This window comes from Priestia sp. SIMBA_032, from assembly GCF_046535215.1.
GTDB classification, from domain to species: Bacteria; Bacillota; Bacilli; order Bacillales; family Bacillaceae_H; genus Priestia; species Priestia aryabhattai.
On the sequence record NZ_JAWRXD010000002.1, the window covers coordinates 517,836 to 575,226 of the forward strand.

The following is a 57,391-nucleotide window of genomic DNA, read 5'->3' on the forward strand; positions in this document are numbered from 1 at the left end:
TGGGTTAAAAAGCCTGATAACAAGCTCCGTGTAATATAGGTGGTTTCTAAGTCCGTCACTGTACCTCCGTAGGAGATAGAGATATGCTGAACAGGTTCTCGCATGCATTGAGATAAAATAGCTCCCATTTGTTTGGTAAGGCTCGTAAACGGCTGAATTTTTTCAAAAACTTCTTTAGAAAGCGTTGGTAAATTGATGGATGAACTTACAGGATTACCTTCTAGAAAACGCAGAACGTCATGTGCCACGTCTTCAGCAACGTTAAGCTGGGCTTCTTTTGTAGAAGCGCCTAAATGAGGAGTTGTAATAACTTGATCAAAATGTAACAAAGGATTATCCAGCGGCGGCTCAACTTCAAATACGTCAATAGCTGCACCTTGAACATGGCCAATTTCTAAATAATGAACTAAGGCTTTTTCATCAATGATCCCGCCGCGTGCGCAGTTTAATAAAAACACGCCCTTCTTTGTTTTGGCTAACGTGTCATGATTGAGCAATCCCTTGGTTTCTTTCGTAAGCGGAGTATGCACCGTAATAACATCTGCTGCTGCTAGTAATTCGTCCAAGGATAATAGTTCTACGCCTAGCTTTTCAGCTCGGGAAGAGGTTAAAAAAGGATCGTAAACGTGAACGCTCATATTGAAGGCTTTTGCGCGTTTGGCAAGCTCTGAGCCAATTCGTCCAAATCCGATAATGCCCAGGTGTTTGCGATTAAGCTCTGTTCCAACAAATGCTGAGCGATTCCATTCGCGCGCTTTAACTGACGCATTCCCTTGGGGAATATGCCGAAACAAGCTAGCCATCATAGCAAATGTATGTTCCGCCGTTGAAATGGTATTTCCGTTCGGCGCGTTAATAACAACAACCCCTCGTTTGGTTGAGGCTTCAATATCAATATTATCGACACCTACTCCAGCGCGGGCAACAATTTTTAAATTTGGCATTTTTGCCAGCAAATCTTCTGTAACCGTCGTAGCACTCCGTACTAAAAGCGCATCGTACGTATGCAAATCATTCTCAACTTCTTCAACTTTTTTTCGCGTAAGATTCACATGAGGAGCTTCGAGTAGTGGAGCAAGACCTTCGTTGCTAATTGAATCAGCTACTAATACATTATACATGACGTGAACATCTCCCTTGGATTTTACTATCATCAAATATTTGATAATTTACCATGTTAAAAAAATTCTGTCAATTATATTTTTCGAACTTTACAATTAGTTATCAAATACGCGATTATAAACGTAAAATTGAAACTATAAATATGTCATAATACTGTTGGTTATGCACTTATTTCTTTATTTTACATATAAAACAGTAATGAAGTTTATAAAAGACATCAATTTAATAGGAATTAAAAAACTTCTTTATTTACTTTTAATTCGAGATAACATATAATAAATTCATAATTAAATATTGGTCTATCTTCGGGGCAGGGTGAAATTCCCGACCGGCGGTAAAAAACAAATTGTTTTGAGCCCGCGAGCTTATATGTCATACATACGAGCAGATTTGGTGAAATTCCAAAGCCGACAGTACAGTCTGGATGGGAGAAGGTGGAGGTTCAGCGTTCAAAACCTAATGTGATGAACGTTTATTAAATATGCCTGCCATGCCTCCTCTCAACGAATCATTTGTTGGGAGGTTTTTGTGTGGGGATATGAAGTTGAACCTTTCTTCTTTGAAGAGTGGATCACAAAGAAGGAGAGAGGCAAGATGCAACAAAGTAAGAAAACTCAAAAGCTGGTTATACTAGGAATGTTAAGTAGTATTGCTTATATTTTAATGATGATTAATTTTCCGATTCCTGGATTACCTCCGTTTTTAACAATTGATTTTAGTGAAATTCCTGCACTCGTAGCAGCACTTGTATTTGGACCTATGGCTGCTGTTATAGTAGAAGGAATAAAAAATTTATTGAATTATTTAATTCAAGGAAGTGCCACAGGGGTTCCGGTTGGTCAAGTGGCGAACTTTGTAGCTGGTTTACTGTTCGTTCTTCCTGTATCATACATGTTCCGCCGATTTAAAACAGCTAAAGGTGTAACGATAGGTTTGGTTACGGGGACGGTTGTAATGACGGTACTCATGGCTGTCTTAAATTATTATGTCTTTTTACCGGCGTATACAATCTTCTTACAATCGCCAGAAATGTCTAGTGAACAAGCACGTCAATATATCGTTGCAGGTATTTTGCCGTTTAACTTAATAAAAGGAGCAGCAACAGGGGTTATTTTTGTCTTATTGTTTTCAAAAATGAAGCAATGGATCACGCGCCGCGTTGCCGTTTAATTCAATCGCTCTCACGGTGAGAGCGATTTTTATATATAAAAAAACCTGCAGTATGCACTATACTACAGGTTTGTTCAATACTTATTCGAATTTATTAGCATCGCCTTCGAATTTTTCATCCGCTACGCGAATTGAATCCGTAGGGCAGCCTTCCATTGCATCCATCATATCATCTTCTAGATCTTCTGGAATTTCTACTACACCTTGGTTATCATCTAATGTTACGAATGCAATACCTTCATCATCATAATCATAAATGTCTGGTGCTGCTGCTCCGCAAGCGCCGCATGCGATGCAAGTATCTTTATCAACAATTGTATATTTTGGCATAACAAGACCTCCTGTAAAGTGTTCGAAAATTTCTCATTATATAATCTCTTCGCGAATCAAGAGTGAAATTTCTCCTTATTCATTGTAAAATGATTTATAAAACTTTTCAATAGAAAAGTCACTGAGAATGCTTATCAAATCAAGGTTTCTTCACTTATTCAAACGTTTTGATACATAAAGGAAAGAGCTAAAAAGCCTTTATCTCACATGCTGTTGGTCACTTTTGGTACAATGAATGAGAAAGGAAGTTGACACCTTTGAATTATATTCAAGTTAGCATTTTATTTTGTATAAAACAGTTAAAAGGTGAGCGAACCGCCTATGGTATTTATCATTTATTAACAGGTAAAAAGTCAGCTCAAACGATTCAAGACGGAAAAATTTTTGGAGTCTCTTTTCTTTTCCAGTCATTTGTTTACTTAGATAAACGGTCTTTTGAAACCTGCGTTGCATATTTAAAAGAACAGCAGTATATTGAAGAAACTGAAAATCAAAAGTATGTGATGACAGATAAGGGACGAGCACGCCTTGAAGATGAACTGACGGCTCGGCCCTTTCATCCAGCTTTAGACGGATGGAAATTCGCAAGCAGTACTCAATTATTTTTAGCAAGAATCACTTTGTTCATTCAGACCTTATCAAACCTACAGTATTTTCAAAAAGGGTTTTTACCCATTTCAAAAAACCCTGAGGTCATTCAATGGGTCAAAACGTATATTATGTCTCAAAAGCAAACGCGTCAAGAGTTAGCCACCGGGCTATTCAAAGAACTCCGAACGTGCTTGAAAGGTTGTACGGAACTAGATGCGTCTCTTTTTGTTTTGCAACTGACTGGGTACCAAAGAGTAGGCTTTACAAAAAATCAGTTAGCATATCAATATGAACTCGATGAGCATTATGTTCATATTCAACTTTTAGGGGTTATTCATCATATCATTGAAAAAGTGAGTAAAAATAATGAAAGCTTTCATGTACTTTCTTCTTTTTTACATGATCTATATTTAGAATTGCCTTTGACGAGCTCGACGTTAAAAACGTATAGCTGGCTTCAAAAAGGAAAGACACTTGAAGAAATTGCTTATATAAGGCGTTTAAAAGAAAGTACAATTGAAGATCATATTGCAGAATTAGCTCTGTTTGTTCCAACTTTTTCAATCGATGCATACGTATCGCCTAAGCAGCAGGAAGAAATTATCTCGGCTTTTGAAGGTTTGCGTACAAATAAATTAAAGATGATAAAGGAAGAAGTAAAAGACGACGTTACCTATTTTCAGATTCGTCTCGTATTAGCAAAGCATTTTACCTGATACTAAAAAAAGTGGTGTTTGATGTGAAGATAGAACAACTTCTACAGAAACAATTTGGCTATAGCCAATTTCGACTAGGACAAAAAGAGATTATTCAAGACATTTTAACAGGTCATAATGTGTTAGCGGTTCTTCCTACAGGAACAGGAAAATCATTGTGCTATCAGCTCCCAGCTTATTTGTTGAACCGACCGGTGCTGATTGTATCTCCTTTAATTTCACTGATGGAAGATCAAGTTCAACAACTAAAGGCAAGCGGAGAAAAGCGAGTTATTGCCTTAAATAGCTTCCTACAACAAGAAGAAAAACGACGGGCGCTAAAAGATTTAGCTTTTTATCGTTTTATTTATGCATCTCCTGAAATTTTGCAAAATGCTGTTGTAGTAGAAGCATTAAAGCAGGCAAAGGTAGGCCTTTTCGTTGTGGACGAGGCGCACTGTATTTCTCAGTGGGGACATGATTTCCGTTTGGATTATCTTCAGTTAGGAGATATATGGAAGGAACTTGGAAGTCCGCTATGTCTGGCATTAACGGGAACTGCGACTAAGGAAGTAGTGGAAGATATTAAGCGCTACTTATCGCTACCTGTGGTCAACGAGCACATCTATTCCATGAATCGAAGTAATATTGCGATGAAAGTTGATTTTGCTGCAAGTATTGAAGAGAAAAAAGAGAAGCTGCTGATGTACGTTAGTGAACTGCAAAGTCCGGGAATTATTTATTGTTCCAGCCGATCTTGGACAGAAGCATTAACACAGCTTCTAAAGGAAAATGGGATACAGCGAGTGCAGTATTACCATGGGGGAATGGAACCGAATGAAAGAATGCTTGTTCAACAGCAATTTTTAGAAAATCAGCTTGATATCATTTGCTGCACAAGTGCATTTGGAATGGGGGTTAACAAATCGAATGTCCGCTTTGTTATTCATTTTCATGCACCTACGCAGCTAGAAGCATACGTACAGGAAATTGGAAGAAGTGGACGCGATCAGCAAAACAGTATTGCGATTTTGCTTTATGCTGAAGGAGACGATGATTTTGCTCATTCTTTACTTGAAATTGAGCTTCCTTCTTCAGATACCATCTTATACTGCTTGTCGTATTTACGAAACCATGATCAGGCCATTCCTTTAAAACAAGTAGAGTCTCATTTTCTTTATACGGTGGGTATTCAAGAAACACATTGGCGATTTATTCGTTATTATTTGCACAGAGAAAATGTAGTAAAAAATGAACATGTTGAACCCTGGAAAATTCCTGGATCGCTGCATGAAACGATTGTTGCAGCTGTAAATAAACGTCTTCGGAACAAACATGACAAGTACCGTGCCATGAAGGGGTTTATTGAGACAAAAGAATGCCGTCGGCAGGTGCTCCTTGGCTATTTCAATGAGCTGGGAAAATCAGAGCTTCAGAATTGTTGCGATTGCTGCGGATTGGATTTAGAAGCCTATAAAAAAACAAATGGTGAGCAAGAGCAATGGACATTTCAAGGCTGGGAATTAGAATTAGCTCGTTTGCTTCGTCAAGGAGAGATATAATGGCAAAATCACAGCAAGAGCTTATTTCATCCATGACGGATGCAGAGCTGGTTAAAAATTTATATGTAACGCAGCTGCTCATCTGCTTTATTGCTTTAGGCATCGGTTTTTTTACATTTGATTCGTGGCGTTCCTTTTTACATTTTTTTGAGCTGGATTGGGCTTCTATTTTATTGTACGGGGGAGGCACAGCTCTCTTGGTGGTAGGAGGAGATATGCTTCTAATGAAATATGTACCTGAACATTTATATGACGACGGAGGGATCAATGAACGTTTATTTGCTAATCGTTCTGTTCCTCATCTAGCCTTTATTTGCCTAATTGTTGCATGTTCAGAAGAAATATTATTTCGAGGGGTTATACAAGTTCAGTTTGGCCTTTTTTGGGCGAGTATCGTATTTGCACTCGTTCACATTCGATATTTGAAAAAATGGTTTCTTTTTATTTCGGTTGTGGTTTTAAGCTTTTTAATAGGGCTACTGTTTTGGTGGACTAAAAATTTGTATGTCACGATTTTCACTCATTTTCTCATTGATTTTTTATTAGGCCTGCAGATACGAAAGTCAAAAGGGAAATCTGTGCAGCCAGAAGAACTAATGCAGTAAAGGTCAAGGAAACAGCCATTATTTTCAGTGTTATCCACATAATCTTTTATATTCACTCATATGTTGTACTAGCATACGAGGGGGTGGAATGTTGGGAAACAAGTTGATAGACTTTGAAAGCGATGAAACACTTCAATATATATTAGCGAGCGTTATCAAAAGAAAAGAAACGGTTAATAAGCTGAAAGCTAAAGAGAAAAAATGGAAGCTTTTGTTTTTAGCCAGTGTAACGGCTGTCATTAGCTACTTTTTTTTCATATTTCAAAGCGGTTTTTTTACGACTTTTAGCGAATTTTTCTCATTTTTGTTAGGCAACATAGGGCATTTGATGTTTCTATTGCTTACCGTCTCCCTTTATTTTTATACTGTACAGCTGCAGAAAAAAAGCGAGAAAGCAGAAAAGACTTTTCAAGATTTGCGCTGTGAGATTATTAAAAGAAGCAAAGAGCTATGGGCGACACCTGAAACATGGGAGCACCGAAAAGAAACGTTCCGCTGGATGCAGTCCACCTATGGAATTAATTTATATCATGAAAACAAATAGAATCGCATGAAAAAGCCTCTTTTTACATAGAAGTTTAGTGAAGGGGGTTTTTTTGTGAGAGATTGGTTTAACTTGCTGGCTGCGTGGTTATGCAGTTATTATATCAGCAGTTTAACGGCTGCAGGCTCAAAAGCCTCGTTAACCTATTTACTTATTCAAATGATTTTACATCCGTTAGATGTGTTTGGTATTATAATCTTATTTTTCACGGCTCTTTTTTGTCTGTCGGCGGCAGTTCGTAAAGTGTTTCTGCAAAGTCGGTTGTTTCTAAAAGGCTATAAGGTAAAATGGCATGAATATCTTGTTTCATGTCTATGTGTGATAGGGATTTTATCGTTAAGTACAATTGCGCTTTATCAAGTAGTAGGTTTGTTAACAATTGCGACAATTTATGCCCTTTCTTCTTTAACAGAAACACACCGTGTATAAAATGAAAAGAAGGAGAACATATGGTTATTTTTTTAATTATTTTAGCGTTAGGCATAGGCCTGCTGATTTTTATGTTTTCAGAAGCCCATCGTACATATGTAGAAGAAAGAACGATTCATTTATCAACATTTCCCGAAAATCAGCAGCCTTTACGCCTGTTTTTTATATCGGATATACATAAGCGAACAGTTTCGTCGAAGCTGTTAAAAAAAATACCTGATGAAGTAGATTTTGTGATCATAGGCGGTGACTTACTAGAAGGAGGAGTACCTTTATTGCGTGCTCGTCAAAATATTCAAAAGCTTAAAACGCTTGGACCGGTCTATTTTGTATGGGGAAATAATGATTACGAAGTAAGTCAAATGCAATTGAAACAGATGCTTAAGGATGAAGGAGTCATTGCCCTTAAAAACGAGCGTGTCATTGCAGTTTCTAAACATGGTACTACATGCAATTTTGCGGGAGTAGATGATTTATCAGAAGGTGAAATGAATCTAAAGAGAGCTGTTGCTTCCATTGAACCTGAACAGCTTACCATTCTTCTAAGCCACAATCCTGACGTTATCTATTATGTAGATGAGGAATCAAAAGTAGATTTAATTTTGAGCGGACATACACACGGAGGACAGATACGCTTATTTAATTTTGGTATGTATGAATTAGGAGGGCTGAAAGAGAAAAGACAGATTCCTCTTTTTATCAGTAACGGATATGGTACAACCTCCCTGCCTCTCCGTTTACAAGCTAGAGCACAAACGCATTATATCACTTTAAAAAGGAAAGAATAGCCTTGAACAAACTCTTTACATAGCATATACAAATTTTACACACAGGATAACTTATCCTATAATTCAATTAATAGAAACAGTTCACGAAGAGTAGTTGGAGGTTACGTATGGCTCACGAAGGGAAGTATAATATTAAAGCCATCTCAAATATGGTCGGGATCCAGCCGGGAACTTTGCGTGCATGGGAACGACGTTATCAAATTTTAAATCCTGTCCGCAATGAATCGGGGCATCGGTTATATACAGAGGAAGATTTGCGGAAATTAAAATGGCTCACGGAAAAAGTGAGCGGAGGTTTTACCATTAGTCAAGCGGTTTCGTTATTAGAAACGGAAAGTAGTACAGTAGGAACGTTTGAAGAAGAAGGAGAAGTAGATTCCCCTCAAAAAATTAGGGATGAGCTGTTAACAATGCTTTTATCTTTTGAAGAAGGAAAAGCACAGGATTTAATTAATCATGCTTTTAGTCTGTATTCGGTAGAAAAAGTGGTTATTGATATTTTGGGTTCTCTACTCGTGACGGTTGGAGATATGTGGGAAAAAGGGCAAATTACAAGTGCTCATGAGCATTATACGACTCAAGTATTAAAAACGCGTATCAGCATGATTTTTTATTCGCTGCCTTCAAATGGCTTATTGCCTAAAGCGATTGCTGTATGCGGGCCTAATGAGACACATGAAGTAGGACTCCTAGTCTTTACGCTATTTTTACGCCGTAAAGGGTTTGAGGTTATTTATTTAGGAAGCAGCATTGAAGATAAAGATGTTGAGTTAATTGTTAAAGAAGTAGACCCAACGTTTTTATTTATGTCATGCACAATGATGGAAAATGCCGAGAAAACACTAAATTTGACGAACCAAATGATAAAGAAATTCCCGCATCTTAAAGTAGGATTAGGCGGTTATGTATTTGATGGTTTAGATAGCAAAAGAAAAGGCCAGGCCCAGCCGTTTATTTTAGGAAATACAAAAGAAGAGTGGAACAGCTGGCTAACAAAAAAATTAGCAGAAATTGATTGAGAATAGCTTGTCTTTCCTGCCATAAACCTGTAAACTCGTAAGTAAACATCACGAACCGTTTTCCAAAAAATACATATACTGCATTATCGAACCATGTGGTTATGAGTGCAAGCGGGGAGGGACGCTAATGAGGCTTGAACGATTAAACTATAATAAGCTAAAAGTTTTTTTGACCTACGATGATTTAACAGAAAGAGGGTTAACAAAAGAAGATCTATGGACAGATACATTCAAAGTAAAACAGCTCTTTCGTGAGATGATAGAGCAAGCTTCTCAAGAACTGAACTTTGAACCTACAAATTCTCTTTCGGTAGAAGTTTTTTCACTTCAAGCACAGGGAATGGTTGTATTTGTGACAAAGCAGTATGAAGAAGAAACCAGCTACGGTGAGTTCGATGAAGACGAGTTCGAGGACTTCATTGAAATGCAGGTCATGCTAGATGAAAGCGAAGACATGTTTTTTGAGTTTGATTCATTTGAAGATGTCATTCAGCTGACCAAACGCATGTCAAACTTTTACGATACGGATAGCGTGCTCTATTCATTCGAAAAACGTTTTTACATGCTGTTGGATTATCACATGCTGTCACCAGCTGAAGTTGGGAATATGATTGCGGTTTTGGCGGAGTATGGAAATCCCTCTACAATTACAAAGCACCGCGTAAATGAATATGGAAAAATATTAGTAGAAAAGAGAGCTCTGGAGTATATTAACTCTGTCTTTTCTTAACTGTTTAATTGAAATAATTACACCCGTGAAGGATAAAGCACTTTTATTAAAATAAGAGTGGCTGCACTTTCAGCTTGTACAAAGTTGTTGAAAGTGCTCTTTATCACCGGGTGTTTTTTATTTTTTTAAGACGATTAACGCATACTAGAAAAGAGGCAGACTTAAAACATTGTAGCATACCTTGTAAAGTTATTGGAAGCGTTTTCTTGGAAGAACACAAAAAATACTAAAAGTTCGATATTTTCCTTTGCAATGTAAAACTAAGGGTGTATACTATGTCATGAAAGAAGCACCATTCAATTAAAAACGAATAATTTTCGATACATTTTAGGAGGTTTACAGATGGTAGCCGACAAGATGCAAGACAGTAAAAATAGTCAAGAAGAGAAGCATGATGTTTTAAAATCTACACAAACAGTGATACATAAAGCGTTAGAAAAACTAGGCTATCCTGATGAAGTGTATGAACTATTAAAAGAGCCATTACGAATGATGACAGTAAAAATTCCTGTTCGTATGGATGACGGATCAGTTAAGATTTTTACAGGTCACCGAGCGCAGCATAACGATGCAGTTGGTCCTACGAAAGGTGGAATTCGTTTTCACCCTAACGTAACTGAAAAAGAAGTAAAAGCTCTATCTATATGGATGAGTTTGAAATGTGGAATCGTTGACCTTCCTTATGGTGGAGGAAAAGGTGGAATTGTGTGTGATCCTCGAAATATGTCTTTTGGAGAATTAGAACGTTTAAGCCGCGGATATGTTCGTGCGATTAGCCAAATTGTTGGACCAACAAAGGATATTCCAGCGCCGGATGTGTTTACAAATTCACAAATTATGGCTTGGATGATGGATGAATACAGCCGGATTGATGAATTTAACTCACCTGGCTTTATTACTGGAAAGCCCCTTGTCTTAGGTGGTTCGCACGGCCGTGAAACAGCGACTGCAAAAGGAGTAACTATTTGTATTCGTGAAGCAGCGAAAAAACGAGGCATTGAATTACAAGGTGCACGGGTAGTAGTGCAAGGGTTTGGAAATGCAGGAAGCTTTTTAGCTAAGTTCATGCACGACGCTGGAGCTAAAATTGTAGGGATATCTGATGCATACGGAGCGCTGCACGATCCTAATGGTTTAGACATTGATTATTTATTAGATCGACGCGATAGCTTTGGTACAGTAACGAAATTATTCAATAATACAATCAGCAACAAAGAGCTGCTTGAACTTGACTGTGACATCCTAGTTCCAGCTGCGATTGAAAATCAAATTACAGAAGAAAACGCCCATAACATTCAAGCGAGTATTGTGGTAGAAGCAGCAAATGGACCAACAACTCTTGAAGCAACGCGCATCTTGTCAGAGAGAGGGATTTTATTAGTTCCAGACGTTTTGGCAAGTGCGGGCGGTGTAACAGTCTCTTATTTTGAGTGGGTGCAAAATAACCAAGGTTATTATTGGACGGAAGAAGAAGTAGAAGAAAAGCTTGAAAAAGTAATGGTTAAATCATTTAATAACATCTACGAAACTTCTACAACTCGAAAAGTCGACATGCGTCTAGCTGCTTATATGATAGGCGTAAGAAAAATGGCAGAAGGCTCTCGTTTCAGAGGCTGGATTTAAAAACAGAACAGCAGAACAATTGCGTAAATAGAAAAAATCTCCTATCATTAATGAGGAGATTTTTTTGTTTTACACTGCGTTAAAATAAAAAAAAGGTGCGTTTACAACTGAAGGAGTGACAGGCATGAAGAAAGAAAAAGTAATTATTGTTGGCGGAGGACCATGCGGGCTTTCAGCAGCTATTGAGCTTCAACATACAGGTATTGATGCCCTTGTAATTGAAAAAGGGAATATTGTGAATGCAATTTATAACTATCCGACCCACCAAACATTTTTTAGTTCAAGTGAAAAACTAGAAATTGGGGATGTCCCTTTTATTACCGAAAATCGTAAGCCTGTGCGCAACCAAGCTCTTGCTTACTACCGAGAAGTGGTGAAGCGCAAGCAAGTTCGAATTCAGCCGTTTGAACGTGTCTTGCAAGTAGACAAACAAGCGGAAAACCAAATTATTGTCACAACATCTAAAGAGACATATGAAGCGGAGAATGTCATTATAGCTACGGGCTATTACGATCATCCTAATTATATGAATGTTCCCGGTGAAGATTTATCAAAGGTATTTCATTATTTCAAAGAAGCGCATCCGTACTTTGATAAAGATGTAGTCGTTATAGGCGGAAAAAACTCTAGCGTCGATGCAGCTCTGGAATTGGTAAAGTGTGATGCAAGGGTGACGGTTATTTATCGTGGCTCAGATTACTCCCCTAGCGTAAAACCTTGGATATTGCCTGAATTCGAAGCACTGGTTCGAAATGGAACGATTGGGATGCATTTTAATGCTCATGTAATAAAGATAACGGATGAAACGGTAACATATGAGCAGGAAGGGAAAGAATCTACGATTAGTAACGATTTCGTTTTTGCCATGACTGGCTATCACCCTGATCACACGTTTTTAACAAAAATGGGTGTGGAATTAGGTGATGAAACAGGCCGCCCTTCTTTTAACGAAGAGACGATGGAAACAAACGTGGAAGGAATTTATATCGCTGGTGTGATTGCTGCAGGAAACAATGCTAATGAGATTTTTATTGAAAATGGACGTTTTCATGGGAAATCAATCGCTTCTCATATTCTCAACAAAAACAACGCATAGAAGCCTATGCGTTGTTTTACTAATGATTAAACAGCTGCTGCAGTTCATCGTGATTCCTTGTTACTTGGAGAGCAACTAACAGCTTAATGCGTGCTTTAGGACCATTTAAGCCATTTGAAAAAATAACGCCCATCTCTTTTAACTGCTTGCCACCGCCTTCATATCCATATACATCTTGAGCAATTCCATTAAAACAGCGAGAAACGAGCACGATAGGTATTTTTTGCGTCAAAAGCAATTGAATCCCCGGAAGTGTAAGGGGAGGTAGATTTCCTTGACCGAGGGCTTCAATTACAAGTCCATCAACATTCATTGAAGCCACTGCTTGGAATAAATGGTCGTCCATTCCTGCATAAGCTTTTAATAAAGTGATTTGTTTATCTATCTGATTAACAGGATAAAATTCATGTTCTGTAGGCATGTGGTGAAAAGATACGCCGCGTTTTGTGATTAATCCTATTGGCCCGTACTGAGGGCTTTGAAATGTCGCCACGTTGCTTGTATGGGTCTTGGTCACGTTTTCAGCAGTATGAATTTCATCGTTCATTACAACTAAGACACCTTTTCCTTTTGCGTCGTCACTAATAGCCACCCGAACCGCAGATATAAAATTATAAGGACCGTCTGAACCGATCTCGTTGCTTGATCTCATGGCTCCAGTTAAGACAATTGGAATATCTGTATGCACTGTTAAATCTAAAAAATAAGCGGTTTCTTCCAACGTGTCCGTGCCGTGAGTTAACACAACTGCATCAATTTTGCCTTCATTAATTTTATCGCGTATTTTTTTTGAAAGTATAAGCATTTCCTTAGGAGTAATGTGAGGAGAAGGCAAATGAAATGCTTCTTCTACGATTACATTGGCCATACCTGAAACAGATGATGTTGAGCGGTGAAGCGGGTTTTGAATATCTGGTGTTACCGATCCAGATGCCATGTCTTCTTTCATCGAGATTGTGCCGCCGGTGTGAAGAATATAAACAGTTTTCATAGAGAGCTCCTTTCAATTTTTCATATAAGTATGATACATTTTTTGGTATACTTGTTTAAGGTCTTTGTTAGGCTTTGTAAATCGACAGCAAGTTATGTGAGCATTTACATATAAAGATAAGGACAATATAGACGGAAATTTTCATCCTAAAGATAACATGTTACTATTAAAAAAAATAGAGGAGATGAGGCGCTATTTATGTTGGCGATTGTATCTGCAGGCATTGCGCCAGGATTGGCATTGTTAAGTTTTTTTTATTTGAAAGATGAATATGAAACTGAGCCTATTTCAATGGTATTAAAAACATTTATTTTTGGAGCAATGCTTGTTTTGCCAATTATGTTTATTCAATATGTATTTGGTGAAGAACACGTTTTTCAATCACCTTTTCTTGAAGCATTTTTTACGACAAGCTTTTTAGAAGAATTTTTCAAATGGTTCATTTTATATTTCACGATTTATCAGCATGTGGAATTTGATGAGCATTATGATGGAATTGTTTACGGGGCAGCTGTTTCATTAGGTTTTGCTACCGTTGAAAATATTTTATATTTATTTGCAAATGGTTTAGAATCAGCGCTAGGAAGAGCCATTTTACCCGTATCTAGTCATGCTTTATTCGGCGTCATTATGGGGTATTATTTAGGGAAAGCAAAGTTTTCTGAAGGAAAGGAAAAAACGAAGTGGACGCTGTACTCCGTATTTGTGCCGCTCATTTTACATGGAACATATGATTATATTTTAAAAACAATGGATCATTGGGTATTTATTATTATTCCATTTATGATTTATTTATGGTGGCTGGCATTAAGAAAAGTAAAAAAGGCCAAACAGCCATCGATTGTCTAGGCTCAGCTTGTAAATCTTTTTTGAGAGATTTACGAGCTGAGTTTTTTCATTTCGGTAAATTTTGCGCATCTTGTATAAAAAAACAACCTTTACAAAAAATACTCCTATCATCTTATCAGTTACATACGATGTAGGAGGTTTTGTCATGTTATCATTTCGATGTTTTAAAAAGTATGCATGTCTCATATGCATATGTTCATTTATTGCAGCGTCCGTTGTGAGTCCAAAGGCCGCTCACGCGTTTTCAAATCAAGTCATTCAACACGGAGCAGTTGGAGATGACGTTATTGAGCTGCAGTCGAGACTTCAGTATTTAGGTTATTATAACGGGAAAATTGACGGTGTATTTGGATGGAGCACATACTGGGCACTGCGCAATTTTCAATATGAATTTGGCATTAAAAAGATTGACGGTTTAGCAGGCTGGCAAACAAAGATTAAATTAGCCAACGCAACAAAATATCACGAAAACTATGTGAAAAATCAAATTAGAAAAGGAAATAAGTTTACGCATTATGGCGGTAAGCCTCTTGATCAGCAGTCTAAAGGAAGCAGTAGCAGTGGAAAAAGCAGCGGGAACAATGAGCAGCAAAAAGCACAAAGCGGATCTTCTCAAGCAAAAAAACCTGCCAGTCAGCCGCAGCGTAATACGTCTAACGGAAGTTCTGAACAACAGAAAGAAAAAGCACAAAAGCCAACAGCGGTGAATGTACCGAGCGGGTTTTCACAAAATGATATTCAGCTCATGGCAAATGCCGTACATGGTGAAGCACGGGGTGAACCATATAATGGTCAAGTAGCCGTAGCAGCCGTTATTTTAAACCGAGTTAACAGTCCGGCATTTCCAAACACAGTTGCTGGAGTTATTTTTGAACCGCGTGCATTTACTGCTGTAGCAGATGGGCAAATTTGGCTTGAACCCAACCCAACATCTAAAAAAGCGGTTATGGATGCTATTAACGGATGGGATCCTACTGGGAATGCTATCTATTACTTCAATCCGGACACAGCAACAAGCGCATGGATTTGGTCACGTCCTCAAATTAAGCAAATCGGGAAACACATTTTCTGTCGATAAAGAGAGGTGAAGGAAACATGATTCGAACAATTTTAATTGTATTATTAGCTATTGGTGTTGTAGGTGTAGGGTATTGGGGGTACAGCGAGCATCAAGAAAAAGATGCTGTGCTGCTTCAAGGGGAGAATACGTATCAACGAGCATTTCATGATTTATCATATCAGCTAGATTTATTAAATGATAAAATCGGTGGCACGCTCGCCATGAGTTCGAGAGATCAGCTTTCGCCCGCGCTTGCAGAAGTATGGCGTTTAACTTCTGAAGCTCATAACAACGTAGGACAGCTGCCTTTATCGCTTTTACCGTTCAATAAAACAGAAGAGTTTCTTTCAGATGTTGGTGACTTTACGTACAAAGTAGCGGTAAGGGATTTAAGCAAAGCACCCTTAACAGATAAAGAGTATAAAACGTTAAATTCGCTTTATGATCAGTCAGGTGAAATTCAAAATGAAATGCGCCAAGTACAGCATCTAGTCATTGATAATAACTTGCGCTGGATGGATGTTGAACTAGCCCTAGCTACAAAAGAAAAGCAAGGTGACAATACGATTATTGACGGATTAAAAACCGTTGAAAAAAGTATGGATTCTTTTGCCGAAACAGATTTGGGCGTTATGAATGCAACGAATGAACAGGAAAAAAACGCTTTTCATCAATTAAAAGGTAGAGAAGTTAGTGAAGATGTTGCAAAACAAGTGGCGCGTTCGTTTTTGAATTTAAAAGGAAACGAACAAATTCATATTGTAAAGAGCGGAAAAGATGCCGACTATGAGGTGTACAGCTTAACCATTACAGATCCAAAGACTAAACAAGAGACGTATATGGATATTACCCAAAAAGGCGGATATCCGCTTTGGGTGCTCGAAGATCGAGATATAAAAAAACAAAATATTAGTTTAAACGATGCAATGAACAAAGCGAATAAGTTTTTAAAAGATCATCGTTTTGAAAGTTTAGTGATGGCTGAAAGCGCTCAATATGACAACATGGGAGTCTTTACATTCGTAGAGCAAACGGAAAGTGGAGTTCGGATTTATCCGGATTCAGTTAAAATGAAAATGTCTTTAGAAGATGGATCTGTGATTGGCTTCTCAGCTAAAGACTTCTTATTAAAACATCGTACAAGAGATATTCCAAAACCTAAAATTTCGAAAGAACAGGCAAAAACCAAGCTGAACTCGAATGTAAAAGTGATGGAAGACCGCTTGGCAATTATTACGAATGATTTAAACGAAGAAGTGCTATGCTATGAGTTTTTAGGGACAATAAAAAATGATACGTATCGTATTTTTATCAATGCCGATACGGGTTTTGAAGAAAAAGTCGAAAAACTGCAAAACTCAGAGCCTTTATATAATGAAGTATAAAGCTGAGAAACCGGTGTCTATAGACACCGGTTTTTTTGTGTTGTATGAGATTTTTTGAGTCTAAATAACTAATTTTTATTTACAAAATAAATATATTTGACTATGTTTAAATAAAGGGAAAAAGTGTATATAGTGGAACTGAAGGAGAGAGAAGATGATAAAAGCGGGAATGAGGTTGACGTTAGAGAGCGGGAACAGAGAGTCTACCTTACAACAAACGTATCGATGTAAGGTAGTTGAGTTTACGGAAGACGTGATTTATATTAGCTATCCGCTAAATGAAGAAACGCAGCGAAGTGCTTTTTTACTAAAAAGTACAAAATTGCTGGCTACGTTTATTGGATATAATCAAAATGTATATACCTTTCCAACTGAAGTAACAGGGCGTGAAATAAAAGGCATGCCTGTTGTAAAGCTCTTTTACCCGGGCGATAAAAAGTTGAAATCCATCCAAAGAAGAAATTTTTTCCGTGTGCCACTTACAGCGAAGGCGGTGATAGAAAGTGAACAAGAACAGCAGGCCGTAATGGAAATCATGACTAAAAACATCAGTGCAGGTGGAATAGCCGGCTCCTTCCATCACTCGCTTCTTTTTAATGAAAAAGATTCCGTTGTTGTACGATTAAGTCTTCCTAATCGTGAGGGAATTTTGCAGCATCTTGAATTAAAAGGGGAAGTTGTACGAATTATCGCTCCGACTTCCTGTAAAGTAGGTCAGCTATCTATTAAATTTATGGACATGGAAAAACAAATGAAAGAAATGATGATTCGTTATACCTTAAAGCGTCAGCTTGACCTAAGGAGAAAAGGTCTTCTTTAGCGTATAAAAAAAACTTCTTTTTCCTAAACTGTAAGCAAAGATATTACTTCTTACAAAAGGAGAAAAAAGATGAATCGAATAGAACGAATTTTAATTAAATTAGTGGTTATTCAATTTGTGTTTTTAATAATTGCCCAATGTATTTTACTATCTAGCAGTCACAGTACATATTTCTCAAAGGTTATTCAGTATGAAGGAGTTAGCAAAAATAATTTTAATAAAATTATTGAAACATTCGACCAGTAGTCGGACGTATGGTAGAATAACTAGGAAAGAAACATGCAGTGAACACCAGGCAGGAGAAGACCCCCTGCTCTTTTTTTCGTTTATAAACGTTTCATATAAAATGGCTCATTGTATAAAAGATGAAAGTGGTTTGTTCCTGTTTTGAAATTAAGGGAGGCACTTATGGAAAAACAAATTTCAATCGCGATTGACGGTCCTGCAGCTGCTGGGAAAAGTACAGTGGCAAAGATTATAGCAGAAACCTTATCATATATTTATGTTGATACAGGAGCGATGTATCGTGCTCTAACGTATCAAGCCCAGAAAAACCAGGTAGATTTGCAAAATGAAGAAGAGCTATTGCATTTGCTTAACGAAACAGTAATCGATTTAAAACCGTCTGAATCTGGACAGGTAGTCATCTTAAATGGACAGAATGTTACAAGTGAAATTCGTTCCGCAGAAGTAACTAACTCTGTATCCATCGTAGCGAAACATCGTGCAGTTCGTGAAGAGATGGTAGCGAGACAGCAGGGCCTTGCTAAAGATGGAGGCGTTGTAATGGATGGACGTGATATCGGTACACACGTGCTTCCTCAGGCAGAAGTTAAAATCTTTTTATTAGCGTCTGTGGATGAAAGAGCACAGCGACGCCATGATGAAAACATAAAAAAAGGTTTTGAATCAAATTTAGAGCGTTTAAAAGAAGAAATTGCTCGCAGAGACAAGCTGGATTCTGAGCGTGAAGTAGCACCTCTTAAAAAAGCTGAAGATGCAATTGAAATCGATACAACTTCCTTATCGATTGAAGGAGTTGTAGAAAAAATACTTTCTATTATAAAAGAAAGGATTGGATGATTTTGAGCTTTTATATGTTTGCACGTGGCATTGTAAAAGGTATTTTAACACCAGTTTATCGTTATGAAGTAATCGGTGCAGAAAATATCCCTTCAGAAGGCGGAGTTTTGCTTTGTTCAAATCATATTGACAACTTAGATCCGCCTACGGTAGGTGTGACATGTCCAAGGCCTATTTCGTTTATGGCAAAAGCAGAGCTGTTTAAAGCACCTTTTCTGAAGACGGTTCTGCCAAAGTTAGAAACGTTCCCTGTAAAGCGGGGGATGGCAGATCGTGAAGCTTTGCGCCAAGGGTTAAAGATTTTAAAAGAAGGAAAAGTGCTTGGATTATTTCCAGAAGGAACAAGAAGCAAAGATGGAAAATTAGGAAAAGGAATGGCTGGAGTAGGCTTTTTTGCTTTGCGTTCAAAAGCAGCTGTTGTTCCTTGTGCTGTCATTGGTCCATATAAGCGTTTTGCAAGGTTAAAAGTAGTGTACGGGCCGCCAATTCAGATGGATGAACTTCGTGAACGAAAGGCATCAGCCGACGAAGTAACCGAAGTTATTATGAAAAGCATTGGTGAATTAATTGAAAAATATCAATAGTTTGTAACCTTATGACTTGACAAAAGATTCTATTTATTAGAAGTTAGTAACAAAGAGAGTTTTTTCTATACAGAGCTATATACAATAATGATGAGCTAAAAGAGTGAAGAACTCTTACAAGGGAATACATATTGTAGATGGATATTGGAGGAGGAAAAGACGATGACAGAAGATATGAATCAAGTAGAGGTAACGTCATTAGAAGTAGGAGAAACAGTAAAAGGTACTATTACAAAAGTAGAAGAAAAGCAAGTGTATGTAGATGTGCCTAACAGCAAACTAGACGGTATTATTCCAATTAGTGAATTAGCGAGCTTACATATTGAAAAAGCAGGCGATGTAATCCAAGAAGGTGCCGAAGTCGAAGCGAAAGTAATTAAAGTGGAAGACGATTTGCTTGTGTTATCTAAACGGGCTGTAGATGCTGAAAAAGCATGGGACGGTTTAGAAGCAAAACTTTCTTCAGGTGAAGTGTTTGAAGCAGTAGTCAAAGAAATTGTCAAAGGCGGATTAGTAGTAGATATTGGTGTAAGAGGGTTCATTCCAGCTTCTCTTGTTGAAACTCATTTCGTTGATGATTTCGCAGAATATCAAGATCAAACTCTTACAGTCAAAGTAGTGGAATTAGATAAAGAAAAAAATCGCGTGATCCTTTCGCATCGTGCAGTTGTAGAAGAAGAGCTTGTACAACAAAAAGAAAATGTTCTTGAGTCATTAAAAGAAGGTCAGGTTTTAGAAGGAACCGTTCAGCGCTTAACAGACTTTGGTGCGTTTGTAGATGTAGGCGGAGTAGATGGGTTAGTGCATATCTCTCAGCTTTCACATACGCGTGTAGAAAAACCTTCAGACGTAGTAGCTGAGGGGGATACTGTGAAAGTCAAAGTATTATCTGTTGACAAATCAACGGGTCGTGTTTCATTATCTATTAAAGATACGTTAGAAGGTCCATGGTCCAACATTTCTACGAAGCTTCGCCAAGGTGATGTAGTAGATGGAACTGTTAAAAGACTTGTATCTTTTGGGGCGTTTGTAGAAGTTCTACCTGGAGTAGAAGGACTTGTACACATTTCTCAAATTTCACATAAGCATATCGGGACACCGCATGAAGTGCTTTCTGAAGGCGAAAAAGTGACGGTAAAAGTACTTGATGTGAATGAACAAGAACGACGCGTTTCGTTAAGCATTCGTGACCTTGAGGAAGAAGAGCAAGAAGATTACGGTGACTATGAATTACAAGAAGAGTCAAAAGGCTTCCAATTAGGTGATATGATTGGAGATCAATTAAAAAAATTAAGATAAGTAATGGTGATGATTTGTGAGCAGAGCAAAACGTAAAATTGATCACATTCATCATGCGATTCAAACGGGACAGCATCGGCTGCATGGGCTAGATGATATTCGCTTCGTTCATAATAGCTTACCAAATACAGGCGTGCAAGATGTTCATATTGATACAAAAATTGGCGAACTTTTGTTAAGTTCGCCAATTTTTATAAATGCTATGACGGGCGGAGGCGGACAAGAAACGGAACGGATTAACCGTTCGTTTGCTCAAATTGCTCATCATGGTCAATTAGCAATGGCCGTTGGATCGCAGATGGCTGCGATTAAAGATGAAAAGGAAGAACAATCATACAGAGTAGTGCGTCAAGAAAACCCTAACGGAATTATTTTTGCCAACCTAGGCAGTGAGGCTACAGTTGAACAAGCTAAAAAAGCGGTTAGTATGCTTGAAGCAAATGGACTTCAAATTCATTTAAATGTTATACAAGAGCTGGTCATGCCAGAGGGAGATCGTGATTTTACCGATGCATTACGTCGTATTGAACGAATTGTCCGAGAAGTAACCGTTCCTGTAATTGTCAAAGAAGTAGGTTTTGGGATGAGCGCTCAAGCAGTGCAAAAACTTAAAGATGTTGGTGTTGAAATCGTTGATATTGGTGGGTACGGTGGTACCAATTTTTCAAAAATCGAAAATGAAAGACGAGCAAAACATTTTCACTTCTTTAATGATTGGGGAATTTCGACAGCAGCTTCTCTAGCGGAAGTATCTCAGCACGTAGAAGGTATGTCCATTATTGGTTCAGGAGGTATTCAAACCTCTATGGATGTTGCTAAGTCTATTGCGTTAGGAGCTTCTGCAACGGGAATGGCGGGATATTTTTTATCCATTTTAATGAAGTCTGGTTTAGAAGCAGTTGTAGAAGAGATAGCCGAGCTACATGAGGAGTTAACGTTTATCATGGCTGCGTTAGGAGCAACTTCTATTGCTAAGCTTCAACAAATGCCTCTAGTTATTACAGGGGATACCTATAGCTGGCTGACTCAGCGAAATGTATCTATAGAAACATTTAATAACAGATCATAAAAAAGCATGCAGCTGACTGCATGCTTTTTTATTTCTTTAGAAGATGAATGATCGCGTTTTCATTTAAAAAACAAAAAATGTTGGCAGAAGAAATGACAAAAAGCATGAAATCCCAAACGTTAGCCACTTATAATAAGTTAAATAAACAGAAAAATCAGAAAAAGAGGTGGCGTAATGAAAAAGGGACATCCTATATTTACAATTTTTCTTTTCTTTTTAGGCTGGGTTTTCATGTATGCAGATCGTAATATTTTATCTCCGGTTATGGGAGATATCGGTGCGCAGTGGGATCTCAATAAAGCTGAACTTGGGCTAATGTCTACTGTGTTTTTTGCAGCGTATGCAGCTATGCAAATTCCAACGGGTTTTCTGGCAGATCGATTTGGTCGCGTTAAGATCTTAGTAGCTGGATACATCTTGTTTGGAGTTGCCACATTTTTTACAGGACTTACAACTACTTTTGGTATGTTCTTACTCATGCGGGCGCTGACAGGACTTGGAGAAGGAACGTATTATGGTTCACAATATGGAATTTCTTCAAGCATCACGCCCGAACGATACCGGGGTCTAGTGTCTGCGCTCATCAACAGTGGAATGGCTTTTGGTATATCGCTTGGTTTTATCGGATCTACATACATTACATATACGTTAGAAAAAGACTGGCAGTTTACTTTTTACTTATTTGCTATTCCGACTATAGTAATAGCTATTTTAATAGCTTTCTTTGTAAAAGATAAGCAAAGGGCTCAAGAAAGAAATTCGCCAAGTAAAGAAATAAAGCAGTCGCTAAAAGTATTATTTACAAAAAATCATATTTTCGTATACATTTTAATCTTCTGCTCTCTTTACGGATTTTTTGGGATGCTGACGTGGCTTCCTTATTATTTGCAGCACTCGCGAGGCTTAGCAGGGTCTCAAACAGGCATTATAGCATCTTTAGTACCTTGGGCGTCTATACCAGGAGCCATCTTCTTTGGTTATATATCTGATCGAATTGCAAATAAAAAAGCATTAATTGTCAGTTTGTCAGTAGCGGGCGCTTTATGTCAATTTTTTATCCCCTATACACAGAGTTATTCTTGGCTATTAATTGGCTTAATTGTGTACGGTCTGATAGGGAAATTAGCATTAGATCCCATTTTGATTTCGTATATGGCGGATATTACTCCATCGTCCATGTACTCTAAAGTGTACGGTTTTTTCAACTTCAGCGGCATGCTGTCATCAATCTTTGCACCTTACATTACCGGATATTTTGCAGATAAACTTGGAAGTATGGAATTTGGATTTTATTTGTCAGGAGCACTATTATTAGTGGGAGGAGTTCTCTTTTTGTTTACAGGAAAGAAAGAACGTTCCTATCCTGTTTCACATCCAGTTTTAAAATAAAAAATGCGCTGACTTAGTCAGCGCATTTTTTTATTTATGTTCATTTAACTCGCGCGCTTCTTCAGGACTTTGCAAGCTAGTTGCTCCCGGATAGTGAAGTCCTTGATCACGGTCAGATTCAACTCGTTTTGATTCCTTTAATTTTTTCTCTTGACGATCTTTTCCCATTTTAGATTCCCTCCTTTTTTCTGATAGGTTGTCCAAAATAAGGGGTTCTATTCTAAAACTCCGATTAAGTTTTCCAAAATTGATACATACTGATGACAGATAGAGGAGGTGCCATATTCAGTGGACGGAATTTTCTTTTATTGGCTTTCGTGGATGGGATGGATTGTTGCGACTTTTCTTATGCCCAAAACAGCTAGGCGTTGGAAGGTAGCAGCCATTATATTAATCAGTATACTCCTAAGCGGAATGAACATGCATATGACTCAGTTTTCATTTAGCTACACCGCTTTGTTTTTAGTGGGGGTAGCGTGTGTTTATGCTTCAGGCTACAGCAGATTTCAGCAGTTATATTATGTTATTGTATGCGGCATTATAATAATTGCCTATGCTGGTTTTTGTTTACTTGAGCTCTATGATCCTGTCTGGATTTTTATTGATCGTAAGTGGATTTTGACTGGACTTATCTTATATATTTGCTTTATGGTGGTTAAAGATGCTGAAAAAAGATTCGCAGCGATCATTTTAGGTGTAGTTGGAGGAGATTTTTTATACGCAGTTGTCATTCGAGATATTGCATCTTATGAAGTAGGGTCTCTTCGGACACTCGACGTTTTAGCAACAGCAGTAGGAGCGATGTTTATTTGGGAGATGCTGGTTTATTTCTCTGCTTATTTAGATTTGTACGTGCTGAAGTCTCACAGGCAAAAGCAAAGTACTTACAAATAGAAGAAGAGATTTCGTAAAATTATATTGTTGTTACCGGTGATTTTTGATAAAATTGTTTGATTGAAAGAGTAATGCTTATTCAGCGGATAGGCAGTTAATCAGCTTGGTGTAAAATAGAGCTGATAAAAAGCCTAGCTTTATCGCTTATGATCGATTAGTAGAGGTCATGCCACGCTGCATGGCCTCAATTTTTGAAAAACGAATGATCTTATTTATTTGTACATGTAGATAAATACCTTTAGTCGATTAAAGACTGGTTGCCGATACATAAAAAAGATCAAGGAAAGGGAAGAATCGTATGCCAAAACCAATTATTGCGATTGTTGGTCGTCCCAACGTAGGAAAATCAACAATTTTCAACCGAATTGTAGGAGAGCGAGTATCTATTGTAGAAGATATTCCGGGTGTAACTCGTGATCGTATCTATAGTTCAGGTGAGTGGCTGAATTTGGACTTTAACATTATTGATACTGGCGGTATTGATATTGGAGATGAGCCATTTTTAGAACAGATCAAACAGCAGGCAGAAATTGCAATTGATGAAGCGGACGTAATCATTTTTCTAGTGAATGGACGCGATGGAATTACTGCAGCTGATGAAGAAGTGGCGAAAATTTTATACAAATCCAAAAAGCCCGTCGTCCTAGCCGTTAATAAAGTAGATAATCCTGAAATGAGAGAATTAATCTATGATTTCTACGCACTAGGATATGGAGAACCGTTCCCAATCTCAGGAACGCATGGTTTAGGTTTAGGTGACCTGTTAGACGAGGCAGCTAAGCACTTTCCAAAAGAAAAAGACGAAGACTACGGAGAAGAAGTCATTAAATTTTCATTGATTGGTCGTCCTAACGTAGGGAAATCTTCATTAGTTAATGCTCTTCTAGGTGAAGACCGTGTTATTGTCAGTGATCTCGCCGGTACGACACGCGATGCTATTGATACGAAGTTTACAAAAGAAGATCAAGAATATGTTGTTATTGATACAGCTGGAATGAGAAAGCGTGGAAAAGTGTACGAGAGTACTGAAAAATACAGCGTACTTCGCGCATTAAAGGCAATTGAACGCTCAGACGTTGTCTTAATTGTATTAAATGCTGAAGAGGGTATTATTGAACAAGATAAGAAAATTGCTGGCTATGCACAAGAAGCTGGAAAAGCTGTTGTCATCGTTGTGAACAAATGGGATACAGTAGAAAAAGATGAAAAAACAATGAAAAAATTTGAAGAAAATATACGCGAGCATTTTCAGTTCTTAACATATGCTCCAATTGTATTCCTTTCAGCTAAAACGAAAAAACGTACGCATACGCTATTGCCAATGATTGATCTTGCAAGCGAAAGCCATGCTGTACGTGTAGAAACAAGCATCTTAAACGATGTAATTATGGATGCAGTAGCAATGAACCCTACGCCTACTCATAACGGCAACCGCTTAAAAATCTATTACACAACTCAAGTAGCAATCAAGCCGCCAACTTTTGTTGTGTTTGTAAATGATCCTGAGCTAATGCATTTTTCATATAAACGTTTCTTAGAAAATAAGCTTCGTGAAGCTTTTGGATTCGAAGGAACTCCAATTAAAATTATTGCAAGACCAAGAAAATAACAGAGGATGTGATCGGCGTGGAAAGAATAGCTGTACTAGGAGCAGGGAGTTGGGGAACTGCATTAGCTTTCGTATTGGCGGAAAATGGACACGATGTTCGCATTTGGGGACATAGACAACAAGTCATTGATCAAATCAACGAGACGCATCAGAATGAAAAATATCTGCCTGGTGTAGAGCTTCCTCATCAGATTAAAGGTTTTACGTCATTAGAAAAGGCAATAGAGGGTGTTGAAACCCTTATTTTAGCTGTTCCGACGAAGGCCATTCGTGAAGTGTTGCAACAGCTAAAATCCCTTACCGATGAACTGTTTACAATTGTTCACGTGAGTAAAGGAATTGAACCGGATTCTCTTTTACGTATATCTCAAATGATTCAACAAGAAATTGATACAAAAGACATCGTTGTCTTATCAGGCCCGAGTCATGCTGAAGAAGTAAGTAGAAGGCAGCCGACAACGGTGACGTCAGCTTCAACAAATATACAAGCAGCAGAAAAAGTACAGGATTTATTTAATAATCAACAGTACTTCCGTGTTTATACAAATCCTGATGTGATTGGTGTGGAAATTGGGGGAGCGTTAAAAAATATTATTGCTCTTGCTGCTGGTATCACGGATGGACTCGGATATGGTGACAATGCGAAGGCCGCTCTTATGACTCGTGGCTTAGCTGAAATCGCTCGTTTAGGTACGGTGCTTGGTGCCAACCCTCTGACGTTCTCAGGTTTAACCGGGATTGGAGATTTGATTGTAACGTGTACAAGCGTTCATTCTCGAAATTGGCGCGCTGGTAATCTTCTTGGAAAAGGTAAAAATTTAGACGAAGTATTAGAAAATATGGGAATGGTTGTAGAAGGTGTACGCACGACGAAAGCAGCTTACCAGCTATCTCAAAAATACGACGTAAAAATGCCGATTGCTGATGCTTTATATAATGTACTGTTTAATGATGTGAAGGCAAAAGATGCAGTAGACGCGCTTATGTCTCGTACTAAAACACATGAAATGGAAGATTTAGCGAATGTTTTAGGAGAAAAATTAAATTAAGTGCAAAGAAATATGAAAAAATAGGCAATTGGTGATACCCAAAATCATTTACTTGCATAAAATAACGTGTAAATAAAGATGAGTAGAACTGTTAGTATGGGAATATTTAGTTATGGTCGAAGCGAAGAGCCCCCTTCGCTTCGATTTTTTTTATGTGAAAAAGCAGGAATTTGTCAATTTAATAGGAAAGTAATTACTATAGAGCATAAATCAATGGAAAATAAATAAATAGTTAATTTAGAATGTTCTATTAATATCCGTCTTAACTATAAGTCCTTATGTTATAATAACGGTGAAAAAAGGAGTGGATGCAATTTGTCGCCAGGTTTGTTAAAGATGTGGATTTCATTGGGTTCCATTGTATTTATGTTTATTGCGGTATTTTCTATTTACTTTAGTCGTTATAAAATCACGAATCGCGTTGGTAAAATTGTACTCGCTTTCATTGCCTATTCGCTCATGATTGTAGCAGGTCTTATTATGGTAATTGTTGTATTCAGCGGTCCGACAGATGCTTAATGTACATATGGTAGGGTGAGAAAAATGAAAAAATTCATGCTAACGTCTATTGTTGGGTTAACCATTTTTGTATTGTCCGGTTGTTTGTACCCGACGGAAAGAATGTCTCAAAATCAAGTTCCTTATAAAGATCAAGTTGCTTCCGTGCAAACGGCCGTTGATCAATTTAAACAAGAAAGCGGAGGCTTACTGCCGATAAAAACGAAAGATATGGACACACCTATTTACCAAAAATACCCGATTGACTTCACGAAAATTGTTCCTAGATACATGCAAGACGCACCTGGGAATTCGTATGAAAGCGGAGGGATATTTGCGTACGTGCTTGTGGATGCAGAAACAAAGCCTACGGTTAAATTATTGGACTTACGGATGGCGGATACAATTCAAGATGTTAATGTACATTTGAATATATACCGTCAAAACCATAAAGGGTACGTACCGTTTAAAGACGTCATCGCTCCCGGCGTATTCTCTATTAACTATAAGAAATTGAATATGAAAGAACCTCCTGTCGTTACTAGCCCGTATACAGGTAATAGTCTTTCTTTAATTGTTAATGGGCAGGGAGATGTATTTGTAGATTATCGTCCTGATTTGTATGATGCCATTCAAAAGCATAAAAGCTCCTACAAACCGGGTGAAGATATCCGAAAGCTCCTTGTGGAAAACAGTGATTTTGTACCTGCTTACTCTCTTCCTTATACAGTCAACGATAAGAATGAACCAATATTTTTTAAAAAATAAGTCATGAACCCCTTCTCCTTGAATAATATTCAGAGAGAAGGGGTTTTCTCTTTCTTGTACACCAATAATGAAAATCAGAATGACTAAGTCAGCATGTGCATGAAAAAAATCATAAATTTTTCTATCAAAAGTCATATTTTAATAGGACAACGTCATAACTATATAGTGTCCTAATTTACTCTCGCAATGGATGTCATATTCCATGAACTCATAGATCGGAGGGGATCTTTTGGAAAAGGTGGATGTATTTAAAGATATCGCTGAACGTACAGGAGGCGATATATATTTAGGTGTGGTGGGAGCAGTTCGAACAGGAAAATCTACATTTATTAAAAAATTTATGGAGCTGGTGGTCCTGCCTCATATCGAGAACGAGGCAGAAAGAGCTCGCACACAAGATGAACTGCCACAAAGTGCAGCTGGAAAAACGATTATGACAACTGAGCCGAAATTCGTACCGAATCAAGCAGTTAATGTTTTGGTAGATGACGGGCTAGAAGTTAACATACGGTTAGTAGATTGTGTAGGATATACAGTGCCAGGCGCTAAAGGGTACGAAGATGAAAATGGACCTCGAATGATCAATACACCTTGGTATGAAGAACCAATTCCATTTCACGAAGCGGCTGAAATTGGAACAAGAAAGGTTATTCAAGAACACTCAACGATTGGTGTCGTCATTACAACAGATGGCTCAATTGGAGATATACCGCGTCAAGATTACGTGGAAGCAGAAGAGCGCGTCATTAATGAGCTAAAAGAAGTAGGCAAACCATTTATCATGGTTATTAATACCGTACAGCCATATCATCCTGATACAGAAAAGCTTCGTGCAAAGCTTAATGAAAAATATGATATCCCAGTGTTAGCGATGAGTGTAGAAAGCATGCGCGATACTGATGTGATGAACGTATTGAGAGAAGCACTATACGAGTTCCCTGTATTAGAAGTCAACGTTAATCTACCAAGCTGGGTAATGGTTTTAAAAGATAAACATTGGCTGCGTGAAAGCTATCAAGAAGCCGTTAAAGAAACGGTAAAAGATATTAAGAGGCTGAGAGACGTTGAACGGGTAGTAGAGCAATTTAGCCAGTTTGAGTTTATCGATCAGGCTCGATTAGCCGGAATTGAGATGGGGCAGGGAATTGCCGAAATTGACCTATACGCTCCAGATGATTTATATGATCAGATTTTGAAAGAAATCGTAGGAGTAGAAATTCGCGGAAGAGATCATTTGCTGCAGTTAATGCAAGACTTTGTGCATGCAAAAACTGAGTATGATCAAGTCTCTGATGCACTTCGTATGGTTAAACAAACGGGTTATGGTGTAGCTGCACCTTCGCTTTCAGATATGAGCCTTGATGAACCTGAAATTATTCGCCAAGGATCGCGTTTTGGAGTTCGTTTAAAAGCAGTGGCACCTTCTATACACATGATTAAAGTGGATGTAGAATCAGAATTTGCGCCGATTATCGGAACGGAGAAGCAAAGCGAAGAATTAGTTCGTTATTTGATGCAAGACTTTGAAGATGATCCGCTTTCAATTTGGAATTCAGATATATTTGGCCGCTCTCTGAGTTCAATCGTAAGAGAAGGGATTCAAGGAAAGCTGTCGCTGATGCCTGAAAATGCGCGATATAAGTTAAAAGAAACGCTAGAACGGATTATTAACGAAGGATCTGGAGGTTTAATCGCGATTATTTTATAAGAATATAACGTTAGGCTCCTCATAAAGGAGCCTCTTCTTTTTGGATAGATCATACAAAACTTTACATATATTGTGATAGATCGCGTGGTTATCCTATTCCTGCGTTATTTTCTGCTTGCTATGCCTTGTTCAATATGTTAATCTTTTAACAGAAATCGATCGATCATACTGTTTTCACTACATACATACGGCAGATGAATGAAAAACATTGAATTATTTAGTTCAATCGTTTATGATTAGGCTTGTCGATACATAGGTTATGTATAATATCCATTTGTTTTGTTAAAGAATGAGATATAACGAATTACTAGATTCCTTTTCTAACAAGGTTTTTAGTTATTATATGATCCGATTTTGGGAGGAGGTGAATGGCATGAACAAGACAGAATTAATTAATGCTGTTGCAGAAGCAAGTGAGCTTTCAAAAAAGGATGCTACAAAAGCAGTTGATGCTGTTTTCGATACAATTTTAGAAGCTTTAAAAGCTGAGGACAAAGTTCAACTTATCGGTTTTGGTAACTTCGAAGTACGTGAACGTGCTGCTCGTAAAGGACGCAATCCACAAACTGGCGAAGAAATCGAAATTCCTGCTAGCAAAGTTCCTGCATTCAAACCAGGTAAAGCTCTTAAAGATGCTGTAAAATAATATCTACATAAAATGGCTTTATTCATAGCCGTTGATGAAGAGCTTTGAAAGGTCGCACATTTGCGACCTTTCTTTTTTGCCTTTGGTATATACATATGCTAGAATTTTTTCATAAAGTCGTAATGCAACGAATTGGAGGGCAACAACATGTCATCTGTAAATAAACCACAGATCGAACAAGCTGTGAGACTAATTTTAGAAGCAATTGGCGAAGATCCAAACCGTGAAGGATTATTAGATACACCAAAGCGAGTAGCTAAAATGTATGAGGAAGTCTTTTCCGGGTTGAATGAAGATCCAAAAGAGCATTTTAAAACAGTTTTTGGAGAAGATCATGAAGAGCTAGTGCTTGTAAAAGATATTCCTTTTTACTCTATGTGTGAACACCACTTAGTGCCTTTTTACGGAAAAGCTCATGTTGCGTATATTCCAAAAGGCGGACGAGTGACCGGTTTAAGTAAGCTGGCAAGAGCGGTAGAAGCTGTTGCGAAACGTCCTCAGCTTCAGGAGAGAATTACATCTACAGTGGCGGATTCTATTGTAGAAACATTAGAGCCTCATGGGGTAATGGTAGTAGTGGAAGCAGAGCACATGTGTATGACCATGCGAGGCATTAAAAAGCCTGGGGCTATGACAATCACTTCTGCTGTGCGTGGAGTGTTAGAACACGATGCAAGTTCTAGAGCTGAAGTTTTATCATTGATTAAATCATAATGTGGATGATGAAGGAGAAGAGAATATGACACAAAAAGGAACGCCAGAGTATATTGTCATTAAAGCGGTCGAAGATGGAGTTAACGTAATTGGCTTAACGCGAGGAGCAGATACGCGATTTCATCATTCAGAAAAACTAGATAAAGGCGAAGTGATGATTGCGCAGTTTACTGAGCATACATCAGCAATTAAAATTCGTGGCAAAGCCGTCGTTCAGACTGTTCACGGAGAAATTGAATCCGATACGAAAAAATAAGCAGGGATTTTCCTGCTTTTATTTATATTTAAAATAGATGAATAAGAACAGGAAAAACATGGTGAAACTAAAAGCAATATCTTAAATTACTATCTAAGAAATCAAGATGGTATGTAGATGAACGGTGTTCAAGCGGATGAGCAGCTAAAGGATTTAAACTGTGAAAAAGCTTCAAAAGAATTTAAAGGATATTTTATAATGTAATTATGTTATAATTGACACTATCGATTTGGAGTTAAAAGAACTTTAAACAAATAGTGATGGAAAGGGAGACAAGGATGATGAGCGTAAAAACCATCTATGATATTGTGGCCAACATGAAAGAACAGCTTCATGTTGAATTAAGTCATCCATATGTAAAAAAATATATTCATCATCCGCGTATTGATGAAAATAGATTACTGTACATGTGTTCGTTCTTAGATACTCTTTCAATGGAAGAAGAAAAAAAGAACAGCTCTGTGCTATCTGTGATGCTCGTTCAAACCGCACTTGATACCCACGATCTAGTCTCCACTCAAAATGTTAGCGGAAATGAAGGGAAGCTGCATGAGCGGCAGCTGGTAGTTTTGGCCGGAGATTATTACAGCGGCCTGTACTATTACTATTTAGCTCAAAGCAGCCAGCTGAATTTAATGAAAGTTATAGCATCTGCTATTAAAGAAATTAATATCGCTAAGATACACATTTATAACAATCGCTCTACTAATCCACACGACGTTATGAATAGTTTTTTAGCAGCAGAATCATCGTTTGTAAGATGCTTATGTGACTATTTTGAACGTGAAGAGTGGAAAGAACTTTTAAAACATGCAGCGTATTTGAACGGGATATTAAAGCAATTAAAGTCATTACAGCATAAAGAGCCTACTCTCTTGCTAAACTATTGCAAACAAATTGGCATGAATCAAGAACAAATAAAAGAATACCTTTATTCGTATACTCAACAGTCTGTAAATATTGTTAGAGGATACTTACGAAGTGAATTTGCAATGAATGAGTTTTTAAGAGAGCACTTAGATGAACTTACATCTAGCTTAGAAGTGTTGAAAAATGTCGTAGGAGAAGGATAGAGATATGCAGCAATCAAAAGAACAGCGTGTCCATGGCGTATTTGAAAAAATATACAAAAATTATGATCAAATGAATTCTGTTATTAGTTTTCAGCGTCATAAGGCATGGCGCAAAGATACGATGAAGCGAATGAATGTTCAAAAAGGAACAAAAGCTTTAGATGTTTGTTGCGGAACTGCGGATTGGACGCTAGCTATGGCTGAAGCAGTTGGAGAAACAGGAGAGGCAGTTGGCCTAGATTTTAGTCAAAATATGCTAAAGATTGGTGAAGAGAAAGTAAAAAACTCACCTTTTTCAAATATTACCTTACTACATGGCAATGCAATGGAACTTCCTTTTGAAGATAATTCATTTGACTATGTAACAATTGGATTCGGACTGCGCAACGTGCCTGATTACCTTCAAGTTTTAAAGGAAATGCAGCGCGTCGTGAAACCTGGCGGAAAAGTCGTTTGCCTTGAAACGTCTCAGCCAACGATGATTGGCTACCGACAAATGTACTTGCTTTATTTTAAGTATATTATGCCTGCGCTTGGAAAGATGGTCGCTAAAAGTTATGATGAATATTCATGGCTTCAAGAGTCAGCTAGGGACTTTCCAGGTCAAAAGCAATTGGCTGATATGTTCCGTGAAGCCGGTTTGACAGATGTTGAAGTGAAATCTTACACAGGTGGAGTAGCAGCGATGCATCTAGGGTACAAACGATAAAAGAGAAAAAGCTTGTCCTAGAGGTGCAACAGCCTGTAGGATAAGGAGTAAAGAATGAATATATAATGCAAGGTGAGTCCAATGAAACTAAAAATGATGTACGCTTTTTTGAATACGGATATTACCCTTATTGAGAAAGAACTTGAACAAACTGTTCATACCGATGAAACACTTATCACAGATGCTTCTCTTCACCTTTTACAAGCAGGGGGGAAACGAATTCGCCCTGTATTTGTTTTGTTGGCAGCTAAATTTGGGCATTACAACATCGACCAAATTAAACATGTGGCAGTAGCGCTTGAGCTGATTCATATGGCTTCTCTTGTTCATGATGATGTTATTGATGACGCTGATAAGCGACGGGGAAAACCAACAATTAAGGCAAAATGGGACAATCGTATTGCTATGTATACAGGGGATTACATCTTTGCTCGTGCACTTGAAGTTATGAGTGAGGTTAAAGATGTGGAAGCACATAAAATTTTATCTAATACGATGGTGGAGTTAACGCTCGGTGAAATTGAACAGATTAAGGACAAATACAACCTAAACCAAAACTTACGCGTGTATCTGCGTAGAATTAAACGTAAAACGGCACTGCTAATTGCTGCAAGCTGTCAGTTAGGCGCAATTGCAGCGGGAGCTCCTGAAGATATACATAAACGTTTATTTTGGTTTGGATATTACGTGGGAATGTCATTTCAAATTACCGATGACATTTTAGATTTTATCTCATCAGAAGAACAGCTTGGGAAACCAGTTGGCAGCGACTTACTGCAAGGAAATATTACGCTGCCAGTTTTGTATGCCATTGAAAATGCTGAGTTTCGAGATAAAGTAGAACAGCTTTTCGAGAGGGAATATGAGCAAGAGCTGATCAATGAAATTATTTCTTATATTAAATCTTCTAACGCCATTGAACGTTCATTTGAGATGAGCGATCGTTATCTGCAAAAAGCGATGAGCATTTTAGAAGAACTGCCGCCAAACAAGGCGAAAAAAACGCTGCATCAAATTGCGAAGTACATTGGAAAACGGAAATTTTGATTTATTTACTTTCATAAGTTGTAAACTGCTCGAAACAATGTTAATATCTTCATGAGGTGTGATTGCGCTTTCAAAATTTGTTTACATATCATGAACTTCAGGGGTGGAGAGTAAAATGATACAAAAAACGTTTTTAATGGTCAAACCAGACGGGGTACAAAGAAGCATTATTGGTGAGGTTATTTCTCGCTTTGAGAAAAAAGGTTTTCAATTAGTTGGAGCTAAGCTTATGCATATTTCGCAGGAATTAGCTGAAACACACTACGGTGAACATAAAGAGAAACCTTTCTTCGGTGAGTTAGTGAAATTTATCACATCAGGTCCAGTTTTTGCTATGGTATGGGAAGGTGAAAACGTGATTTCAGTATCACGTCAAATGGTGGGGAAAACTAACCCTCAAGAAGCGCTTCCTGGAACTATTCGAGGTGATTATGGACTGATTGTCGATAAGAATATTATTCACGGCTCAGATTCACCAGAAAGTGCGGAGCGTGAAATCAGCTTATTCTTTGAAAGTGAAGAGCTGACTTTCTATAAAAAAGACGCAGACGCTTGGATTTACTAATTTAGATAGCGCAAAGAGACGAATGAATTTTCATTCGTCTTTTTTATTGTGTTTATAAATAGGCTTCTAGGCTATTAAGTGCAAAGATTTCCTTACATAAACATTTTCATAATGTATTCCGATATATTAATAAGACGATAAGCGTATATAAAGGTTTTATTTCTTTATACGTCTAACATAAATGTATAGGAATGAGAAAGGAGAGCAAAAAATGATAGATGAATACGACGCGTTTGTGGAGAAAATAAAAACAAAAACAGGCATGGATTTGTCACTATATAAGCAGTCTCAAATGCACCGCCGCCTCACCTCGCTGTATGAAAAAAAAGGTTTTACTAGTTTTTTTGAATATTATCGAGCAATGAACAGTAACAACGAACTGCTAGAGGAGTTTTTAGATCGGATGACGATTAACGTGTCAGAGTTTTATCGCAATTATCAGCGGTGGGATATATTGGAGCAAAAAATTTTACCGACTCTTGTAAAAGGAAAAACAGATCTGAAAGTGTGGAGCGCTGCCTGTTCAACAGGGGAAGAGCCGTATACACTAGCGATGGTTTTATCAACATTTTTTCCGCTTTCGCGTATTTCTATATTGGCGACCGATTTGGATGAAAAAGTGATAGAAAAAGCAAAAGTAGGCTTTTATGATGAACGTTCACTTCAGGAAATGCCTGTTTCGATGAAAAATAAGTACTTTCAACAAAGAGGAACCGGGTACTTATTAGATGAAAAAATCAAAAAAACAGTTGTTTTTCAAAAACATAACTTACTGTCAGACTCTTTTCCTAAAAACGTTGACTTGATTGTTTGTCGAAATGTGCTTATTTATTTTACAGATGAAGCTAAGTATGCTTTATATGAAAAATTCAGCAGAGCTTTAGCACCTGGCGGCATCTTATTTGTAGGAAGCACTGAGCAGGTTTTTACTCCGCAAAAGTATGGATTTGAAACGGCTGATACGTTTTTTTACAGAAAAGTAAAGACCATTTAATTGAGATAACTTGAAGCCATTTCTTACAAGCGGAGGTGAAACTTTTTATATATTCTTATGTTATAGTATGGTATAGTCATATTTAAAAATGGAAAAATTCTGACGAATAATACATATTAAGCGGAGGTACGATTATGCGATATTTAACAGCAGGAGAATCACATGGTCCACAGTTGACTACAATTTTAGAAGGTGTTCCGGCAGGGCTTCCTTTAACAGCCGAAGACATCAATACAGATTTAGCGCGAAGACAAAAAGGTCATGGGCGCGGAAGACGTATGCAAATTGAAAAAGATCAAGTGGAAATTTTAAGCGGTGTCCGCCACGGCTATACGCTAGGATCTCCTATTACGTTAGCGGTAGAAAATAACGACTGGAAACACTGGACAAAAATTATGGGCATCGAGCCAATTTCTGAAGAAGAATCAGAAGAAGTAAAGCGTAAAATCTCAAGACCAAGACCAGGACATGCCGATTTAAACGGCGCTATTAAATATGGTCATCGCGATATGAGAAATGTATTAGAACGTTCTTCAGCTCGTGAAACAACTGTAAGGGTAGCAGCAGGTGCTGTGGCTCGTCAAATCCTTGCTCAGTTCGGGATTTCTGTAGCTGGACATGTATTAGAAATTGGCGGCGTACAGGCAAATCCGCCTCAATACAAAAGCTTAGAGGAACTTCAAGAAGTCACTGAAGCTTCTCCAGTAAGATGTTTTGACTCAGCTGTTGAGAAAGACATGATGCAAGCAATCGATGATGCTAAGAAAAACGGCGATTCTATCGGAGGCGTAGTAGAAGTTATTATTGAAGGCGTGCCAGCAGGAGTAGGTAGCTATGTCCATTACGATCGTAAATTAGATGCGAAGATTGCTGCAGCCGTTATGAGCATTAATGCATTTAAAGGCGTTGAGTTTGGGATTGGATTTGAAGCGGCTCGCAGACCAGGAAGCGAAGTTCATGACGAAATTCTATGGGATGAAAAGAATGGATATACCCGTAAAACAAACAACTTAGGCGGCTTTGAGGGCGGCATGACAACAGGTATGCCAATTGTAGTACGCGGTGTAATGAAACCTATTCCAACGCTTTACAAGCCGTTAAAAAGTGTTGATATTGAAACAAAAGAAGCCTTCGAGGCAAGCATCGAACGTTCAGACAGCTGCGCTGTGCCGGCAGCAAGCGTTGTCGCAGAAGCCGTTGTAGCTTGGGAATTGGCTGATGCGCTAATCGAACAGTTTGGACAAGACCGAATTGATTTAATTGCTGAAAATATTGAGAAAATGCGTGCACATGCGAGGGAGTTTTAATGTTGCAAATTGATATTCAAACTTTATCGAAAACATATCCTCTTTATTTAGGAAATGGATTAATTGAAAAGCTGCCTTCTATTATTGAGAGTGTAAAACCCAATCTGTCGTCGGTGTTAATCATCACTGATTCAGCTGTAGATTCATATTATGGAGAAGCGGTTGTAAAAGCGGTTGAGACGCAGTTTAAAGTGGCTAAATACGTAGTGCCAAGCGGTGAACATGCAAAGTCATTTCAACATTACTACGATTGCCAGACATTTGCACTCGAGCAGCAGCTTGACCGCAATGCGCTCGTTATTGCTTTCGGCGGAGGGGTAGTTGGCGATTTAGCTGGATTTGTAGCCGCTACATATATGAGAGGGGTTTCGTTTATTCAAGTGCCAACGACGCTTCTTGCTCACGATAGTGCTGTAGGTGGTAAAGTAGCCATTAATCATGAGCTTGGAAAAAATATGATTGGCGCTTTTTATCAGCCTGAAGCGGTTGTTTATGACATTGATCTTCTTAAAACGCTTCCTGAAAGAGAGTGGCGTTCCGGTTTTGCAGAAGTGATTAAACACGCTTTTATTCACGATGAAGCATTTTATGAATGGCTTCAGCAAAATATACAATCGCTGACTGATTTACAAGATGTAAAATTAATTTATGCTATCCAAAGCGGTATTTTAGTCAAAGCATCTGTTGTAAAAGAAGATGAGACAGAAGCTGGCGTTCGCGCTCACCTGAACTTTGGACATACGTTAGGTCATGCGATCGAAGCAGAGTGCGGCTATGGACAAATCAGTCACGGAGAAGGCGTAGCCATTGGGATGCTGTTTGCTATGAAAGTCAGCAATACGCTTGGGAAAAGCGAGTTCCCTGTAGCTGAAATTGCGAAATGGTTTGAAAAATTTGGCTATGAGACGTCTGTTCCAAACCACCTTTCAGCTGAAAAGCTGCTCGTGAGAATGAAAGCAGACAAGAAGTCCAAATCAAGCAATGTTCATATGGTACTGCTTGAAGGCATAGGAAAACCTTTTGTTCAACAAGTAGAAGATGAAGTAATTCTTAAGCTGCTGAATGAAGAGCTTCAAGCGTAGTTTCTTCAAAAGCCAAGTAGATAGTAGTTGACAAATGAATTTGAAACGTACTACAATTGGTAACAAGTTAGTTTAGAGATTTTAGTTATGAGAAAACAATAGACAGTTTAGTTGAGATTAGGGTAGACGAGAATGAGACAGTTGAGCAGAGTTTAGTTGAGTGAATTTTACCATTCGTATACCCAAAGGCCCATTTTTGATGTGTCTTTGGGTTTATTTATTATATCCTCTTTTATATCACCTCATCTATTCTCATTCTCCATGAAATGGAGGATTGAAAGATATGACGAACACGTATACTTCTTTTTTAGAAGACTCTACAAAGTATTTAACCATTCCAATCATAAAAAAAATATTTATCGATAGCATGACACCTGTTGATCTTTTTCAACAGGTAAAAGATGAAGCTGTATATTTACTTGAAAGTAATGATGAATCATCACCATGGTCCCATTATTCTTTTATTGGCTTGAATCCATTTTTGTATGTAGAAGAAGAGAAAGGAACCTATCTAGCAAAAAACAAGCAGCTTCAACCTGTGCTGCAAGGAGACAGCTTTAAAGAGGTATTTTGTAAAATTCAGCAAGAGCTGAAAGTGAAAGTGCCAGACCTTGCACTTCCTTTTAAAGGAGGAGCAGTAGGGTTTATCAGCTACGACGCAGTATCGCAAATTGAAAAAGTAAACGTACATGCTCAAAACGATTTGAACATGCCTACTTTTCACTTTATCTATTGTCAAACGATGCTCGCTTATAATCACCAAACAAAAGAGCTTATGGTGATTCATTACATTCAGCTTGATGAGCAAGATAAAGAACAGCAGAAAAAAGAAAAATATGACGAAGCTCTAACGGAGATCAATCGATATGTTGAAAGAATAGCGCAGACGGTGAAAGAAAAGCCCATGATGTTTGCACTCGAGCAGCGCGAAGTTAGCTTTGAAGGCGTGACATCGTCATACCAAAAAGATAAATTTGTGCAAGATGTGGAAAAAATTAAGGAATACATTAAAAGCGGAGATGTTTTTCAAGCCGTATTGTCGCAGAGATTTCAAATTGATACGACCGTAGCTGGATTTGATATTTACAGAGTATTGCGATTAGTTAATCCCTCTCCGTATTTATTTTACGTGAAAGTAAAGGGAGTGGAATTGATCGGAAGTTCCCCTGAGCGATTGATTCAAATTGAAAACGGCCATTTAGAAATTCATCCAATTGCAGGAACGAGAAGACGCGGCAGAGATGCAGAAGAAGATGCTCGCTTGTATGAAGACTTAATTAACGATGAAAAAGAGCGGGCAGAACACTATATGCTCGTGGACTTAGCAAGAAATGACATCGGCCGAGTTGCACAGTATGGAAGTGTCCAAACGCCAGTATTAATGCAGCAGGTTAACTTTTCGCACGTCATGCACTTGATTTCTAAAGTGACAGGACGCCTGGATGAAAAAGTACATCCTATTGATGCGCTGCTTTCTGCATTTCCAGCGGGTACCGTATCTGGCGCTCCAAAAGTGCGGGCGATGCAAATCTTAAATGAAATTGAACCAGTTGCGCGAAATGTATATGCAGGAACCGTAGCATATCTCGGATTTGATGGAAACATTGATTCGTGCATTGCGATTCGCACCATTCTTTTGAAAGACCAAACCGCTTATATACAGGCCGGAGCAGGAGTGGTTGCTGACTCAAAACCGGAGCTTGAGTGGAAAGAAACCCGCAATAAAGCTAGCGCTTTAATTAAAACAATTCAATTAGCTCAAGACATCTACGATAAAAAGGAGGATGTATATGTTTAAAGAATTGTTGAAAAAGTGTTTGCGCGGCGAGTCACTTTCAGCGGAAGAAGCAGAAAAAATTATGAATGATATTATGAACGGTAAAGTCCCGACAGCTCAAATTGCTAGCGTGCTAACCATCTTAACGTACCGAGGAGAAACCGTCGATGAAATTGTTGGGTTTGTCCGAGGTATGAAAAACAATATGAATGCTATTTCTCTAGAAGAATTAAACGTAGTAGATACGTGCGGTACGGGAGGAGACGGCGCCTCTACTTTTAATATTTCGACGGCTAGCGCGATTGTGGCATCTGCTGCCGGAGTAAAGGTTGCGAAACACGGGAATCGCGCCGTGTCTTCTAAAAGCGGAAGTGCAGACGTGTTAGAACATCTGGATATATGGATTCAGGGAAATGAAAAAGAAGTGAAAAATGCGGTGGCTGACCTCAACATGTCCTTTTTATTTGCGCCGCTTTATCACCCTGCTATGAAGCACGTTGCTGCTACTCGAAAGGAATTAGGGTTTAGAACCGTTTTTAATGCATTAGGTCCGTTAGCAAACCCTACTAACTGCACAAAGCAAGTAATTGGCGTTTATTCTATTGAGCTTGCACGGAAATTAGCAGAAGCGCTTGTTGTACTGGGAGCGAATCACGTCCTGCTTGTTGCGGGCAGAGATGGTTTAGATGAAATTAGTGCCACGGATGTAACGGATGTTGTAGAAGTACAGGGCAATGTCATTACAGAATATACGCTTGCACCAGAGGATGTGCATTTACAGAGAGGGAAGCTTGAAGACTTGGTGGTAGAAGACGCAAAATCGAGTGCAGAGCTCATTGAATCTCTATTTTTAAATAAAAGTAATGTAACTGCTAAAAATGCAGTCGTGTTGAACTCTGCTGCAGCTATTTACGTTAGCGGAAACGTTTCTACTTTTGAAGAAGGAGTAGCTGTAGCTTTAGAAACAATTGAATCAGGTGCTGCATACACGCAATTACAACGATTGAAATCGAAAAAGGTGGTTGAACATGCTCAATAAAATTATTGAAACAAAAAAAGAAGAAATTCAAAACCTACAGTTACCGGAACAGCAAAATGTTACAAAACGATCATTTTTAGAAGCTTTATCAAATCCGAATCGAGAGCTGGCTCTTATTGCAGAAGTAAAAAAAGCCTCTCCTTCCAAAGGATTAATAAAAGAGAATTTTCAGCCTGTGGAAATTGCTAAAGCCTACGAGGAAGGAAAAGCAGATGCTTTGTCTGTGTTAACGGATCAGCACTATTTTCAAGGACATCGAACGTTTTTAAGTGATATTAAACAGCATGTCTCTATTCCTGTACTTCGCAAGGATTTCATCATTGATCCCATTCAAGTGGAAGAAAGTGCACGAATTGGTGCCGATGCTATTTTACTCATTGGAGAAGCACTTGAACCATTAAAATTACAAGAGCTTTATCTTCAAGCTGCTGAAAAAGAGTTAGATTGTTTAGTAGAAGTGCATTCTTTAGAAACGCTCGAACAGCTGTTAGCTGTATTTACGCCGAAAATTATTGGCATTAATAATCGAAATCTTCATACGTTTGAAACCAGCGTGCAGCAGACCAAAGAAATCGCCAAGCACGTTCCGAAAGATCAGCTGTTAGTGAGTGAAAGCGGCATTTACTTATACGATGATGTTTCCTACGTAAAAGAAGCTGGAGCAAAAGCTATTTTAGTAGGAGAATCGCTTATGAGACAGGATAATCAAACCAAAGCGATTGAAAAGCTGTTTGGGGAAAGTGAATATGCTTATTAAGTATTGCGGTATTCGATCAAAACAAGACATAGCTTTAATCGAAAAGTCGGCTGCTACTCACATTGGCTTTATTTTCTACCCTAAAAGTAAACGATATGTAAAGCCTGAACGAGTAAATGAGTTTGTAACGGATGAAATAAAAAAACAAGTCTCGCTAGTAGGGGTATTTGTTAATACACCGGTGGATCAAATGCTTGAAATTGCCTCCGTGACAAATTTAGAGGTTATTCAGTGCCACGGGCAAGAAACAGCTGCTGAAGTACGTGAGTTAAAGCAGCGTGGATATGAAGTGTGGAAAGCAATCCCGCACAATAAAGAGACGCTGCAGCAAATGCATGTATATGAAGAAGCTGACGGTTATGTAATTGACAGCAAGGTTAAAGAACAATTCGGAGGAACGGGCGTCGCTTTTGATTGGAGCTTCGTTCCTCAGTATGAATCAGCTGCACGAAAGTTAGGTAAAAAATGCTTTATTGCTGGAGGAATCAATGCTTTTAACATTGAGAACTTGTTACCCTACAAGCCTGGGGCGATTGATATTTCTGGCGGTATTGAAACAAATGGAACGAAGGACTATACAAAAATTATAGAGATTGAAAGGAAGATCATACTATGACATACAATCACCCTGATGAATTTGGCCGCTTTGGTGAATTTGGCGGAAAATACGTACCTGAAACATTAATGAAACCACTTGAAGAAGTAGAAGCAGCTTTGAATGAAGCAATGAAAGATCCAGCATTTAAAGATGAATATCTATCCTTACTCGTCAATTACTCAGGGCGACCAACGGCTTTAACATATGCTGATAATATTACCGAAACACTCGGCGGGGCAAAAATTTATTTAAAACGTGAAGACTTAAATCATACGGGTGCTCACAAAATCAACAATGCCATTGGACAGATTTTACTGGCTAAACGTATGGGCAAAACAAAAATTATTGCTGAAACAGGAGCAGGTCAGCACGGGGTAGCGACAGCTACAGTAGCTGCAAAGTTCGGAATGGAATGTAAAGTATTCATGGGAGAAGAAGATATTGAACGTCAGGCGTTGAACGTCTTTCGTATGAAGCTTCTAGGAGCAGAAGTCATTCCTGCAACTTCTGGAACAAAAACGCTAAAAGATGCAACAAATGAAGCAATTCGCTACTGGGTTCAACACTGTGAAGATCACTTTTACTTAATTGGTTCGGCAATTGGACCGCATCCTTATCCTAAAATGGTTCGAGATTTCCAAAAAATTATTGGAGAAGAAGCAAAAGAACAGTTTACAGCGGTAGAAGGAAAACTTCCGAATGCTGTCGTGGCATGCGTCGGAGGCGGCAGTAATGCAATCGGCATGTTTTATGATTTTATTAAAGAAGAAAATGTACGCTTGATTGGGGTAGAAGCAGGGGGGAAAGGACTAAATACAGCCCTTCATGCTGCTAAAATGGCTAAAGGCACAAAAGGTGTTATTCACGGAACGCTCACGTATTTACTTCAAGATGAAAATGGTCAAATTACCGAGCCTTATTCTATTTCAGCAGGTTTGGATTATCCGGGTATCGGTCCAGAGCATTCTCACCTTTCATCTATTGGACGAGTAGAATATGAAAGTGTAACGGATGATGAATCAATCGAAGCTCTTCAGCTATTGGCGAAAACAGAGGGAATCATCCCGGCTATCGAATCCGCCCATGCGCTAGCAAAAGCATTTGAACTGGCTAAAAGCATGACGAAAGAAGAAACCATTTTAATTTGCTTATCAGGTCGAGGAGATAAGGACGTTCATACATTAGTAAACTTGCTAGAAGGGAAGGAAGAAGAACATGAATACGTTTGAAGCGAGACTACCTAAACATGAAACATTATTTATTCCATTTATTACAGCGGGAGATCCTCATGAAGATGCAACGGTGGAGATTGCTTTGTCTTTGCAAAAGCAAGGTGCTTCTATTTTAGAGTTGGGCGTACCGTATTCCGATCCTTTAGCAGATGGTCCAATTATTCAAGAGGCGTCTAAAAGAGCTTTATCTGGCGGCATGTCTATTTCAAAAGCTATTAAGCTTGTATCGGTGATGAGAAAAAAAGGTGTGAAAATACCGGTAATTCTCTTTACCTATTTTAATCCTGTGTTACAATTAGGTTTAGAATCCTTTTTCGCGTTAATGCGAGAAAATGAAATAGATGGAGTGCTAATTCCGGATTTACCGTACGAAGAGAGTGCCCGTATCCGGGAGCTTGCCGCTGAAAATGAAGTTGTGTATATTTCAATGGTTGCTCCTACATCTAAAGAGCGTATTCAAAAAATTGCTGCAGATGCAACGGGCTTCTTATACTGCGTGTCGTCTTTAGGAGTTACCGGGGTTCGCTCTACGTTGCCACCTGATATTGGCACCTTTTTAGAAGATGTGAAAGCAGCAGCTTCTATATCGGTTGCCGTCGGTTTTGGGATTTCAACAAGCGAACAAGTAGAGGTATTAAAAGAACACAGCGACGGCATTGTAATTGGAAGTGCAATTGTTAATAAAATTGGCCAGCTTGAAGAAGTTCTTTTAAATAAGGATACACGCCGAGACGGATTAAATCAAATTGAGGAGTATGTTGCATCCATCGTTTCGCCTATACAAAAATGCGAGGTGTGACACGGTGAAGGTAAAAGAACAATTACTAACTTTATCTCCATATAAACCAGGTAAGCCAATTGAAGAAGTGAAGCGTGAATTTAATTTAGATCGCGTTGTAAAATTAGCATCCAATGAAAATCCTTACGGCAGCTCTGCTTTAGTAAAAGAGGCGATTGCTGCAGAAATTGAAAATATGGCGCTTTATCCAGACGGTTATGCAGCTGAACTGCGTGCAGCAGTAGCAAAACACGTAGGTGTAGAGCAAGATCAGCTGATTTTTGGAAATGGTTCTGATGAAGTCATTCAAATTATTTGCCGAGCTTTGCTATCGGCTGATACAAATACTGTCATGCCAACGCCATCATTTCCTCAATATAAGCACAATGCCGTAATTGAAGGTGCAGAAATTCGTGAAGTACCGCTGCGCGGTGGAGATCATGATTTAGATGCTATGCTTCGTGCCATTGATGAAAATACGACAATTGTATGGGTATGCAGTCCTAATAACCCAACGGGAACGTATGTGAAGGGCGATAAGTTAATTTCCTTTATGAAACAAGTTCCTAAGCATACGTTAATTGTTATGGATGAAGCGTATTTTGAGTATGCAGCAGATCAAGCCGACTATCCGAATACGGTAGAGCTTTTGAATGAATACGAAAACTTAATTGTACTTCGCACATTTTCAAAAGCATACGGCTTAGCTTCTTTGCGTATTGGTTACGGTATTGCAAACGAATCATTGCTACAAAAAATTGAGCCGGCTCGCGAACCTTTTAATACAAGCCGCATGGCTCAAAAAGCAGCAATCGTTGCTCTTGAAGACCAAGCGTTCATTGAAGAGTGCAAAAAGAAAAATGAAGCAGGTTTGCAGCAGTACTATGCTTTCTGTGATAAGAATGGCTTAAACTATTATCCTTCTTTCACTAATTTTGTTCTAATTGATTTTGGCCGTCAAGGCGATGAAGTGTTTCAATTTTTATTGCAGCGCGGATTTATCGTTCGTTCAGGGAATGCACTAGGCTTCCCAACTTCCGTTCGTATTACGGTGGGAACAAAAGAACAAAATGAACAAATCATTGAATTGCTTCAGCAGTTTGTTAACCAAGAAACGGCGAAAGCTTAATACCTAATATAGTAAAAGATGAGAGTGTGATTTCACACTCTCATCTTCATATGTACAATGAGGTGAAGGAAAGTGAAAGAAAATGTTTTTGTTATAGGCCTGGGGTTAATTGGAGGATCTCTTGCGCTTAATATAAAAAAGACGCATCATCATCTTGATGTAATAGGTTTTGACATTAATCATGAGCAGCTGGAGCTCGCTAAAACTCTAGGCGTAATTGACCAAGCGGCTTCTTCTCTGCAACAAGGCGCTGAGCAAGCGGATTATATTGTTATTGCCATTCCGGTCACCCAAGCAGCGGAAGTACTAAAACAGTTCGAACACTTTACGCTCAAGCAGTCTGTCATCGTAACAGACGTAGGAAGTACAAAAGAAGAAGTCGTGAAGACAGCCGAGGTTCTTATTTCTAAAGGCATTGAGTTTATCGGCGGTCATCCAATGGCGGGGTCTCATAAAAGCGGAGTAGCTGCTTCTAAAGCTCATTTATTTGAAAATGCAATGTACGTATTAACACCTTCATCTTCTACTTCTTCGGAGGCTTTAGACAGCTTAAAGGAATTGCTAAATGGTACAAAAGCTAAAATTATTGTGATGTCACCAAAAGAACATGATAAATTAGCAGGTGTCATTAGCCATTTTCCACATATTATTGCTGCAAGCCTTGTTCATCAAGCAGAATATTACCAACAAGACAATCAGCTAGTTTCGCAGCTTGCGGCTGGAGGGTTTCGTGATATTACACGTATTGCTTCAAGCAGTCCAGCGATGTGGAGAGATATTTTGCTTCATAACCAGGATGCGCTTCTGTCAATGTTTGACCACTGGCTTGAAGAAATGAACGACGTGCGAAATATGATCGAACGAAAAGATGCGAACGATATCTATACATATTTTTCACAAGCAAAACAATTTAGAGATCAGCTTCCTGTACGAACCAAAGGAGCAATTCCATCCTTTTACGATCTCTATGTGGATGTTCCTGACTATCCGGGTATTATCTCAGAAGTAACCGGTTATTTAGCAGAAGATGAAATCAGTATTACAAACATTCGAATTTTAGAAACACGAGAAGACATATACGGAGTATTACGTTTGAGCTTTCAAACAGAGGAAGATAGAAAGCGGGCAAGAGCGTGTCTCCATCAGCATCAATATCAGACGTTTATTTCTTAATGTACGAAAGGTGTGAATGACATGAGTGGAAAACCATTAAAAACGAATCTTTCATCTCTTCAAGGAGAAATTTCTATTCCCGGGGATAAGTCGATTTCTCACAGAGCTGTGATGTTCGGAGCGATGGCAGAAGGGAAAACAACGATTAATCATTTTTTAGCAGGTGAAGATTGCTTAAGTACTATCTCTTGTTTTGAAAAGATGGGTGTATCGATTAAAAGAGAAGGCGAGTATGTTGAAGTGGAAGGTAAAGGTATCGAAGGATTAAGTGAACCTACTTCCATCCTAGATGTAGGAAATTCAGGAACAACTACTCGTTTAATGCTGGGGATTCTTGCCGGTGTGCCATTTCATACGTCTCTAATTGGAGATGAGTCGATTGCCAAGCGTCCAATGAGCCGCGTTACGGTGCCGCTGCGCTCTATGGGTGCAAAGATTGATGGGCGTGAGCATGGCCAATATACGCCTTTATCTACTAGAGGAGGAGCATTAAAAGCAATTCATTACCATTCTCCTGTAGCAAGTGCACAAGTAAAATCGGCGATTTTACTTGCGGGACTTCATGCCGAAGGCACAACAAAAGTAACCGAGCCTTTTACATCACGCGATCATACAGAGCGTATGCTTCGCGCCTTTGGAGTAGACGTAGAGGTAGATGGAACGACTGTAAGTATTGAAGGAGGACAATCCCTGCGCGGAACGGATGTGTACGTCCCTGGAGACATTTCTTCAGCTGCATTCTTTCTTGTTGCAGGAGCCATTGTTCCAAACAGCCGAATCGTTTTGAAAAACGTCGGACTCAATCCTACAAGAACAGGTATTATTGATGTGCTTCAGCAAATGGGTGCACGCCTTACAATTTCCAATGAACGTATTCAAAATGGAGAGCCTATTGGCGATTTGACGATTGAAACGTCTCAGTTGAAAGGGATTGAAATTGGGGGCGATTTAATTCCTCGTTTAATTGATGAAATTCCGGTAATTGCTCTTTTGGCGACTCAGGCAACTGGCAAAACGGTTATTAAAGATGCGGAAGAACTAAAAGTAAAAGAAACGAACCGTATCGATACGGTTGCGACGGAGTTAAGCAAGCTTGGTGCATCTATTGCTCCAACAGCTGATGGACTCATTATTGAAGGCAAGACGGCCTTACAACACGGTGAAGTAGACAGCTACGGAGATCATCGAATTGGAATGATGCTTGCGGTGGCAGCAGTCATTGCAACAGGAGATGTAACGCTAAAGAGAAGTGAAGCCATTCACGTTTCTTATCCTACTTTCTTTGAAGATCTTAATAAATTAAGCGAATAAGAAAGAGGCCGGGACAAACGAATTTTGGTTGAAGGGAAATCCGAACGATAAATTGATATTCTTAATGAAGAATCAAATTCGTTCGGATTTTTTATTGAGATAGTGAACGTAGGTTTCATGTCTCAATCTCGTTTTCATCTAGAAAAATGTAAGCGTATTCAAATTGATTTGTTGAACAAACGCTCAAACTATTTTATCATGGTGTATAGAAGCATGTGTTCTTGCTTCGGTTTGAGAAAAATAGAAAATTAATTCGTTTTATTTTTATATAAAAAGTGAATGTAATAATAAAGGAGAATTGTGTGTGAAAGAATTAGACCGCGCGATAGGTTACGTAGAATCCAATGAAATTGAAAAAGGCCTTGCTCTTATTCATGAATTGAAAGATAAAGCTACAGACGAAGAAAAGTTTTTAATGGCTGAACAGCTGCAGGAGTGGGGATTAGTAAATGATGCGCTGCCTTTAATAGACGAGCTCATCGCTAAATACCCAGAAGAAGGCGAGCTGTATTTATTAAAAGCTGAAATGCTCATTGATTTAGAAGAAGAAGAAGAAGCAATTCATATTTTAAATCAAATTAGCAGCGAAGACGATAATTACGTGCCAGCTCTGCTTCTTGTAGCTGACTTATATCAAATGCAAGGCCTTAGTGAAGTAAGTGAGCAAAAGTTAATGGAAGCGAAAAAAATGCTTCCAAATGAGCCGGTTATAGATTTTGGGCTCGGTGAATTTTACAGCAGTCAAGGAATTTATCAAAAGGCAATTCCTTTTTATCAAACGCTGCTAAAAACTGAAAAAGAATTTAACGGTACGGATCTTCGTCAGCGATTAGCTGAAAGTTTAGCAGGTATCGGCCAGTTCGAAGAAGCGCTTCCTTATTTTGATCAAGCGTTAAAAGATAAGCTTGAGATTAACACACTATTCGAATATGCGATTTCAGCGTATCAAGCAGGTCATTATCAGACCGCTATTGAAAAGTTCACAGAACTAAAAGAGTTAGACCGTGAGTACCATTCTCTTTATTTATATTTAGCAAAATCATATGAACATGAAGAGATGCTAGAAGAGGCTGCGGTGGCTGTCAACGAAGGTATTGCACAGGATGAATTTCAAAAAGAACTATACTTTTTTAAAGGTAAGATTGCATTAAAGCGCGGTCTAGAAGAAGAGGCTGAATCGGCATTTCAACAAGCGATTGCACTAGATCCAGGGTATATTGAAGCCATTTTAACTCTCTCTAAACTTTATATGAGTCAAGAGAGATATGAAGATGTAGTAGAGAATATCGAGCATGCCAAAGAATATAATGAGCATGACCCTCATTTTGAATGGGATTTAGCAAAAGCTCACCAGGAATTAGAAAATTATGAAGAAGCGCTAAAATACTACGAATCTGCATACACTGTTTTTAAAGAAGAGTATGCGTTTTTAGAAGAGTATGGCTACTTCTTATTAGAAGAAGGACAGCGCTCGAAAGCGAAGGGGATTTTCCAAGCCTTATTAGCCATGGATCCAACAGTAGATGAAATTCAAGACATATTATTTCAATTAGAAGAATAAATAATAGTTCAGAGGATTTTATTGCTGCCGTGTGGAATAAATAACTGTAAAAGGTGTTTTAACTGAGAGTTTAAACACAGAGGAGGGAAGTGAGAATATGACGACCCCTGTTACTGTCAACGAGAAAAAAGAATTTGTTCGCTGGTTTTTAACGAATTATCAGCTGAAGCGAAGAGAATGTGTATGGATTTTAAATTATTTGATGAGCCATGATCAATTGATGAAACGAGTTCACTTCGTTGAGCAAGCACAGTTTTGTCCTCGCGGGATGGTGATGTCTACGCACTGTGTAGAAGACCCTCCATTTCGTTTTTATAAAGAAAATATCATGACAACCGATGCAGAAAAATCATTTCATGATATTCGTTTGAATCGAGAAGAAGACATTTATATTCAATTAAACTTCCGATCGTTGTATTCATCGCCTCAATATGTGGCTGTACTGGAAGACAATCCGTATATGCCAAAAGCTAATCAAACAAATGAAAAAGACAGAGTATTAGCTGAGCAAATATTGGAAGAATCTATTCAGAAATTTCAACGATCAAAAATTATGGAACTAATTGATAAAGCATTAGATGAAAATGATAAAGAGGAATTTCAGCGCTTAAGCGAATATTTAAATAACCATTATGTACAGTAGATAAACGAGAGATTGGCTAGCTTCTTAGAAAAAGGTCAATCTCTTTTTTTATCTCCTTATTCAGTTTGGAAAATAAATAAGACAAGCCTTAGCAAGCTTGCTGAGAGGAGAAGAAAGTTGAAGCTGCAGGCCAAGGAAATGGATGTGTATTTACAATCCAAAAGTTATGTTGATACCGTATTGGTTCCACTCATTCCAATTGATTTCGGAGAAGATTTAAAGCTTACTGCATCTATGAGTGAATATACGACTGCTCTTACTGAAGAGTTGGAGAGGCAATTTAAAGGAAGAGTGATTTTAACACCTAGTTTTACATACTTAAAAAAAGATGGAGTAGGTGCTGTTTATGAAACATTACTTCGCTGGAATGAGCATATAAATGACAATGAAGTCAAACATCTTTTTGTGCTTACTAGCGACCGAGACTGGCTGCAGTATGAAAAAGAAATAGGGGCTCACTGCATTTGGATACCTGCTTTACCGCTTGAGCATATAGACGAGTCGCATAAGTATACGCTCATACATGAACAAGTTCAACAGCTCCTGCCGATTTTTGTAGAGAAATGGAGTGTTTAAAAAGACTGTAGAATAAGTAATGGAAGCGCAAACAAAATAATGACGAAAAATTTAGAAAAATAAAGATTATTTCCATGTTTTAGGTTTTTATTGTATTGACCTTCCAGAAATATTAATATATCATGATTATGTCCTAGTTTAATAGAATGGTCCATCATGTGTCCAAAATTCTCTGGACTGAACTTTTTTAAAGGGGGGAAAAGCATGGGTGATCGGGTATCAAGACGACAGTTTTTAAACTATACGCTCACTGGTGTAGGGGGATTTATGGCTGCTGGAATGTTAATGCCGATGGTGCGCTTTGCAGTAGATCCAATTTTGGAAAAAGAAGCGGGTCAGGATTTAGTAGCTGTAGCGCAGGTTAAAGACATTACAAAAGAGCCGAAACGTGTCGATTTTAAAATCAAGCAAGTGGATGCGTGGCATAAATCAGAAGAACCAAGATCAGCTTGGGTGTACAAAACTGATAAAGGTGAAATCGTCGCGCTGTCACCAATTTGTAAGCATTTAGGCTGTACGGTTAACTGGGCTGGTGACAAAAACTATCCACATCGTTTCTACTGCCCTTGTCATGGGGGAATGTATGAAAAAAGCGGTAAAAATGTACCGGGGACACCACCGATGGGACCGTTAGATGTATACGTTCAAAAAGTAAAAGGCGGTACGTTATATCTAGGAAAAGCCAAACCACAAGGAGGGGCATAGAAAATGTTGAATAAAATCTATGACTGGGTGGATGAACGGCTAGATATTACTCCTTTATGGCGAGATGTGGCCGATCATGAAGTGCCAGAGCACGTAAATCCTGCACATCACTTTTCAGCATTTGTTTATTGTTTTGGTGGATTGACGTTTTTTGTTACCGTTATTCAAATTTTATCAGGCATGTTTTTAACCATGTATTATGTACCAGATATAAAAAATGCATGGGAATCCGTTTATTATCTGCAAAATGAAGTCGCTTTCGGACAAATTGTTCGAGGTATGCATCACTGGGGAGCAAGTTTGGTTATCGTCATGATGTTTTTACATACACTTCGTGTTTTCTTCCAAGGAGCATACAAAAAACCCCGCGAGTTAAACTGGATTGTGGGTGTGTTAATTTTCTTTGTTATGTTAGGTTTAGGTTTTACAGGTTATTTGTTGCCGTGGGATATGAAAGCGCTATTTGCAACGAAAGTAGGCTTGCAAATTGCTGAATCCACACCAATTATAGGCCAGCAAGTGAAGACATTACTCTCAGGACATCCAGACATCGTTGGTGCTCAAACACTAACTCGCTTTTTCGCCATTCACGTATTCTTTTTACCCGGAGCTCTACTTGGCTTAATGGGTGCCCACTTCTTAATGATTCGTAAACAAGGAATTTCAGGACCACTATAAAATTTTATACGCTTTATTCAAGTATTCAATCACACTAGTCATCATATGCATCAAGCACATACTCCGTTGTTAGTACTTTCACTAGAACAGTGAGAAAAAGGAGGGAGAACATGCATCGTGGTAAAGGGATGAAGTTTGTTGGAGATTCACGTGTTCCTGCAGAACGAAAACCCAATATTCCAAAAGATTACTCTGAATTTCCAGGGAAAACAGAAGCATTCTGGCCAAACTTTTTACTAAAAGAATGGATGGTAGGGGCAGTTTTTTTAATCGGTTATCTATGTTTAACCATCGCTCATCCATCTCCTCTTGAACGTATTGCCGATCCGACTGATACGGGGTACTTGCCTCTTCCTGACTGGTATTTTTTGTTCCTATATCAATTGCTTAAATATTCATTTGCTTCTGGTCCATATAATATTATAGGTGCATTTATTATTCCAGGGATTGCATTTGGCGCATTAATGCTTGCTCCGTTCATTGATCGCGGACCAGAAAGAAGACCGGCTAAGAGGCCGTTTGCAACAGGATTCATGCTTTTGGCTATAGCAGCAGTCTATTTCCTAACGTGGCAGTCAGCGACACAGGTAGATTGGAAAGCGCGTGAAGAGCAAGGGAAAATTAGAGAAGAAGTAGCGATTGACAAAAATTCAGAAGGCTACAAAATCATGCAAAAGCAAACGTGCTTGACCTGTCATGGTGATAACTTACAAGGAGGCCCTGCGGCTCCGGCTTTAACAGGAATTAATTTATCTCCTGAAGAAATCGCCAAGATTGCAAAAAATGGTAGAGGCAATATGCCAAAAGGTGTTTTCAAAGGTTCAGATAAAGAATTGAAAACGCTCTCGGAATTTGTCGGAAACTTAGGAAAAGAATAATGAAAACCAGCCAAAAGGCTGGTTTTTTTGAATTTATTTAATGCTGTGGTTTATATCAATGAGATAGGTGCTTGCTATTGTCCAAAAACTGTACATAATAAAGAAGAGATTAAATGTAAAGGAGACTTTATGAATGGCTTGGTTATGGTATACCTTAAAAGATAAGCGTTTTTTAACGCTTTTGCTGATTGTAAATATACTAGGAACAATCTACGGATATATTTGGTATGGAAGTCAATTAGCAGAAACGCCTAAAAAGTTTTTATTATTTGTACCTGATAGTCCAACAGCAAGCTTGTTTTTTGTTATTGTACTTATCGGTCTTTTACTTGGAAAACATTTTTCACTATTTGAAGCTTTAGCAATGATCACGCTGTTTAAATACGGGATTTGGGCCGTTATAATGAATGTATTGGTCTATGTGTTAACAGGATACATTGATTGGATGATGCTTATGTTAATGGCTTCTCATGCAGCAATGGCTTTTCAAGGGCTTTTATACGTACCGTTTTATCGGATTAAATTATGGCATTTAGCTGTTGCCGCTGTATGGACCGTACATAATGATATCATTGATTACGTTTTTTCTATGATGCCAAGATACAGCATGCTCAATGCGTATATGTCTGAAATTGGCTATTTTACATTTTGGCTAAGCATTTTATCTATTTTCATTACATACTGGTTCACAGTTCGTGCTTCTTCAAAAAAACAGCTGTAAAAAATTTTTGAAATAGGCGCACGAAACGAGCTCTCTTTTTCTAAGATATAGTAGGCTATATTTAAGTATGAGGTGAGTGACTGTGAAGGAAACCAAACGAGAGCTTCATCCGTCCGTTGTGGAATTTAAACAATTTGTAAAATCACATCCTAAATTAGTAGAACAGGTTCGAAAGCAGCAAAAAACGTGGAAAGAGCTCTATGAAGATTGGTATTTATTCGGTGCAGAAGATCCAATGTGGGAGGCATATCGTTCAGAAGAAAGTGCAAAGGCTGAACCAGCTGCTGCAACAGAGGAGAAAAAAGATATTATGGGTACAATTGTATCCTCACTGAAAAACATGGACTTGAATCAAATGCAAAATCATATCACAAATGTAAATTCCGCTATTTCGAATATTCAACAAGTACTGCAGCAATTTCAACCATCTAAGCCATCAGGTGGAGGAGCAGCTTCCGGGCCAGGGAATCCATTTGGCTTTAGGAAAGATTAAACGCAATGAGAAAAGATATATACGAGTATATGCAGTCTCGTCCTAAACTCAACGACTTTGTTCGTGAACAGCCAATGTGGTACCGGCGTTTATCTAGAAATCCTGAAGAACTGGAGAAATTTGAATTAGAATCCAAGCACTACTACAAACAAACGATTCCTCATAAAGTCGAAAAGTTTTCGAATTCGATTCAAATGGCAAACATGATGTTTCATATGTTTCAGTCCATGAAAAATCAATGATCTCTGCATACATAGCGATGCAGAGATTTTTGCACGTCATGAGTAAAAACAAAGAGTTTGTAAACACTATGGAGAAACGAATGATAAAGGAATGGTATGATGCGCTTACTATTAACGACGGCCTTATGTGTAGTTTCTCTGCTAGGGTGCAACCATGATAAACCAAAACCTGAAACTAAAATTTCCTCTCAACCGCGGGCAGCTGAAACGTTTGGTGAAACGAATGCAAAACCTTCACTGATGGTCCACCAGCATGTGAAAGGACAGAACGTATACGTTGAATGTATTCTAAGCGGGTTTTCATTTTCAACAGAGAGTGGATTTCTTCAAATAACAGTAGATGGAAAACCATTTAAAGAAATGAAGCAAGCAGCCTTTGTTTTAAGTGATCTTCCAAAAGGATCTCATACGGTTACGATTGAACTAATGAAATCAAAAGAAGAAAGTTATCAGGTGAGGAATACCTTTACGGTTGAAATTATATAGTTAAAAAGTAGAACTTGTAGTAAATCAGTGTAAGCTGTTTTAGCAAGTTCTTTTTCTTTAGATCCAAAACGTGATAAGATAAAAACGGAGGTGCACAGCCATGCTGACAACAATGAGAACTGTTGAATTACTCGATGAGTCTGATCACGTAGCTAACATGGTGTTACAATCAGACGTAGCCGAGAACTATCGTCAATGTTTATATAGATTAAATAAAGATTCACATGCACAGGCATTAATTACTGAATTTGTGAAAATAAAGGAACAGTATGAGGATGTTCAGCGATTTGGGAAATATCATCCTGATTATAAAACCATTACGAGACAAGTGCGTGATGTAAAGCGTCAAGTTGATTTACACGCGACAATCGCTGCGTTCAAAAAAGCAGAAAATGAATTACAAAAGCTGCTTGATGAAATTAGCGTTATCCTTGGTCAAGCTGTTTCAGAGCACGTTAAAGTACCGACGGGAAATCCGTTTTTTGATACGGGAAGCAGCTGCGGCGGCGGCTGCGGATCTGGTGGAAGCTGTGGGTGCAGCGCATAAGTCGTTCACTGTATAAATCGAATGCAATCAGCACAGGAATTTCCGCAGCAGGCCATTTTACGCTGTGGAACGTAAAACCTGTGCTGATAGACATAAGTAAGATGCTGACTTCTGACAAAACTCGAGCGCCACGTAGCATTTGTATTGGATGTAGCAAAAATAGATGAAGCTTCTAGAAGCTCATCTATTTTTCTACGCTCAATTGATGTGTTTATATACAAAAAGGGTATATTTGTGATTTTTTTGAAAATGACTTGTTCAATAGCTCTGTGCTCGTTAAAATGAGTAAGAAAGATCATCCAGATATCATCTAAATTCATACATAAAGCACCTACTTCATATAAAAGAATTTATGATAAAGAAAACCAATATAACGTATGCAAAAGGGGAACTAAATATGTTTGTTGAACGTCAAGGAATTGTGGCGTATGTGCATTCTGTTAAGCAAGCAAAAGCATTGCGAAAGTACGGAAATGTACATTACGTATCTAAAGAATTAAAGTATGTTGTCTTATATTGCAACCAAGATGGCATTGAAAAAACAATCCATAAACTTCAGTCTCTACCTTTTGTGAAGAAAGTAGATCCTTCTTATCGGCCGTTTTTAAAAACAGAATTCGAAAATTCAAAGCCGGATAAAGCGAAGGAATATGACTATAAGATAGGAATTTAAACAAAAAAGGAATGTAGTGTACATTCCTTTTTATATTTTACTTGGCCTTAGCAAACGAATAGGCAGGGATGAGGTTATTGCATTGGCGGAATAAAGCGGTTCATTCGCAAAATGCCAATAAGGTGCTGATAGTATAGTGCTGTTTCTGGAAAAGTAGTAGATGGTTTGACATCGAGTACCACAATTTCTTTTCCCGCTTCCTCAGCAGCTCGTTTAAATAACTCAACGCGCTTGCTGTCGTTTTGTTTTAAAACAATTCCTTCACGGCAAACGTAAAGCGGTTGGAAATTCCCTTCAGCTGTTGGATGCAAGACAGCGACAAAAGAAGCTACTTGTCGATCTTCTTTTACTGTTCGCAGCATAATAAGATGAGCAAGACGATGTTTGTTGCTTTTGACAATCTCTAACAGCTCATAAATATCTGAATACCCTTCTCCGAGCTCAATAAAACGCTGAATCATATGTATTTCCCCCTCTATGTATTAAAAAAGCAAACTCACGTAGTTTAATGTATCACTGAATATTTTAGGAGTAAATAAAAAAATCCCTACAACTACTCATTGTAGGGCCCTTCAATAAAGGGGTGTAATCACCTCTGCGATTACAAGCACCTTGATGAAGGCAAAGGGAGAGGAGAAACCGGAGGAAGAACTTATGGGGAAACGTAAGTCTTCTCCGCGGTTGGCAACAACATCGGTTAGATGATGTTGTTACTAGTCAGTATGTCCGTTTTAGACGTTCATATACCTGTCTGGTGAAATTCACTTTTTAAAACATAAAAGACTGATAACATGAAAGAGAAAAAGGGTAAATTTACGTTTATGATGACATATTAAAGTAAAGGAAATCTTCTATGAACGAAATGCCGAATGATCTGCATAGGTGTATCTTTTAGAAAAGAATCAGTGTATCTAAGGACACGGTCGTAAAAGTCCAGCATAAAAGCAAGCTGCTGGGTTATTGCACAGAATGCATACAGCATTGAATAAATTGAGGATTTTTGCTAGTCTTTGTAATTCAAAATATGTTAGGATAATGAAGAATAAGGAAGTAAAAGTAAGGTAGTGATAAGGATGAGAGTAGTAGCAGGTTTATATAAAGGCCATGCGTTAAAGGCGGTTCCAGGATACTCAACCCGCCCTACAACAGATAAGGTGAAAGAAGCTATTTTTAATATGATTGGACCGTTTTTTGAAGGTGGAACAGCTCTTGATTTGTTCGGTGGAAGCGGTGGCTTGGGAATTGAAGCTCTAAGTCGAGGAATAGATAAAGTCATTTTTGTGGATCGGGATGGCAAAGCGATTCAGACGATTAAAGCAAACTTAGCATCCTGCCGGTTAGAAGACCGCGCTGAAGTGTATCGAAATGATGCAGAGCGTGCATTGAAAGCGATAAAGAAAAGGGAGCTGGCTGTCGATTTACTTTTGCTTGACCCACCGTATAAAGCACAAAAGTTGAAAGCGCTTATCGAAACGGTAAGTGAAGAAAACCTTCTAGCAAAAACAGGAATTATTGTAGCGGAGCATTCTCATGATGTACATTTAGATAATGAGATTGGTTTATTTGAAAAAATAAAAAGCGAAACGTACGGTATCATTGGTGTTTCTATTTATACATACAAAAAAGAAGAATCAGTTGAATA

65 protein-coding genes and 1 riboswitch (2 of these 66 only partly in view) are annotated in these 57,391 nt (G+C 38.4%); of the genes, 59 read left to right on the top strand and 6 right to left on the bottom strand.

The annotated features are described in order from the left end of the window. Positions 1–1,121: the 5' portion of a phosphoglycerate dehydrogenase gene (gene serA, locus SB717_RS08625; RefSeq protein WP_029714574.1), read on the bottom strand. 454 nt of this gene lie to the left of the window's left edge; only the first 1,121 of its 1,575 coding nucleotides appear in the window; its start codon is at positions 1,119–1,121; the stop codon falls past the left edge of the window. A gap of 298 nt (positions 1,122–1,419) precedes the next feature. After that, positions 1,420–1,562, top strand: a riboswitch (FMN riboswitch). Between the two features lie 154 nt (positions 1,563–1,716). Between serA and SB717_RS08630 the strand changes: the two genes are divergently transcribed. Further along, the gene (locus SB717_RS08630) at positions 1,717–2,292 is read left to right on the top strand and encodes an ECF transporter S component (protein WP_028411530.1); all 576 of its coding nucleotides are present in this window, start codon (positions 1,717–1,719) and stop codon (positions 2,290–2,292) included. Between the two features lie 81 nt (positions 2,293–2,373). On the opposite strand, the gene SB717_RS08635 is transcribed toward SB717_RS08630, so the two are convergent. Further along, positions 2,374–2,622, bottom strand: coding sequence for a ferredoxin (locus SB717_RS08635; protein WP_013059046.1), 249 nt, complete (start codon positions 2,620–2,622; stop codon positions 2,374–2,376). A gap of 257 nt (positions 2,623–2,879) precedes the next feature. Between SB717_RS08635 and SB717_RS08640 the strand changes: the two genes are divergently transcribed. The 10 genes from SB717_RS08640 to SB717_RS08685 all read left to right on the top strand — a co-directional run bounded on the left by SB717_RS08640 (position 2,880) and on the right by SB717_RS08685 (position 12,304). Beyond that, on the top strand, positions 2,880–3,929 hold the full coding sequence (locus SB717_RS08640) for a YpbB family protein (RefSeq protein ID WP_410903578.1): 1,050 nt from the start codon (positions 2,880–2,882) through the stop codon (positions 3,927–3,929). A gap of 23 nt (positions 3,930–3,952) precedes the next feature. After that, entirely contained in the window at positions 3,953–5,470 is a 1,518-nt protein-coding gene (locus SB717_RS08645; protein WP_410903579.1) for a RecQ family ATP-dependent DNA helicase, read from the top strand. Next, positions 5,470–6,075 (top strand): CPBP family intramembrane glutamic endopeptidase, encoded by a 606-nt coding sequence (locus tag SB717_RS08650; RefSeq protein ID WP_182003340.1) that lies wholly within the window; start codon positions 5,470–5,472, stop codon positions 6,073–6,075. The genes SB717_RS08645 and SB717_RS08650 overlap by 1 nt, the downstream gene beginning before the upstream one ends. Positions 6,076–6,163: 88 nt before the next feature. Beyond that, the gene (locus SB717_RS08655) at positions 6,164–6,619 is read left to right on the top strand and encodes a DUF2663 family protein (RefSeq protein ID WP_045292931.1); all 456 of its coding nucleotides are present in this window, start codon (positions 6,164–6,166) and stop codon (positions 6,617–6,619) included. Positions 6,620–6,673: 54 nt separating this feature from the next. Continuing rightward, the gene (locus SB717_RS08660) at positions 6,674–7,048 is read left to right on the top strand and encodes a hypothetical protein (protein WP_029714579.1); all 375 of its coding nucleotides are present in this window, start codon (positions 6,674–6,676) and stop codon (positions 7,046–7,048) included. Positions 7,049–7,068: 20 nt separating this feature from the next. Next, the gene (locus SB717_RS08665) at positions 7,069–7,836 is read left to right on the top strand and encodes a metallophosphoesterase (protein WP_410903580.1); all 768 of its coding nucleotides are present in this window, start codon (positions 7,069–7,071) and stop codon (positions 7,834–7,836) included. Positions 7,837–7,943: 107 nt separating this feature from the next. Continuing rightward, the gene (locus SB717_RS08670) at positions 7,944–8,855 is read left to right on the top strand and encodes a MerR family transcriptional regulator (RefSeq protein ID WP_029714581.1); all 912 of its coding nucleotides are present in this window, start codon (positions 7,944–7,946) and stop codon (positions 8,853–8,855) included. A gap of 127 nt (positions 8,856–8,982) precedes the next feature. Next, entirely contained in the window at positions 8,983–9,585 is a 603-nt protein-coding gene (locus SB717_RS08675; RefSeq protein ID WP_029714582.1) for a genetic competence negative regulator, read from the top strand. 357 nt (positions 9,586–9,942) lie between these two features. Then, positions 9,943–11,208 (top strand): Glu/Leu/Phe/Val family dehydrogenase, encoded by a 1,266-nt coding sequence (locus SB717_RS08680; protein ID WP_370506064.1) that lies wholly within the window; start codon positions 9,943–9,945, stop codon positions 11,206–11,208. Between the two features lie 124 nt (positions 11,209–11,332). Beyond that, the gene (locus SB717_RS08685; RefSeq protein WP_410903581.1) at positions 11,333–12,304 is read left to right on the top strand and encodes a YpdA family putative bacillithiol disulfide reductase; all 972 of its coding nucleotides are present in this window, start codon (positions 11,333–11,335) and stop codon (positions 12,302–12,304) included. A 19-nt stretch (positions 12,305–12,323) separates the two neighbouring features. Here SB717_RS08685 and SB717_RS08690 read toward each other — a convergent pair whose 3' ends face one another. After that, the gene (locus tag SB717_RS08690; protein WP_410903582.1) at positions 12,324–13,295 is read right to left on the bottom strand and encodes an asparaginase; all 972 of its coding nucleotides are present in this window, start codon (positions 13,293–13,295) and stop codon (positions 12,324–12,326) included. Positions 13,296–13,493: 198 nt separating this feature from the next. Here SB717_RS08690 and prsW point away from each other — a divergent pair, with 198 nt between their 5' ends. From prsW to SB717_RS08740, 10 genes are all read left to right on the top strand, one after another. Next, positions 13,494–14,144 carry a glutamic-type intramembrane protease PrsW gene (gene prsW / locus SB717_RS08695; protein WP_410903583.1) on the top strand — a complete coding sequence of 217 codons (651 nt, stop codon included), beginning with the start codon at positions 13,494–13,496 and terminating at the stop codon, positions 14,142–14,144. Between the two features lie 145 nt (positions 14,145–14,289). After that, positions 14,290–15,222 (top strand): spore cortex-lytic enzyme, encoded by a 933-nt coding sequence (gene sleB / locus SB717_RS08700; protein ID WP_410903584.1) that lies wholly within the window; start codon positions 14,290–14,292, stop codon positions 15,220–15,222. A 17-nt stretch (positions 15,223–15,239) separates the two neighbouring features. Then, positions 15,240–16,589 (top strand): germination protein YpeB, encoded by a 1,350-nt coding sequence (gene ypeB, locus SB717_RS08705; RefSeq protein ID WP_029714586.1) that lies wholly within the window; start codon positions 15,240–15,242, stop codon positions 16,587–16,589. Between the two features lie 154 nt (positions 16,590–16,743). Then, complete coding sequence (locus tag SB717_RS08710) at positions 16,744–17,409, top strand: flagellar brake protein (RefSeq protein ID WP_410903585.1); 666 nt, start codon at positions 16,744–16,746, stop codon at positions 17,407–17,409. A gap of 69 nt (positions 17,410–17,478) precedes the next feature. Further along, a complete protein-coding gene (locus SB717_RS08715; protein WP_013059030.1) occupies positions 17,479–17,655 on the top strand; it encodes a YpfB family protein in 177 nt (58 codons plus the stop codon). Between the two features lie 162 nt (positions 17,656–17,817). Then, positions 17,818–18,492, top strand: a complete 675-nt coding sequence (gene cmk, locus SB717_RS08720; RefSeq protein WP_029714588.1) for a (d)CMP kinase — start codon at positions 17,818–17,820, stop codon at positions 18,490–18,492. Beyond that, the gene (locus SB717_RS08725) at positions 18,489–19,076 is read left to right on the top strand and encodes a lysophospholipid acyltransferase family protein (protein WP_029714589.1); all 588 of its coding nucleotides are present in this window, start codon (positions 18,489–18,491) and stop codon (positions 19,074–19,076) included. Before cmk ends, SB717_RS08725 begins: the two co-directional genes overlap by 4 nt. Before the next feature lie 162 nt (positions 19,077–19,238). Beyond that, entirely contained in the window at positions 19,239–20,375 is a 1,137-nt protein-coding gene (gene rpsA / locus SB717_RS08730; RefSeq protein WP_029714590.1) for a 30S ribosomal protein S1, read from the top strand. Positions 20,376–20,391: 16 nt separating this feature from the next. Continuing rightward, positions 20,392–21,444, top strand: a complete 1,053-nt coding sequence (gene fni / locus SB717_RS08735) for a type 2 isopentenyl-diphosphate Delta-isomerase (RefSeq protein ID WP_410903586.1) — start codon at positions 20,392–20,394, stop codon at positions 21,442–21,444. Positions 21,445–21,618: 174 nt separating this feature from the next. After that, positions 21,619–22,833, top strand: a complete 1,215-nt coding sequence (locus tag SB717_RS08740) for an MFS transporter (RefSeq protein ID WP_074677391.1) — start codon at positions 21,619–21,621, stop codon at positions 22,831–22,833. 30 nt (positions 22,834–22,863) lie between these two features. Here the strand turns inward: SB717_RS08740 and SB717_RS08745 are convergent, their stop codons facing one another. After that, positions 22,864–23,001, bottom strand: coding sequence for a YpzI family protein (locus SB717_RS08745; RefSeq protein WP_013059024.1), 138 nt, complete (start codon positions 22,999–23,001; stop codon positions 22,864–22,866). Positions 23,002–23,121: 120 nt separating this feature from the next. On the opposite strand from SB717_RS08745, the gene SB717_RS08750 reads away from it, so the two are divergent. The 36 genes from SB717_RS08750 to SB717_RS08925 all read left to right on the top strand — a co-directional run bounded on the left by SB717_RS08750 (position 23,122) and on the right by SB717_RS08925 (position 55,076). Continuing rightward, positions 23,122–23,727 (top strand): YphA family membrane protein, encoded by a 606-nt coding sequence (locus SB717_RS08750; RefSeq protein WP_029715089.1) that lies wholly within the window; start codon positions 23,122–23,124, stop codon positions 23,725–23,727. 298 nt (positions 23,728–24,025) lie between these two features. Then, the gene (gene der / locus SB717_RS08755) at positions 24,026–25,336 is read left to right on the top strand and encodes a ribosome biogenesis GTPase Der (RefSeq protein ID WP_014458340.1); all 1,311 of its coding nucleotides are present in this window, start codon (positions 24,026–24,028) and stop codon (positions 25,334–25,336) included. 17 nt (positions 25,337–25,353) lie between these two features. After that, the gene (locus SB717_RS08760) at positions 25,354–26,385 is read left to right on the top strand and encodes an NAD(P)H-dependent glycerol-3-phosphate dehydrogenase (RefSeq protein ID WP_013059021.1); all 1,032 of its coding nucleotides are present in this window, start codon (positions 25,354–25,356) and stop codon (positions 26,383–26,385) included. A 315-nt stretch (positions 26,386–26,700) separates the two neighbouring features. Further along, complete coding sequence (locus tag SB717_RS08765) at positions 26,701–26,904, top strand: DUF2768 domain-containing protein (RefSeq protein ID WP_028411511.1); 204 nt, start codon at positions 26,701–26,703, stop codon at positions 26,902–26,904. A 24-nt stretch (positions 26,905–26,928) separates the two neighbouring features. Next, positions 26,929–27,651 carry a hypothetical protein gene (locus SB717_RS08770; RefSeq protein ID WP_013084893.1) on the top strand — a complete coding sequence of 241 codons (723 nt, stop codon included), beginning with the start codon at positions 26,929–26,931 and terminating at the stop codon, positions 27,649–27,651. Between the two features lie 229 nt (positions 27,652–27,880). After that, positions 27,881–29,359 carry a stage IV sporulation protein A gene (gene spoIVA / locus SB717_RS08775; RefSeq protein ID WP_013059017.1) on the top strand — a complete coding sequence of 493 codons (1,479 nt, stop codon included), beginning with the start codon at positions 27,881–27,883 and terminating at the stop codon, positions 29,357–29,359. A 373-nt stretch (positions 29,360–29,732) separates the two neighbouring features. After that, positions 29,733–30,005, top strand: coding sequence for an HU family DNA-binding protein (locus tag SB717_RS08780; protein WP_013059016.1), 273 nt, complete (start codon positions 29,733–29,735; stop codon positions 30,003–30,005). 147 nt (positions 30,006–30,152) lie between these two features. Beyond that, a complete protein-coding gene (gene folE, locus SB717_RS08785; RefSeq protein ID WP_013059015.1) occupies positions 30,153–30,719 on the top strand; it encodes a GTP cyclohydrolase I FolE in 567 nt (188 codons plus the stop codon). Positions 30,720–30,744: 25 nt separating this feature from the next. Continuing rightward, positions 30,745–30,975: a trp RNA-binding attenuation protein MtrB gene (mtrB, locus tag SB717_RS08790; protein ID WP_028411509.1), complete on the top strand. Its 231-nt coding sequence runs from the start codon at positions 30,745–30,747 to the stop codon at positions 30,973–30,975. 278 nt (positions 30,976–31,253) lie between these two features. Beyond that, positions 31,254–32,048, top strand: coding sequence for a heptaprenyl diphosphate synthase component 1 (locus tag SB717_RS08795; RefSeq protein WP_029714662.1), 795 nt, complete (start codon positions 31,254–31,256; stop codon positions 32,046–32,048). Positions 32,049–32,052: 4 nt separating this feature from the next. Further along, on the top strand, positions 32,053–32,757 hold the full coding sequence (locus SB717_RS08800; protein ID WP_013059012.1) for a demethylmenaquinone methyltransferase: 705 nt from the start codon (positions 32,053–32,055) through the stop codon (positions 32,755–32,757). A gap of 81 nt (positions 32,758–32,838) precedes the next feature. Then, a complete protein-coding gene (gene hepT / locus SB717_RS08805; protein WP_029714664.1) occupies positions 32,839–33,804 on the top strand; it encodes a heptaprenyl diphosphate synthase component II in 966 nt (321 codons plus the stop codon). Between the two features lie 115 nt (positions 33,805–33,919). Beyond that, a complete protein-coding gene (gene ndk, locus SB717_RS08810) occupies positions 33,920–34,369 on the top strand; it encodes a nucleoside-diphosphate kinase (RefSeq protein WP_013059010.1) in 450 nt (149 codons plus the stop codon). A gap of 211 nt (positions 34,370–34,580) precedes the next feature. Beyond that, positions 34,581–35,363 (top strand): CheR family methyltransferase, encoded by a 783-nt coding sequence (locus tag SB717_RS08815; protein WP_410903587.1) that lies wholly within the window; start codon positions 34,581–34,583, stop codon positions 35,361–35,363. Positions 35,364–35,497: 134 nt separating this feature from the next. After that, on the top strand, positions 35,498–36,670 hold the full coding sequence (aroC, locus tag SB717_RS08820) for a chorismate synthase (protein ID WP_328106914.1): 1,173 nt from the start codon (positions 35,498–35,500) through the stop codon (positions 36,668–36,670). Next, on the top strand, positions 36,670–37,752 hold the full coding sequence (gene aroB, locus SB717_RS08825) for a 3-dehydroquinate synthase (protein WP_410903588.1): 1,083 nt from the start codon (positions 36,670–36,672) through the stop codon (positions 37,750–37,752). The genes aroC and aroB overlap by 1 nt, the downstream gene beginning before the upstream one ends. Positions 37,753–38,035: 283 nt before the next feature. Continuing rightward, complete coding sequence (gene trpE / locus SB717_RS08830) at positions 38,036–39,550, top strand: anthranilate synthase component I (RefSeq protein ID WP_410903589.1); 1,515 nt, start codon at positions 38,036–38,038, stop codon at positions 39,548–39,550. Beyond that, positions 39,543–40,568 carry an anthranilate phosphoribosyltransferase gene (trpD, locus tag SB717_RS08835; RefSeq protein WP_074677385.1) on the top strand — a complete coding sequence of 342 codons (1,026 nt, stop codon included), beginning with the start codon at positions 39,543–39,545 and terminating at the stop codon, positions 40,566–40,568. Before trpE ends, trpD begins: the two co-directional genes overlap by 8 nt. Further along, on the top strand, positions 40,558–41,325 hold the full coding sequence (gene trpC / locus SB717_RS08840; RefSeq protein ID WP_074677383.1) for an indole-3-glycerol phosphate synthase TrpC: 768 nt from the start codon (positions 40,558–40,560) through the stop codon (positions 41,323–41,325). Before trpD ends, trpC begins: the two co-directional genes overlap by 11 nt. After that, positions 41,315–41,941 (top strand): phosphoribosylanthranilate isomerase, encoded by a 627-nt coding sequence (locus tag SB717_RS08845; protein ID WP_074677381.1) that lies wholly within the window; start codon positions 41,315–41,317, stop codon positions 41,939–41,941. The genes trpC and SB717_RS08845 overlap by 11 nt, the downstream gene beginning before the upstream one ends. Next, positions 41,938–43,152 carry a tryptophan synthase subunit beta gene (gene trpB / locus SB717_RS08850; RefSeq protein WP_045292887.1) on the top strand — a complete coding sequence of 405 codons (1,215 nt, stop codon included), beginning with the start codon at positions 41,938–41,940 and terminating at the stop codon, positions 43,150–43,152. The genes SB717_RS08845 and trpB overlap by 4 nt, the downstream gene beginning before the upstream one ends. Next, positions 43,139–43,954 carry a tryptophan synthase subunit alpha gene (trpA, locus tag SB717_RS08855; RefSeq protein ID WP_410903590.1) on the top strand — a complete coding sequence of 272 codons (816 nt, stop codon included), beginning with the start codon at positions 43,139–43,141 and terminating at the stop codon, positions 43,952–43,954. The genes trpB and trpA overlap by 14 nt, the downstream gene beginning before the upstream one ends. Positions 43,955–43,958: 4 nt before the next feature. Further along, entirely contained in the window at positions 43,959–45,062 is a 1,104-nt protein-coding gene (gene hisC / locus SB717_RS08860) for a histidinol-phosphate transaminase (protein WP_074677379.1), read from the top strand. A 72-nt stretch (positions 45,063–45,134) separates the two neighbouring features. After that, positions 45,135–46,235 carry a prephenate dehydrogenase gene (locus SB717_RS08865; RefSeq protein WP_029714674.1) on the top strand — a complete coding sequence of 367 codons (1,101 nt, stop codon included), beginning with the start codon at positions 45,135–45,137 and terminating at the stop codon, positions 46,233–46,235. A 21-nt stretch (positions 46,236–46,256) separates the two neighbouring features. Next, on the top strand, positions 46,257–47,546 hold the full coding sequence (aroA, locus tag SB717_RS08870; RefSeq protein ID WP_074677377.1) for a 3-phosphoshikimate 1-carboxyvinyltransferase: 1,290 nt from the start codon (positions 46,257–46,259) through the stop codon (positions 47,544–47,546). Between the two features lie 298 nt (positions 47,547–47,844). Beyond that, positions 47,845–49,107: a tetratricopeptide repeat protein gene (locus SB717_RS08875; RefSeq protein WP_153255001.1), complete on the top strand. Its 1,263-nt coding sequence runs from the start codon at positions 47,845–47,847 to the stop codon at positions 49,105–49,107. A 97-nt stretch (positions 49,108–49,204) separates the two neighbouring features. Beyond that, positions 49,205–49,750 carry a ReoY family proteolytic degradation factor gene (locus SB717_RS08880; RefSeq protein ID WP_013058996.1) on the top strand — a complete coding sequence of 182 codons (546 nt, stop codon included), beginning with the start codon at positions 49,205–49,207 and terminating at the stop codon, positions 49,748–49,750. A gap of 117 nt (positions 49,751–49,867) precedes the next feature. Further along, the gene (locus tag SB717_RS08885; protein WP_234483714.1) at positions 49,868–50,326 is read left to right on the top strand and encodes a YpiF family protein; all 459 of its coding nucleotides are present in this window, start codon (positions 49,868–49,870) and stop codon (positions 50,324–50,326) included. 204 nt (positions 50,327–50,530) lie between these two features. Continuing rightward, the gene (locus SB717_RS08890) at positions 50,531–51,031 is read left to right on the top strand and encodes a QcrA and Rieske domain-containing protein (RefSeq protein WP_013058993.1); all 501 of its coding nucleotides are present in this window, start codon (positions 50,531–50,533) and stop codon (positions 51,029–51,031) included. Positions 51,032–51,034: 3 nt separating this feature from the next. Continuing rightward, entirely contained in the window at positions 51,035–51,709 is a 675-nt protein-coding gene (gene qcrB / locus SB717_RS08895; RefSeq protein ID WP_013058992.1) for a menaquinol-cytochrome c reductase cytochrome b subunit, read from the top strand. 110 nt (positions 51,710–51,819) lie between these two features. Then, positions 51,820–52,587: a menaquinol-cytochrome c reductase cytochrome b/c subunit gene (locus SB717_RS08900; protein WP_016765461.1), complete on the top strand. Its 768-nt coding sequence runs from the start codon at positions 51,820–51,822 to the stop codon at positions 52,585–52,587. 133 nt (positions 52,588–52,720) lie between these two features. Beyond that, positions 52,721–53,308 carry a lipoprotein heptaprenylglyceryl N-acetyltransferase LhaT gene (gene lhaT / locus SB717_RS08905; protein WP_182003304.1) on the top strand — a complete coding sequence of 196 codons (588 nt, stop codon included), beginning with the start codon at positions 52,721–52,723 and terminating at the stop codon, positions 53,306–53,308. 82 nt (positions 53,309–53,390) lie between these two features. Next, positions 53,391–53,801, top strand: coding sequence for a YlbD family protein (gene ylbD / locus SB717_RS08910; RefSeq protein WP_013058989.1), 411 nt, complete (start codon positions 53,391–53,393; stop codon positions 53,799–53,801). Positions 53,802–53,806: 5 nt separating this feature from the next. Continuing rightward, the gene (locus tag SB717_RS08915; RefSeq protein ID WP_013058988.1) at positions 53,807–54,043 is read left to right on the top strand and encodes a YlbE-like family protein; all 237 of its coding nucleotides are present in this window, start codon (positions 53,807–53,809) and stop codon (positions 54,041–54,043) included. 99 nt (positions 54,044–54,142) lie between these two features. Further along, positions 54,143–54,529, top strand: coding sequence for a carbohydrate-binding protein (locus SB717_RS08920; protein ID WP_029715049.1), 387 nt, complete (start codon positions 54,143–54,145; stop codon positions 54,527–54,529). 100 nt (positions 54,530–54,629) lie between these two features. Continuing rightward, positions 54,630–55,076 carry a YlbF/YmcA family competence regulator gene (locus SB717_RS08925; RefSeq protein ID WP_410903591.1) on the top strand — a complete coding sequence of 149 codons (447 nt, stop codon included), beginning with the start codon at positions 54,630–54,632 and terminating at the stop codon, positions 55,074–55,076. A gap of 5 nt (positions 55,077–55,081) precedes the next feature. Here the strand turns inward: SB717_RS08925 and SB717_RS08930 are convergent, their stop codons facing one another. Further along, positions 55,082–55,396, bottom strand: a complete 315-nt coding sequence (locus tag SB717_RS08930; protein WP_045292867.1) for a hypothetical protein — start codon at positions 55,394–55,396, stop codon at positions 55,082–55,084. A gap of 77 nt (positions 55,397–55,473) precedes the next feature. Here SB717_RS08930 and SB717_RS08935 point away from each other — a divergent pair, with 77 nt between their 5' ends. Beyond that, positions 55,474–55,749, top strand: a complete 276-nt coding sequence (locus SB717_RS08935; RefSeq protein WP_013058985.1) for a YlbG family protein — start codon at positions 55,474–55,476, stop codon at positions 55,747–55,749. 74 nt (positions 55,750–55,823) lie between these two features. Here the strand turns inward: SB717_RS08935 and SB717_RS08940 are convergent, their stop codons facing one another. Then, positions 55,824–56,210, bottom strand: a complete 387-nt coding sequence (locus tag SB717_RS08940; RefSeq protein ID WP_013084871.1) for a DUF7147 family protein — start codon at positions 56,208–56,210, stop codon at positions 55,824–55,826. A gap of 612 nt (positions 56,211–56,822) precedes the next feature. Here SB717_RS08940 and rsmD point away from each other — a divergent pair. Continuing rightward, positions 56,823–57,391, top strand: the 5' portion of a protein-coding gene (gene rsmD, locus SB717_RS08945) for a 16S rRNA (guanine(966)-N(2))-methyltransferase RsmD (protein ID WP_074677375.1). The gene runs 1 nt beyond the window's last position; 569 of the gene's 570 nt are visible here — the first part of the coding sequence; the start codon lies at positions 56,823–56,825; only part of the stop codon is in view: it crosses the right edge, with 2 bases visible at positions 57,390–57,391.

What these genes read in the sequence shown, in the direction of transcription:
- hepT (WP_029714664.1), top strand. Translation starts at nt 32,839, where the DNA reads ATGAAACTAAAAATGATGTACGCTTTTTTGAATACGGATATTACCCTT.
- SB717_RS08800 (WP_013059012.1), top strand. Translation starts at nt 32,053, where the DNA reads ATGCAGCAATCAAAAGAACAGCGTGTCCATGGCGTATTTGAAAAAATA.
- sleB (WP_410903584.1), top strand. Translation starts at nt 14,290, where the DNA reads ATGTTATCATTTCGATGTTTTAAAAAGTATGCATGTCTCATATGCATA.
- SB717_RS08920 (WP_029715049.1), top strand. Translation starts at nt 54,143, where the DNA reads ATGCGCTTACTATTAACGACGGCCTTATGTGTAGTTTCTCTGCTAGGG.
- SB717_RS08635 (WP_013059046.1), bottom strand. Translation starts at nt 2,622, where the DNA reads ATGCCAAAATATACAATTGTTGATAAAGATACTTGCATCGCATGCGGC.
- SB717_RS08715 (WP_013059030.1), top strand. Translation starts at nt 17,479, where the DNA reads ATGAATCGAATAGAACGAATTTTAATTAAATTAGTGGTTATTCAATTT.
- SB717_RS08690 (WP_410903582.1), bottom strand. Translation starts at nt 13,295, where the DNA reads ATGAAAACTGTTTATATTCTTCACACCGGCGGCACAATCTCGATGAAA.
- SB717_RS08710 (WP_410903585.1), top strand. Translation starts at nt 16,744, where the DNA reads ATGATAAAAGCGGGAATGAGGTTGACGTTAGAGAGCGGGAACAGAGAG.
- qcrB (WP_013058992.1), top strand. Translation starts at nt 51,035, where the DNA reads ATGTTGAATAAAATCTATGACTGGGTGGATGAACGGCTAGATATTACT.
- SB717_RS08670 (WP_029714581.1), top strand. Translation starts at nt 7,944, where the DNA reads ATGGCTCACGAAGGGAAGTATAATATTAAAGCCATCTCAAATATGGTC.
- rpsA (WP_029714590.1), top strand. Translation starts at nt 19,239, where the DNA reads ATGACAGAAGATATGAATCAAGTAGAGGTAACGTCATTAGAAGTAGGA.
- aroA (WP_074677377.1), top strand. Translation starts at nt 46,257, where the DNA reads ATGAGTGGAAAACCATTAAAAACGAATCTTTCATCTCTTCAAGGAGAA.
- SB717_RS08900 (WP_016765461.1), top strand. Translation starts at nt 51,820, where the DNA reads ATGCATCGTGGTAAAGGGATGAAGTTTGTTGGAGATTCACGTGTTCCT.
- SB717_RS08770 (WP_013084893.1), top strand. Translation starts at nt 26,929, where the DNA reads ATGAAAAAATTCATGCTAACGTCTATTGTTGGGTTAACCATTTTTGTA.
- SB717_RS08780 (WP_013059016.1), top strand. Translation starts at nt 29,733, where the DNA reads ATGAACAAGACAGAATTAATTAATGCTGTTGCAGAAGCAAGTGAGCTT.
- trpD (WP_074677385.1), top strand. Translation starts at nt 39,543, where the DNA reads ATGTTTAAAGAATTGTTGAAAAAGTGTTTGCGCGGCGAGTCACTTTCA.
- SB717_RS08795 (WP_029714662.1), top strand. Translation starts at nt 31,254, where the DNA reads ATGATGAGCGTAAAAACCATCTATGATATTGTGGCCAACATGAAAGAA.
- der (WP_014458340.1), top strand. Translation starts at nt 24,026, where the DNA reads ATGCCAAAACCAATTATTGCGATTGTTGGTCGTCCCAACGTAGGAAAA.
- trpC (WP_074677383.1), top strand. Translation starts at nt 40,558, where the DNA reads ATGCTCAATAAAATTATTGAAACAAAAAAAGAAGAAATTCAAAACCTA.
- SB717_RS08665 (WP_410903580.1), top strand. Translation starts at nt 7,069, where the DNA reads ATGGTTATTTTTTTAATTATTTTAGCGTTAGGCATAGGCCTGCTGATT.
- SB717_RS08655 (WP_045292931.1), top strand. Translation starts at nt 6,164, where the DNA reads ATGTTGGGAAACAAGTTGATAGACTTTGAAAGCGATGAAACACTTCAA.
- prsW (WP_410903583.1), top strand. Translation starts at nt 13,494, where the DNA reads ATGTTGGCGATTGTATCTGCAGGCATTGCGCCAGGATTGGCATTGTTA.
- SB717_RS08935 (WP_013058985.1), top strand. Translation starts at nt 55,474, where the DNA reads ATGTTTGTTGAACGTCAAGGAATTGTGGCGTATGTGCATTCTGTTAAG.
- SB717_RS08675 (WP_029714582.1), top strand. Translation starts at nt 8,983, where the DNA reads ATGAGGCTTGAACGATTAAACTATAATAAGCTAAAAGTTTTTTTGACC.
- trpE (WP_410903589.1), top strand. Translation starts at nt 38,036, where the DNA reads ATGACGAACACGTATACTTCTTTTTTAGAAGACTCTACAAAGTATTTA.
- SB717_RS08890 (WP_013058993.1), top strand. Translation starts at nt 50,531, where the DNA reads ATGGGTGATCGGGTATCAAGACGACAGTTTTTAAACTATACGCTCACT.
- SB717_RS08630 (WP_028411530.1), top strand. Translation starts at nt 1,717, where the DNA reads ATGCAACAAAGTAAGAAAACTCAAAAGCTGGTTATACTAGGAATGTTA.
- folE (WP_013059015.1), top strand. Translation starts at nt 30,153, where the DNA reads ATGTCATCTGTAAATAAACCACAGATCGAACAAGCTGTGAGACTAATT.
- trpA (WP_410903590.1), top strand. Translation starts at nt 43,139, where the DNA reads ATGAATACGTTTGAAGCGAGACTACCTAAACATGAAACATTATTTATT.
- SB717_RS08725 (WP_029714589.1), top strand. Translation starts at nt 18,489, where the DNA reads ATGATTTTGAGCTTTTATATGTTTGCACGTGGCATTGTAAAAGGTATT.
- SB717_RS08650 (WP_182003340.1), top strand. Translation starts at nt 5,470, where the DNA reads ATGGCAAAATCACAGCAAGAGCTTATTTCATCCATGACGGATGCAGAG.
- SB717_RS08925 (WP_410903591.1), top strand. Translation starts at nt 54,630, where the DNA reads ATGCTGACAACAATGAGAACTGTTGAATTACTCGATGAGTCTGATCAC.
- aroB (WP_410903588.1), top strand. Translation starts at nt 36,670, where the DNA reads ATGTTGCAAATTGATATTCAAACTTTATCGAAAACATATCCTCTTTAT.
- SB717_RS08915 (WP_013058988.1), top strand. Translation starts at nt 53,807, where the DNA reads ATGAGAAAAGATATATACGAGTATATGCAGTCTCGTCCTAAACTCAAC.
- SB717_RS08740 (WP_074677391.1), top strand. Translation starts at nt 21,619, where the DNA reads ATGAAAAAGGGACATCCTATATTTACAATTTTTCTTTTCTTTTTAGGC.
- ypeB (WP_029714586.1), top strand. Translation starts at nt 15,240, where the DNA reads ATGATTCGAACAATTTTAATTGTATTATTAGCTATTGGTGTTGTAGGT.
- SB717_RS08680 (WP_370506064.1), top strand. Translation starts at nt 9,943, where the DNA reads ATGCAAGACAGTAAAAATAGTCAAGAAGAGAAGCATGATGTTTTAAAA.
- SB717_RS08745 (WP_013059024.1), bottom strand. Translation starts at nt 23,001, where the DNA reads ATGGGAAAAGATCGTCAAGAGAAAAAATTAAAGGAATCAAAACGAGTT.
- SB717_RS08930 (WP_045292867.1), bottom strand. Translation starts at nt 55,396, where the DNA reads ATGAATTTAGATGATATCTGGATGATCTTTCTTACTCATTTTAACGAG.
- aroC (WP_328106914.1), top strand. Translation starts at nt 35,498, where the DNA reads ATGCGATATTTAACAGCAGGAGAATCACATGGTCCACAGTTGACTACA.
- SB717_RS08940 (WP_013084871.1), bottom strand. Translation starts at nt 56,210, where the DNA reads ATGATTCAGCGTTTTATTGAGCTCGGAGAAGGGTATTCAGATATTTAT.
- ndk (WP_013059010.1), top strand. Translation starts at nt 33,920, where the DNA reads ATGATACAAAAAACGTTTTTAATGGTCAAACCAGACGGGGTACAAAGA.
- mtrB (WP_028411509.1), top strand. Translation starts at nt 30,745, where the DNA reads ATGACACAAAAAGGAACGCCAGAGTATATTGTCATTAAAGCGGTCGAA.
- SB717_RS08685 (WP_410903581.1), top strand. Translation starts at nt 11,333, where the DNA reads ATGAAGAAAGAAAAAGTAATTATTGTTGGCGGAGGACCATGCGGGCTT.
- SB717_RS08880 (WP_013058996.1), top strand. Translation starts at nt 49,205, where the DNA reads ATGACGACCCCTGTTACTGTCAACGAGAAAAAAGAATTTGTTCGCTGG.
- SB717_RS08815 (WP_410903587.1), top strand. Translation starts at nt 34,581, where the DNA reads ATGATAGATGAATACGACGCGTTTGTGGAGAAAATAAAAACAAAAACA.
- trpB (WP_045292887.1), top strand. Translation starts at nt 41,938, where the DNA reads ATGACATACAATCACCCTGATGAATTTGGCCGCTTTGGTGAATTTGGC.
- SB717_RS08845 (WP_074677381.1), top strand. Translation starts at nt 41,315, where the DNA reads ATGCTTATTAAGTATTGCGGTATTCGATCAAAACAAGACATAGCTTTA.
- lhaT (WP_182003304.1), top strand. Translation starts at nt 52,721, where the DNA reads ATGGCTTGGTTATGGTATACCTTAAAAGATAAGCGTTTTTTAACGCTT.
- cmk (WP_029714588.1), top strand. Translation starts at nt 17,818, where the DNA reads ATGGAAAAACAAATTTCAATCGCGATTGACGGTCCTGCAGCTGCTGGG.